The 56,567-nt window shown below is 69.8% G+C and carries 50 protein-coding genes, 2 tRNA genes and 1 riboswitch (1 of these 53 running past the window's edge); of the genes, 27 read left to right on the top strand and 25 right to left on the bottom strand.

What is annotated here, in order from left to right:
* Positions 1 to 146 precede the first annotated feature (146 nt).
* The 3 genes from OG819_RS06345 to OG819_RS06335 all read left to right on the top strand — a co-directional run bounded on the left by OG819_RS06345 (position 147) and on the right by OG819_RS06335 (position 2,199).
* Positions 147 to 605, top strand: a complete 459-nt coding sequence (locus OG819_RS06345) for a molybdenum cofactor biosynthesis protein MoaE (RefSeq protein WP_266628405.1) — start codon at positions 147 to 149, stop codon at positions 603 to 605.
* A 206-nt stretch (positions 606 to 811) separates the two neighbouring features.
* Positions 812 to 1,018, top strand: a complete 207-nt coding sequence (locus OG819_RS06340) for a hypothetical protein (RefSeq protein ID WP_266431949.1) — start codon at positions 812 to 814, stop codon at positions 1,016 to 1,018.
* Between the two features lie 83 nt (positions 1,019 to 1,101).
* Positions 1,102 to 2,199 carry a PDZ domain-containing protein gene (locus OG819_RS06335; protein WP_266628409.1) on the top strand — a complete coding sequence of 366 codons (1,098 nt, stop codon included), beginning with the start codon at positions 1,102 to 1,104 and terminating at the stop codon, positions 2,197 to 2,199.
* Positions 2,200 to 2,290: 91 nt separating this feature from the next.
* Here the strand turns inward: OG819_RS06335 and OG819_RS06330 are convergent, their stop codons facing one another.
* The gene (locus tag OG819_RS06330) at positions 2,291 to 2,833 is read right to left on the bottom strand and encodes a PPA1309 family protein (protein ID WP_266628411.1); all 543 of its coding nucleotides are present in this window, start codon (positions 2,831 to 2,833) and stop codon (positions 2,291 to 2,293) included.
* Positions 2,834 to 2,997: 164 nt separating this feature from the next.
* On the opposite strand from OG819_RS06330, the gene OG819_RS06325 reads away from it, so the two are divergent.
* The 4 genes from OG819_RS06325 (at position 2,998) to OG819_RS06310 (ending at position 8,826) form a co-directional block, all read left to right on the top strand.
* The gene (locus tag OG819_RS06325; RefSeq protein WP_266652593.1) at positions 2,998 to 6,009 is read left to right on the top strand and encodes a UPF0182 family protein; all 3,012 of its coding nucleotides are present in this window, start codon (positions 2,998 to 3,000) and stop codon (positions 6,007 to 6,009) included.
* Between the two features lie 91 nt (positions 6,010 to 6,100).
* Positions 6,101 to 6,174: transfer RNA gene (locus tag OG819_RS06320), tRNA-Met, on the top strand.
* A gap of 265 nt (positions 6,175 to 6,439) precedes the next feature.
* Positions 6,440 to 8,257, top strand: coding sequence for a sel1 repeat family protein (locus tag OG819_RS06315; protein ID WP_266648398.1), 1,818 nt, complete (start codon positions 6,440 to 6,442; stop codon positions 8,255 to 8,257).
* A 495-nt stretch (positions 8,258 to 8,752) separates the two neighbouring features.
* A tRNA-Met gene (locus OG819_RS06310) sits at positions 8,753 to 8,826 on the top strand.
* 116 nt (positions 8,827 to 8,942) lie between these two features.
* Here OG819_RS06310 and OG819_RS06305 read toward each other — a convergent pair.
* Positions 8,943 to 9,359 (bottom strand): Fur family transcriptional regulator, encoded by a 417-nt coding sequence (locus tag OG819_RS06305; RefSeq protein ID WP_266431648.1) that lies wholly within the window; start codon positions 9,357 to 9,359, stop codon positions 8,943 to 8,945.
* 137 nt (positions 9,360 to 9,496) lie between these two features.
* On the opposite strand from OG819_RS06305, the gene OG819_RS06300 reads away from it, so the two are divergent.
* Complete coding sequence (locus OG819_RS06300) at positions 9,497 to 10,966, top strand: catalase (protein ID WP_266628415.1); 1,470 nt, start codon at positions 9,497 to 9,499, stop codon at positions 10,964 to 10,966.
* A 142-nt stretch (positions 10,967 to 11,108) separates the two neighbouring features.
* Here OG819_RS06300 and OG819_RS06295 read toward each other — a convergent pair whose 3' ends face one another.
* Together OG819_RS06295 and hisN are read right to left on the bottom strand one after the other, a co-directional pair.
* Positions 11,109 to 11,501: a cyclic nucleotide-binding/CBS domain-containing protein gene (locus OG819_RS06295; RefSeq protein WP_266628417.1), complete on the bottom strand. Its 393-nt coding sequence runs from the start codon at positions 11,499 to 11,501 to the stop codon at positions 11,109 to 11,111.
* Positions 11,502 to 11,698: 197 nt separating this feature from the next.
* On the bottom strand, positions 11,699 to 12,499 hold the full coding sequence (gene hisN / locus OG819_RS06290; RefSeq protein WP_266431642.1) for a histidinol-phosphatase: 801 nt from the start codon (positions 12,497 to 12,499) through the stop codon (positions 11,699 to 11,701).
* Between the two features lie 244 nt (positions 12,500 to 12,743).
* On the opposite strand from hisN, the gene OG819_RS06285 reads away from it, so the two are divergent.
* Positions 12,744 to 13,349: a TetR/AcrR family transcriptional regulator gene (locus OG819_RS06285; RefSeq protein WP_266648396.1), complete on the top strand. Its 606-nt coding sequence runs from the start codon at positions 12,744 to 12,746 to the stop codon at positions 13,347 to 13,349.
* 37 nt (positions 13,350 to 13,386) lie between these two features.
* Here the strand turns inward: OG819_RS06285 and OG819_RS06280 are convergent, their stop codons facing one another.
* The 4 genes from OG819_RS06280 to OG819_RS06265 form a co-directional block, all read right to left on the bottom strand.
* Positions 13,387 to 13,710, bottom strand: coding sequence for a multidrug efflux SMR transporter (locus tag OG819_RS06280; protein WP_266431638.1), 324 nt, complete (start codon positions 13,708 to 13,710; stop codon positions 13,387 to 13,389).
* 150 nt (positions 13,711 to 13,860) lie between these two features.
* The gene (rsgA, locus tag OG819_RS06275) at positions 13,861 to 14,871 is read right to left on the bottom strand and encodes a ribosome small subunit-dependent GTPase A (RefSeq protein WP_266628422.1); all 1,011 of its coding nucleotides are present in this window, start codon (positions 14,869 to 14,871) and stop codon (positions 13,861 to 13,863) included.
* Positions 14,872 to 14,887: 16 nt separating this feature from the next.
* The gene (gene aroA / locus OG819_RS06270; RefSeq protein WP_266628424.1) at positions 14,888 to 16,228 is read right to left on the bottom strand and encodes a 3-phosphoshikimate 1-carboxyvinyltransferase; all 1,341 of its coding nucleotides are present in this window, start codon (positions 16,226 to 16,228) and stop codon (positions 14,888 to 14,890) included.
* Between the two features lie 79 nt (positions 16,229 to 16,307).
* Positions 16,308 to 17,030, bottom strand: a complete 723-nt coding sequence (locus OG819_RS06265) for a M50 family metallopeptidase (RefSeq protein WP_266585672.1) — start codon at positions 17,028 to 17,030, stop codon at positions 16,308 to 16,310.
* A 50-nt stretch (positions 17,031 to 17,080) separates the two neighbouring features.
* On the opposite strand from OG819_RS06265, the gene OG819_RS06260 reads away from it, so the two are divergent.
* The 10 genes from OG819_RS06260 to OG819_RS06215 all read left to right on the top strand — a co-directional run bounded on the left by OG819_RS06260 (position 17,081) and on the right by OG819_RS06215 (position 27,588).
* The gene (locus OG819_RS06260) at positions 17,081 to 17,896 is read left to right on the top strand and encodes an SOS response-associated peptidase (protein WP_266648395.1); all 816 of its coding nucleotides are present in this window, start codon (positions 17,081 to 17,083) and stop codon (positions 17,894 to 17,896) included.
* A 63-nt stretch (positions 17,897 to 17,959) separates the two neighbouring features.
* Positions 17,960 to 18,637 (top strand): alpha/beta family hydrolase, encoded by a 678-nt coding sequence (locus OG819_RS06255; RefSeq protein WP_266628429.1) that lies wholly within the window; start codon positions 17,960 to 17,962, stop codon positions 18,635 to 18,637.
* 255 nt (positions 18,638 to 18,892) lie between these two features.
* Positions 18,893 to 19,576 carry an RNA polymerase sigma factor SigR gene (gene sigR, locus OG819_RS06250; RefSeq protein WP_266652591.1) on the top strand — a complete coding sequence of 228 codons (684 nt, stop codon included), beginning with the start codon at positions 18,893 to 18,895 and terminating at the stop codon, positions 19,574 to 19,576.
* Entirely contained in the window at positions 19,573 to 19,875 is a 303-nt protein-coding gene (gene rsrA / locus OG819_RS06245; RefSeq protein ID WP_266431628.1) for a mycothiol system anti-sigma-R factor, read from the top strand. The genes sigR and rsrA overlap by 4 nt, the downstream gene beginning before the upstream one ends.
* 155 nt (positions 19,876 to 20,030) lie before the next feature.
* The gene (locus OG819_RS06240; protein ID WP_266648393.1) at positions 20,031 to 21,590 is read left to right on the top strand and encodes an HD-GYP domain-containing protein; all 1,560 of its coding nucleotides are present in this window, start codon (positions 20,031 to 20,033) and stop codon (positions 21,588 to 21,590) included.
* Positions 21,587 to 22,867, top strand: a complete 1,281-nt coding sequence (locus tag OG819_RS06235; RefSeq protein WP_266628435.1) for an HD-GYP domain-containing protein — start codon at positions 21,587 to 21,589, stop codon at positions 22,865 to 22,867. The genes OG819_RS06240 and OG819_RS06235 overlap by 4 nt, the downstream gene beginning before the upstream one ends.
* Positions 22,868 to 23,020: 153 nt before the next feature.
* Positions 23,021 to 24,001 carry a hypothetical protein gene (locus OG819_RS06230; RefSeq protein ID WP_266648391.1) on the top strand — a complete coding sequence of 327 codons (981 nt, stop codon included), beginning with the start codon at positions 23,021 to 23,023 and terminating at the stop codon, positions 23,999 to 24,001.
* Positions 24,002 to 24,147: 146 nt separating this feature from the next.
* Positions 24,148 to 24,801 carry a peptide deformylase gene (gene def, locus OG819_RS06225; protein WP_266628439.1) on the top strand — a complete coding sequence of 218 codons (654 nt, stop codon included), beginning with the start codon at positions 24,148 to 24,150 and terminating at the stop codon, positions 24,799 to 24,801.
* Between the two features lie 334 nt (positions 24,802 to 25,135).
* Positions 25,136 to 26,221: an epi-isozizaene synthase gene (gene cyc1, locus OG819_RS06220; protein WP_266652589.1), complete on the top strand. Its 1,086-nt coding sequence runs from the start codon at positions 25,136 to 25,138 to the stop codon at positions 26,219 to 26,221.
* The gene (locus OG819_RS06215) at positions 26,218 to 27,588 is read left to right on the top strand and encodes a cytochrome P450 (RefSeq protein WP_266628441.1); all 1,371 of its coding nucleotides are present in this window, start codon (positions 26,218 to 26,220) and stop codon (positions 27,586 to 27,588) included. Before cyc1 ends, OG819_RS06215 begins: the two co-directional genes overlap by 4 nt.
* Positions 27,589 to 27,635: 47 nt before the next feature.
* On the opposite strand, the gene OG819_RS06210 is transcribed toward OG819_RS06215, so the two are convergent.
* The 9 genes from OG819_RS06210 to OG819_RS06170 form a co-directional block, all read right to left on the bottom strand.
* Entirely contained in the window at positions 27,636 to 28,598 is a 963-nt protein-coding gene (locus OG819_RS06210) for a GlxA family transcriptional regulator (protein WP_266628443.1), read from the bottom strand.
* A 217-nt stretch (positions 28,599 to 28,815) separates the two neighbouring features.
* Positions 28,816 to 29,274, bottom strand: coding sequence for a hypothetical protein (locus OG819_RS06205; protein ID WP_266648390.1), 459 nt, complete (start codon positions 29,272 to 29,274; stop codon positions 28,816 to 28,818).
* A 99-nt stretch (positions 29,275 to 29,373) separates the two neighbouring features.
* Entirely contained in the window at positions 29,374 to 31,455 is a 2,082-nt protein-coding gene (locus tag OG819_RS06200) for a putative Ig domain-containing protein (RefSeq protein WP_266648389.1), read from the bottom strand.
* Between the two features lie 411 nt (positions 31,456 to 31,866).
* Entirely contained in the window at positions 31,867 to 32,880 is a 1,014-nt protein-coding gene (locus OG819_RS06195; RefSeq protein ID WP_266585693.1) for a ribonucleotide-diphosphate reductase subunit beta, read from the bottom strand.
* Positions 32,880 to 35,279 (bottom strand): ribonucleoside-diphosphate reductase subunit alpha, encoded by a 2,400-nt coding sequence (locus OG819_RS06190; protein WP_266648388.1) that lies wholly within the window; start codon positions 35,277 to 35,279, stop codon positions 32,880 to 32,882. Before OG819_RS06190 ends, OG819_RS06195 begins: the two co-directional genes overlap by 1 nt.
* 119 nt (positions 35,280 to 35,398) lie before the next feature.
* A riboswitch (cobalamin riboswitch) is annotated at positions 35,399 to 35,573 on the bottom strand.
* A gap of 17 nt (positions 35,574 to 35,590) precedes the next feature.
* On the bottom strand, positions 35,591 to 36,097 hold the full coding sequence (locus OG819_RS06185) for a GNAT family N-acetyltransferase (protein ID WP_266648387.1): 507 nt from the start codon (positions 36,095 to 36,097) through the stop codon (positions 35,591 to 35,593).
* Between the two features lie 272 nt (positions 36,098 to 36,369).
* Entirely contained in the window at positions 36,370 to 37,980 is a 1,611-nt protein-coding gene (gene mctP / locus OG819_RS06180; RefSeq protein ID WP_266648385.1) for a monocarboxylate uptake permease MctP, read from the bottom strand.
* A complete protein-coding gene (locus OG819_RS06175; protein WP_266634657.1) occupies positions 37,977 to 38,240 on the bottom strand; it encodes a DUF3311 domain-containing protein in 264 nt (87 codons plus the stop codon). Before OG819_RS06175 ends, mctP begins: the two co-directional genes overlap by 4 nt.
* A gap of 214 nt (positions 38,241 to 38,454) precedes the next feature.
* Positions 38,455 to 39,219 carry a GntR family transcriptional regulator gene (locus tag OG819_RS06170; RefSeq protein ID WP_054228140.1) on the bottom strand — a complete coding sequence of 255 codons (765 nt, stop codon included), beginning with the start codon at positions 39,217 to 39,219 and terminating at the stop codon, positions 38,455 to 38,457.
* 424 nt (positions 39,220 to 39,643) lie between these two features.
* Here OG819_RS06170 and OG819_RS06165 point away from each other — a divergent pair, with 424 nt between their 5' ends.
* The 4 genes from OG819_RS06165 to OG819_RS06150 all read left to right on the top strand — a co-directional run bounded on the left by OG819_RS06165 (position 39,644) and on the right by OG819_RS06150 (position 45,043).
* Positions 39,644 to 40,930: an extracellular solute-binding protein gene (locus OG819_RS06165; RefSeq protein WP_266628457.1), complete on the top strand. Its 1,287-nt coding sequence runs from the start codon at positions 39,644 to 39,646 to the stop codon at positions 40,928 to 40,930.
* A gap of 760 nt (positions 40,931 to 41,690) precedes the next feature.
* The gene (locus OG819_RS06160) at positions 41,691 to 42,677 is read left to right on the top strand and encodes a carbohydrate ABC transporter permease (RefSeq protein ID WP_266648383.1); all 987 of its coding nucleotides are present in this window, start codon (positions 41,691 to 41,693) and stop codon (positions 42,675 to 42,677) included.
* Positions 42,674 to 43,522, top strand: coding sequence for a carbohydrate ABC transporter permease (locus OG819_RS06155; protein ID WP_266431611.1), 849 nt, complete (start codon positions 42,674 to 42,676; stop codon positions 43,520 to 43,522). The genes OG819_RS06160 and OG819_RS06155 overlap by 4 nt, the downstream gene beginning before the upstream one ends.
* 9 nt (positions 43,523 to 43,531) lie before the next feature.
* Positions 43,532 to 45,043: a glycoside hydrolase family 3 protein gene (locus OG819_RS06150; RefSeq protein ID WP_266648381.1), complete on the top strand. Its 1,512-nt coding sequence runs from the start codon at positions 43,532 to 43,534 to the stop codon at positions 45,041 to 45,043.
* A gap of 89 nt (positions 45,044 to 45,132) precedes the next feature.
* On the opposite strand, the gene nagB is transcribed toward OG819_RS06150, so the two are convergent.
* Entirely contained in the window at positions 45,133 to 45,918 is a 786-nt protein-coding gene (gene nagB, locus OG819_RS06145; RefSeq protein ID WP_266648379.1) for a glucosamine-6-phosphate deaminase, read from the bottom strand.
* Positions 45,919 to 46,263: 345 nt separating this feature from the next.
* On the opposite strand from nagB, the gene OG819_RS06140 reads away from it, so the two are divergent.
* Both OG819_RS06140 and OG819_RS06135 read left to right on the top strand, forming a co-directional pair.
* Positions 46,264 to 47,340, top strand: a complete 1,077-nt coding sequence (locus OG819_RS06140) for an SIS domain-containing protein (protein ID WP_266648377.1) — start codon at positions 46,264 to 46,266, stop codon at positions 47,338 to 47,340.
* 436 nt (positions 47,341 to 47,776) lie between these two features.
* Positions 47,777 to 49,243, top strand: a complete 1,467-nt coding sequence (locus OG819_RS06135) for a sensor histidine kinase (protein ID WP_266431924.1) — start codon at positions 47,777 to 47,779, stop codon at positions 49,241 to 49,243.
* Positions 49,244 to 49,512: 269 nt separating this feature from the next.
* Here the strand turns inward: OG819_RS06135 and OG819_RS06130 are convergent, their stop codons facing one another.
* Positions 49,513 to 49,770 (bottom strand): WhiB family transcriptional regulator, encoded by a 258-nt coding sequence (locus OG819_RS06130; RefSeq protein ID WP_006380970.1) that lies wholly within the window; start codon positions 49,768 to 49,770, stop codon positions 49,513 to 49,515.
* Positions 49,771 to 50,089: 319 nt separating this feature from the next.
* Positions 50,090 to 51,058: a diacylglycerol kinase family protein gene (locus OG819_RS06125; RefSeq protein ID WP_266648375.1), complete on the bottom strand. Its 969-nt coding sequence runs from the start codon at positions 51,056 to 51,058 to the stop codon at positions 50,090 to 50,092.
* A 158-nt stretch (positions 51,059 to 51,216) separates the two neighbouring features.
* Between OG819_RS06125 and OG819_RS06120 the strand changes: the two genes are divergently transcribed.
* Positions 51,217 to 51,666 carry a hypothetical protein gene (locus tag OG819_RS06120; RefSeq protein WP_266431606.1) on the top strand — a complete coding sequence of 150 codons (450 nt, stop codon included), beginning with the start codon at positions 51,217 to 51,219 and terminating at the stop codon, positions 51,664 to 51,666.
* A 42-nt stretch (positions 51,667 to 51,708) separates the two neighbouring features.
* Here the strand turns inward: OG819_RS06120 and OG819_RS06115 are convergent, their stop codons facing one another.
* The 3 genes from OG819_RS06115 to OG819_RS06105 form a co-directional block, all read right to left on the bottom strand.
* Complete coding sequence (locus tag OG819_RS06115; protein ID WP_266431605.1) at positions 51,709 to 52,803, bottom strand: RNA polymerase sigma factor SigF; 1,095 nt, start codon at positions 52,801 to 52,803, stop codon at positions 51,709 to 51,711.
* Positions 52,800 to 53,213, bottom strand: coding sequence for an anti-sigma regulatory factor (locus OG819_RS06110; RefSeq protein ID WP_054228129.1), 414 nt, complete (start codon positions 53,211 to 53,213; stop codon positions 52,800 to 52,802). Before OG819_RS06110 ends, OG819_RS06115 begins: the two co-directional genes overlap by 4 nt.
* A 269-nt stretch (positions 53,214 to 53,482) precedes the next feature.
* On the bottom strand, positions 53,483 to 53,743 hold the full coding sequence (locus tag OG819_RS06105; RefSeq protein WP_266431604.1) for a UBP-type zinc finger domain-containing protein: 261 nt from the start codon (positions 53,741 to 53,743) through the stop codon (positions 53,483 to 53,485).
* 61 nt (positions 53,744 to 53,804) lie between these two features.
* Here OG819_RS06105 and OG819_RS06100 point away from each other — a divergent pair, with 61 nt between their 5' ends.
* Entirely contained in the window at positions 53,805 to 55,400 is a 1,596-nt protein-coding gene (locus tag OG819_RS06100; RefSeq protein ID WP_266628478.1) for a Na+/H+ antiporter, read from the top strand.
* 54 nt (positions 55,401 to 55,454) lie between these two features.
* Here OG819_RS06100 and OG819_RS06095 read toward each other — a convergent pair whose 3' ends face one another.
* Positions 55,455 to 56,336, bottom strand: coding sequence for a pyridoxal-phosphate dependent enzyme (locus OG819_RS06095; protein WP_266652587.1), 882 nt, complete (start codon positions 56,334 to 56,336; stop codon positions 55,455 to 55,457).
* Between the two features lie 133 nt (positions 56,337 to 56,469).
* Positions 56,470 to 56,567: the end of an N-acetylmuramoyl-L-alanine amidase gene (locus OG819_RS06090; RefSeq protein WP_266628480.1), read on the bottom strand. Its footprint extends 493 nt past the window's final position; the window shows 98 of its 591 coding nt (coding positions 494-591); its start codon lies beyond the right edge, outside the window — the gene reads right to left on this strand; the stop codon is at positions 56,470 to 56,472.

The following is a 56,567-nucleotide window of genomic DNA, read 5'->3' as shown; positions in this document are numbered from 1 at the left end:
GCCTCTGTCCTGGGGGCTCCGCTCCCAGACCCCCGCATCGGCCTGAACGGCTTTCGGCCTTCCGTAGGAGGCTCCGAAAGGTCACGCGCGTGTGCGGGATGATCGGCGTATTTCGTGGGTGCCGTGGGGTGCGGCACGATGGGCGTATGGCACCTACTTTTGAGCATCCAGGTGAGCAGGGCGCGCAGGATCCGATTCGGTTGTTGGCCATCCGGGACGAGCCGCTCTCCTTGGACGAGGTCTTCCGGGCCGTCGGGGACGACGCCGCCGGGGGGACCGCGCTCTTCGTGGGGACCGTGCGCAATCACGACGGTGGTGCCGACGTCGACGGGCTGGGGTATTCGTGTCATCCCAGTGCGGAGGCCGAGATGCGGCGGATCGCCGAGAAGGTGGTCGCCGAGTATCCGGTGCGGGCGCTGGCCGCCGTGCACCGGGTCGGTGACCTGGCCGTCGGTGATCTCGCGGTGATCGTCGCGGTGTCGTGTCCGCACCGCGGGGAGGCCTTCGAGGCGTGTCGCAAGCTGATCGACGACCTCAAGCACGAGGTGCCCATCTGGAAGCATCAGAAGTTCTCCGATGGCACCGAGGAGTGGGTCGGCGCGTAGCGCCGTCGTTGAGGGGTGGTGGTCGGGCGACGGGAGGGCGGGTTGGAGCCTGTTGAGGGAGTCGGCCGGACGTGTGAGTCCGGCCTCACCGAGTTCTCACCTTTGCTCCGGTTGCGTAACCGACCCCCGGGCGTGAGCGTTAACAAGGCGGATGGTTAATCTGCTGATCAGTCAGTTGCGGTCGCTTGTGGGGTTGGGAGGTCGGCATGGCGTCGCTCGCCTGGTTGCTGATTCCGCTTTTGGCCGCGATCGGTGCAGGACTGTGGGGCAGTTGGGCCGGCCGGAACCGCAAGACGGCGGGAGACGGCATCGAGCTCGAGGGGTACGCGCGCTTCCGCGCGGCCATGGAGCGGTCCGAGGCCGTCATGGTGCGGCCCGGTGGCGGGGAGAAGTCGCACTCCGACGCGGTCTGAGGCCGGGGCCCTGAGGGGCCGCCCCGGCCCCGTACGGACGGCCCGGACAGTGCGCTGACAGCACCGTCCCGTACTGTCGTGACATGCCACGCCGCACCGCGACGATGCTCGCCTCCACTCTGATCCTGATCGCGCTCCTGTGCGCGGGAGTGTTCATCAAAGTGCCGTACTCGGAGATGTCACCGGGGCCGACGGTGAACACGCTGGGCGACCACGACGGCGAGCCGGTGCTGCAGATCTCCGGGCACAAGACGTACCCGACCACCGGGCACCTGAACATGACCACTGTCCGGGTCACCAGCGCCGACTACAACATGAACCTTGTAGAGGCCGTTTACGGGTGGCTCGCGCATGACAACAAGGTCGTGCCGCACGACACCCTCTACCCGGACGGAAAGACCGAGCAGCAGTCGACGCAGGAGAACGCCGAGGAGTTCAGCCAGTCCCAGGAGAGCGCCAAGGTGGCCGCCCTGAAGGAGCTGGGCGTCCCGGTGAAGTCCTGGGTGATCGTGTCGACCGTCGTCAAGGACTCCCCGGCCGAGGGGCGGCTGCACGCCGGTGACGTCATCAAGAGCGTCGACGGTACGGCCGTCAAGGCGCCCGACGACGTCGCCAAGCTGGTCACCAAGCACAAGCCCGGCGAGAAGGTCGTCTTCACGGTGGTGCCCGCCAAGGAGCAGGCCGCCGCCGAGAAGGCGGGCAAGACGGCCACCGCGACCACGGATGTGACCATCACCACGGCGAAGTCCAGCGACAGCGGCGCGTCCCGCGCCATCGTCGGCATCTCGGCCGGGACCGATCACACGTTCCCCTTCAGCATCGACATCAAGCTCGCCGACGTCGGCGGTCCCAGCGCCGGGCTGATGTTCGCGCTCGGCATCGTGGACAAGCTGACCCCGGGCAACCTCACCGGCGGCAAGTTCGTGGCCGGCACCGGCACCATCGACGACAACGGGACCGTCGGTCCGATCGGCGGCATCGAGCTGAAGACGATCGGTGCGCGCGAGAAGGGCGCCCAGTACTTCATGACGCCCAAGGACAACTGCGCGGCCGCCGCCAAGGACACCCCCCAGGGGCTCACCCTCGTCAAGGTCAACACCATCGACGACGCGATGAACGCCCTGAAGGACATCAGCTCCGGCAAGACCGCCGACCTGCCGAAGTGCACCGCCAAGGGCTGAGGGACGGACCAACGGCGCAAGGCGTGGGCCGTACGTCGTGATGGGGGCGCCCCGGAAGTCCGGGGCGCCCCCATCCACGTACACGAGGACGTCAGTCCGCGAACGTCGCCGACAGGGCCTCCGCGAGGCCCGGCACCAGGCCCGCGCCCGTGAGGACCTCGGTCGGCGCGTCCTTCTCGCGCAGACGCAGCGCCGAGTCGCGGGTGCCGTCACGCAGGACGCCGACCGTCATGCGGACCTCCTGGCGGTCCGGGTGATCGGCGACCCACTTGGCGAGCTTCTTGTCGCTCAGGCCCTCCGGGACGGAGGCCTCCGCGGACGGCGGCAGCATCAGCCGCTCCACGGTGAGGGCGCAGCCGACCACGGCGTCGGGCCAGGCGATGGTGCCGAGGAACTCGTCCAGCGGCTTGTCTGCAGGGATCTCGTCCTGCTCGATGGGGGTGAGGCCGGTGGTCTCGGGCGCGTCCTGCAGGCCGAGCTGGGCCGCGAGGCCGGGCTCCTGGGCCCGCAGCCGCGCGGTGTCTACGAGGGCGAAGAGGCGAGCGGGCTGGTCCCAGCCGAGGCCGGAGGCGTACTCGTCGATCTCGAGTACGGCCCGGGTGAGCGGGCTCGCTGCCATGGGAGTGTTGGACATGGTCACAATCCTGCCTCGTTCGTACCCGGATCCGGGAACCGAGTAAAGCGTGAGTAAGTTGCATAGATGAGGCCCCACGATCACGGAGCCTGACGGATGGTCCGCGTTCGCGGGGACCTGACGGATCGACAGCGAACTTCGAGGTGCGCACCTTGGCTTTCCAGATGCCGGACCGCGGCGGAGGCCCGACGGGGCCACGGATCAGAGTGGGCCGACCGTCCCGGCGTGCCCGGACCCTGCTCATGACACTGGGCGTGCTGGCTGTGCTGGCCATGGCGTTCGTCATGTTCGCGGGGTTCTGGACGGACTGGCTCTGGTACCGGTCGGTTCACTACTCGTCCGTCTTCACGACCACCCTGTGGACCAAGATCGGGCTCTTCTTCGTCTTCGGCCTGATCATGGCGGCCTCGGTCGGCGTGAACATCTGGCTGGCGCACCGGCTGCGACCGCCGCTGAGCGCGATGTCGATGGAGCAGCAGAGCCTCGACCGGTACCGGATGGGGATCGCGCCCTACAAGAGGTGGCTGCTGCTCGGCATCACCTCCCTGGTGGGGCTGATCGCCGGCGCGTCGGCGTCGGGCCAGTGGCGTACGTGGCTGATGTGGGTGAACGGGGTCCCCTTCCACCAGAAGGACCCCCAGTTCCACCTCGACGTCTCCTTCTATGCCTTCGACCTGCCCTGGTACCGCTTCCTGCTCGGCTTCGGCTTCGCTGCCGCCGTGCTCTCGCTGATCGCCGCCGCGCTCACGCACTACCTCTACGGAGGGCTCAGGGTCACCTCCCCGGGCGCGCGCGCCACGGCCGCGGCCACCGGGCACCTGTCGGTGCTGCTGGGCATCTTCGTCGCCCTGAAGGCGGTCGCCTACTGGCTCGACCGCTACGGACTGGCCGTGAAGTCCAGCGACTTCAAGGCGACCGGCAACTGGACGGGTCTCAGGTACGTCGACGCCAACGCGTATCTGCCCGCCAAGACGATCCTGTTCTGCATCGCCGTCATCTGCGCGCTGCTGTTCTTCGCCACCCTGTGGCGGCGCACCTGGCAGCTGCCCGTCATCGGCTTCGGCCTGATGGTGCTCTCGGCGATCCTCATCGGCGGTCTCTACCCGGCGATCGTCCAGAAGTTCCAGGTCCAGCCGAACGAGCAGGCCAAGGAAGCGCCGTACGTCGAGAAGAACCTGAAGGCGACCCGCGAGGCCTACGGCATCGACGGCACCCAGGTCTCGGAGTACGCGGGCAAGAGCGACACCAAGGACAAGACCAAGCAGCGCGACGACGCCGACACCACGGCGAGCATCCGTCTGCTGGACCCGAACATCGTCTCGCCGACGTTCCAGCAGCTGCAGCAGATGAAGAACTACTACGCGTTCCCGACCAACCTGGATGTCGACCGGTACAGCAAGGACGGCAAGGACCAGGACACGGTCATCGGTCTGCGCGAGCTGAACCTGGACGGCATTCCGAAGAACAACTGGATCAACGACCACTTCCGCTACACGCACGGATACGGTGTGGTCGCCGCGAAGGGCACCGCCGCGACCTCCCGCGGCCGGCCCGTCTTCACCGAGTCCGACCTGCCGTCCAAGGGCGACCTGGGGACGTACGAGCAGCGGGTCTACTACGGCGAGAAGACCACGCAGTACTCGATCGTCGGCGGTCCCCAGAAGGAGATCGACTACTCCGACGACAGCGGTGAGAAGACCACCAGCTACAAGGGCGAGAGCGGGGTCAGCCTCTCCAGCCCGGTCAACCGGGCCGCGTACGCCGTGGCGTTTGGCGAGCCGCAGATCCTCTACTCGGGCGCGATCGGCGAGGGTTCCCGGATCCTCTACAACCGCACTCCCAAGGACCGCGTCGAGGCGGTGGCCCCCTGGCTGACCATCGACGGTGACGCCTACCCGGCCGTGGTCGACGGCAAGATCCAGTGGATCGTCGACGCCTACACCACGACCAACGGCTACCCGTACGCCTCGCGCACCACCCTGGGCGACACGACGGCGGACTCACTCACCGCGACCAACAATCAGCGTGCGGTGGTGGCCCAGCAGAACCAGGTCAACTACATCCGCAACTCGGTGAAGGCGACCGTCGACGCGTACACCGGCGAGGTCAAGCTCTACCAGTGGGACACCAAGGACCCGGTCCTCAAGACCTGGATGAAGGCGTTCCCGAACACGGTGGAGCCGAAGACGGCCATCTCGCAGTCGCTCATGGACCATCTGCGCTACCCGCAGGACCTGTTCAAGGTCCAGCGCGAGCTGCTCACCCGCTACCACGTGAAGGACGCGCAGACGTTCCTCAGCGGCAGTGAGGTGTGGCAGGTCCCCGACGACCCGACCAACAAGTCGGGCAACGCGGTGCCGCCGTACTACCTGAGCATGCAGATGCCCGACCAGAACGCGCAGACGTTCTCGCTGACGACGACGTTCACTCCGAACGGCCGGGACAACCTGAGCGCCTTCATGTCGGTCGACTCCGAGGCGGGCACCAGTGACTACGGCAAGATCAGAATCCTGAAACTGCCGACGAGCGAACCCGTCGACGGACCCAAACAGGTCCAGAGCCAGTTCAACTCCCAACAGGACATCGCCGAGTCGATCAGACTTCTGAAGGGTGGGGACTCGGAAGTCGAGTACGGCAATCTGTTGACGGTTCCGCTCGACGGAGGACTGCTCTACGTGGAGCCCGTCTATGTACGCGGTGGCGACCTCAAGTACCCCTTGTTGCGCAAGGTGTTGGTGACCTACGGAGGCAACACCGCCTTCGAGGACACGCTCGACCAGGCGCTCAACAAGATCTTCGGAACGGACAGTACGACCAGTCCACCGGCAGACACGGGGAACACCCCACCGCCGACATCGAGCAACCCGACGGTCCAGCAGGCGCTCAACGATGCACAGAAGGCCTTCGACCAGGGGCAGGACGCCCTCAAGAAGGGTGACTGGACGGCGTACGGCCAGGCGCAGAAGGATCTTCAGGACGCGCTGAAGCGGGCCGAGGACGCTCAGACCAAGGCGGACAAGAGCACCGGCACTGGCAGCGGCGGCAGCAAGAGCAGCGACAAGGGCAGCAGTCCGAGCAGTAGTCCGAGTCCAAGTGGCGGCAGCAGTCCTAGCAGTAGCCCGAGCAGTAGTCCGAGCAGCAGCCCCAGTGGTGGTACGAGCTCGGGCGGCGGCTGACCCGACGGGTGGTCCGGCGGCTGGTCCGGTTCCGGGATCAGCCGCTGGTCAGAGCCCACCTCCGCGCCGTGGTACGGTTGCAACACAACGACGCGGGGTGGAGCAGCTCGGTAGCTCGCTGGGCTCATAACCCAGAGGTCGCAGGTTCAAATCCTGTCCCCGCTACTGGAAAGCGAAGGCCCGGATCCTCACAGGATCCGGGCCTTCGCTGTGTGCGCACACGTGTACTGCACCCGTATGACGACCCGAGAAGGACGCGTGCGTGGGGTGCGTGCGGCCACCATGGGCGACGCGCCGAAGACTGCGCCATCCGTGGGGAGTTGGGAAAACTGTGTTTGACTTGTCTCTCTGTGGGCATGTCGACAAAACGCTGAAGTGACCTCACTGACTGCGGTATACCAGGTGTACGCAGGTTGCAGGTGGTGCGACGATGGACGTTATGGGGGACAAGGCAACTCTGTTGGAGACAGGGCGTTTTGTGCAGTCTTCAGACCGGGACGAAACCGGCGAGGCTGCGGAGGAAGCACGTCAGCGGCTCGCCGCCGAGGCCGGCGACACCGAGGCGATGAGCGTCCTCGGAGCGATGCTGCTGCGCCGCGGTGATCTCGACGGAGCCGAGCCTCAGTTGCGCGCGGCCACCGCTGCCGGTGACCGCGCAGCCGCCAACAACCTTGGTGTCCTCCTGCACCAGCGCGGGTACGCCGACGAGGCCGCCGGGTGGTGGCGGATCGCCGCCGTCGCCGGGTCCGCGGCCGCCGCGCACGCGCTCGGGCGCTATCACCGGGAGCGGGGCGACGAGCCCGCCGCCGAGTACTGGCTGCGCCAGTCCGCCGAGCAGGGGCATGCCCTCGGGGCGTACGCGCTCGCCGATCTGCTGGAGCACCGCAGTGACGTCGGCGCCGAGCAGTGGATGCGGGCGGCCGCCGAGCGGGGGCACCGCGAGGCCGCGTACCGGCTTGCGCGCAGGCTCGACCGCAAAGCCGCGGACGCGGGCAGGGGCGACAACGGTGTCATCGGGGTCATAGGAGCCGCCGGTGAAGAGGCCGAGCAGTGGTACCGACAGGCCGCCGCGCGAGGGCACCGGCGGGCCGCGCTGCACCTCGGGGCGATCCTGGAGAAGCGGGGGCACCTCAAGGAGGCCGGGCGCTGGTATCTGACGTCCGCCAAGGACGGAGAGGCACGGGCCGCCTGCGCGCTCGGGTTCCTGCTGCGGGACGCGGGGGACACGGAGAGCGCGGCCGTGTGGTGGCTGCGGGCCGCCCAGGACGGGGACGGGAACGCCGCGAACGCATTGGGGGCGCTGCACGCCGAGCGCGGTGAGACGCAGACCGCGGAGCGGTGGTACCGGGCTGCCATGGACGCCGGTGATGTGAACGGCGCGTACAACCTCGGGCTGCTCTGCGCCGAGCAGGGGCGGACCGCGCAAGCCGAGCAGTGGTATCGGCGGGCCGCGTACGCGGGGCACCGTGAGGCCGCGAACGCGCTGGCGATCCTGCTGCTTCAGGTCGGGGACTCGGCCGGGGCCGAGCCGTGGTTCTCCAAGGCCGCGGAGGCCGGGAGCGTGGACGCCGCGTTCAATCTCGGGATCCTGCATGCGGGGCGGGGGACTGAGGACGACGAGGAGGCGGCGCTGCGGTGGTACGAGCGGGCGGCTGCCGCCGGGCACACCGAGGCGGCGCTGCAGGTCGGGATCGCGCGGTTGCGGGACGGGAACGAGCTGGAGGCGGAGCGGCATCTGAGGTGTGCGGCGGGGGGCGGCAGCGCGGAGGCCGCGTACCGGCTGGCCGCCGTGCTCGACGCTCGGCGGCCGCCGGCGCCCGCGCATGAGCTCGGGGAGCCGGCGCAGGAGAAGAGTGAGTGCGAGGAGTGGTACGAGCGGGCTGCCTCCCAGGGGCATCGGCGGGCGCAGGTGCGGGTCGGGATGCTCGCGGCGGCTCGGGGCGATGTGGTGGAGGCGGCTCGGTGGTACCGGTCGGCCGCGGAGGCCGGGTCTCGGAACGGGGCCTTCAATCTGGGGCTGCTGCTGGCTCGGGAGGGGAGCGAGCCGGAGGCCGCGTTGTGGTGGACGCGGGCGGCGGATGCGGGGCATGGGCGGGCGGCGCTTCGGCTTGCGCTCGTGTATGCGCGACGGGGGGAGCTTGCGGAGGGGCAGCGGTGGGCTGATCGGGCGGTTGCGCTGGGGCCTGCGGAGGTGGCTGAGCGGGCGGCTCGGTTGCGGGATGCGTTGCGGCAGGAGTTGTCTGCGTGAGCTTGTGATGGTGGGTGGTGGGGGCTGGCCTCGACCTGTCCTCGCCTCCGCCGCCCCTACCCGTCCCATCCCCGGGGGCTGCGCCCCTGCACCCCTGCGGGGCTGCGCCCCTGCACCCCTGCGGGGCTGCGCCCCTGCACCCCTGTGGGGCTGCGCCCCTGCACCCCTGTGGGGCTGCGCCCCTGCACCCCTGTGGGGCTGCGCCCCTGCACCCCTGCGGGGGCTGCGCCCCTGCACCCCTGCGGGGCTGCGCCCCTGCACCCCTGCGGGGCTGCGCCCCTGCACCCCTGTGGGGCTGCGCCCCTGCACCCCTGTGGGGCTGCGCCCCTGCACCCCTGTGGGGCTGCGCCCCTGCACCCCTGCGGGGCTCCGCCCCCCGCACCCCTGCGGGGCTCCGCCCCAGCCCCCGCAAGGCTCCGCAGGTAGGTGTCGGAGGGGTGGGAGCTATGTGATTTGCGCTGGTCCAGCCGGGTGACGTAGTGTTCAGTTCATCGACGCGGGGTGGAGCAGCTCGGTAGCTCGCTGGGCTCATAACCCAGAGGTCGCAGGTTCAAATCCTGTCCCCGCTACTTGAAGGCGAAGGGCCCAGATCATTGAGATCTGGGCCCTTCGGCGTTTTCGGGAACCGGTAGTACGAAGCCCCGGCGTTCACGTGGACGCCGGGGCTTCGGGTGCTCAGGTTAGGTCAGGCTGACGCGCAGTTGGGGCACAGGCCCCGGTAGGTCACCTCTACACCCGAGACCGTGAAGCCGAAGCGCTCCGAGTCGGGGAGGTCGGCGAGCGGGTTGCCGCTCGGGTGGACGTCGCGGATCGAGCCGCACTGGGCGCAGACCAGGTGGTGGTGCGGACGGTGCGCGTTCGGGTCGTAGCGCTTGGCGCGCTTGTCCGTCGCGACTTCCAGCACCTCACCGAGCGAGACCAGCTCGCCCAACGTGTTGTAGACGGTCGCCCGGGAGATCTCGGGCAGCTTGGCGACGGCCCGCGCATGGACCTCGTCGGCCGTCAGATGGACGTGATCGCCGTCGAGGACCTCGGCCACGACACGCCGCTGCGCGGTCATTCGCCATCCGCGTCCGCGCAGTCGTTCCAACAGGTCACTCATACAGGCCACCTTAACAGCATGGGGACCAGATCCTGAATAGGTGTGAATTTGGATTGGTGCTTGACTTAGACATTGTCCATTGTAGGATCGGGTTCGATATTGGCCAGGGGGGCAGGGCCGGGTAGGACCGGTCCGGAATGACGCAGGAGGCGTACGTGACGCAGGGACCGCTTACGACGGAGGCCGGCGCGCCGGTGGCCGACAACCAGAACAGCGAGACCGCGGGCGTCGGTGGCCCGGTGCTCGTTCAGGACCAGCTGCTTCTCGAGAAGCTCGCCCACTTCAACCGCGAGCGCATCCCGGAGCGCGTCGTGCACGCCCGTGGCGCCGCCGCCTACGGCACCTTCACGGTCACCGCGGATGTCACCCGGTACACCCGTGCCGGGTTCCTCTCCGAGGTGGGCAAGCAGACCGAGACCTTCCTGCGGTTCTCGACGGTGGCCGGCAACCTCGGTTCCGCGGACGCGGTCCGTGACCCCCGCGGCTTCGCGCTGAAGTTCTACACCGAGGAGGGCAACTACGACCTCGTCGGCAACAACACCCCGGTGTTCTTCATCAAGGACGCCATCAAGTTCCCCGACTTCATCCACACGCAGAAGCGCGACCCGTACACCGGTTCGCAGGAGGCTGACAATGTGTGGGATTTCTGGGGCCTCAGCCCCGAGAGCACGCATCAGGTGACCTGGCTCTTCGGTGACCGGGGGATTCCGGCCTCCTACCGGCATCTCAACGGGTACGGCTCGCACACGTACCAGTGGAACAACGAGGCCGGCGAGGTCTTCTGGGTCAAGTACCACTTCAAGACCGACCAGGGCATCAAGAACCTCACCGCGGAAGAGGCGGGCAAGCTCGCCGGTGAGGACCCGGACTCCCACCAGCGCGACCTGCGCGAGGCCATCGAGCGCGGTGAGTTCCCGTCCTGGACCGTGCAGGTGCAGATCATGCCGGCGGCCGAGGCGGCCGACTACCGCTTCAACCCGTTCGACCTCACCAAGGTGTGGCCGCACGAGGACTACCCGCCGATCGAGATCGGCAAGCTGGAGCTCAACCGCAACCCGGAGAACGTCTTCGCCGAGGTCGAGCAGAGCATCTTCTCGCCGGCACACTTCGTGCCGGGCATCGGGCCCTCGCCCGACAAGATGCTCCAAGGGCGGCTCTTCGCGTACGGAGACGCGCACCGCTACCGCGTCGGTATCAACGCCGACCACCTGCCGGTGAACCGCCCGCACGCCACCGTGGCGCGCACCAACTCCCGTGACGGCTCCCTGTACGACGGTCGTCACAAGGGCGCGAAGAACTACGAGCCGAACAGCTTCGGCGGCCCGTTCCAGACAGACCGGCCGCTGTGGCAGCCGATCGCGGTGACCGGCCACACCGGTGAGGCCGAGGCGCCGTCCCACTCCGAGGACGACGACTTCGTGCAGGCGGGCAACCTGTACCGCTTGATGTCGGAGGACGAGCAGGGGCGGCTGATCGCGAACCTGGCGGGTTTCATCGCCAAGGTCTCCCGTGACGACATCGCCGAGCGCGCGATCAACAACTTCCGTCAGGCCGACGAAGACTTCGGCAAGCGGCTGGAGGCCGCGGTCCAGGCCCTGCGCGGCTGACAACCAGCACTGGATCGCTTGTCGTGGGCGGTGGGCCGGATCCCCTCTGAGTGATGAGGGGTCCGGCCCGTCGGCATGTGCGGGCCCGGCCCCGGGAGCGGCACCCCGGGAGCGGTGTCTCGGGAGCGGCGCCTGAGGGGGTCTACGCGGGCACCCGCTGCCGCTTGGGAGCCCAGCAGCGGATGATGTCGCGGACCGAGACGATGCCGACCGGGCCTCGGTCGTCGAGCACGATCAGGTGTCGGAAGCCACCGTGCGCCATTGCCGCCGCGGCCTCCTCCAGGGTCCAGCCGGGAGCGGCGAAGACGACGTCGGTGGTGGTGTGGGTGCCTGCGGTCTCGGTGTCCGGGTTCTGCCCGAGGGCGATCGAGTTGAGGATGTCGCGTTCGGTGAGGATGCCGAGGCCGGAGGAGTCCTCGTCGTGGACGACGGCCGCGCCTACGCGGCGGGAGGACATCAGGCAGGCCGCCTGGCGGAGAGTGTGTGCCGGGCCGATGGTCAGGACCACCGTGCTCATGGCGTCGCGGACGAGCATGGGCTGGAGCCACCTCCTTGGTGAAGCGCCAAGAGAAGCGATTCACAAGTTCACAAGTGGGGGGACTCTCAGGGTCGCAGTTAAAGGGAGGGTCAACAAGAGGGCGTGCGATGGTTTCGGGGGCGCCCATGGGTCACAAGGGCGCACCATCGGCTCTTCAGCACCGCCTGGTTCAGAAGCCCCGGCGCCTCGTCGGCTCAGTAGCGCTGGTTCAGATAACCCAGCAGCTCGTCGTGGAGGGTACCGTTCGACGCGGCCGCGTTGCCGCTGTGCGGGCCCGGGCGGCCGTCGAGGCCGGTGAAGGATCCGCCCGCCTCGGTCACCACGATTGCGTTCGCCGCCATGTCCCACAGCGACAGCTCGGGCTCCGCGCAGATGTCCACCGAGCCCTCCGCGACCATCATGTACGGCCAGAAGTCGCCGTACCCGCGCGTGCGCCAGACCGCCTTCGTCAGGTCCAGGAACCCGTCGAGGCGGCCCTGGTCCTCCCAGCCGGAGAGCGAGGAGTACGCGAAGGACGCGTCGGCCATCCGCGAGACCTGGGACACCTTCAGACGGGTGGCCGAGGACAGGCTGCGGCCGGTGAACGCGCCGTGCCCCTTCGCCGCCCACCAGCGGCGGCCCAGCGCGGGCGCGGAGACCACCCCGACCACCGGCTGGTAGCCGCCCTCGCCCGCCTCCATCAGGGAGATCAGCGTGGCCCAGACGGGCACCCCGCGGACGTAGTTCTTGGTGCCGTCGATCGGGTCGATCACCCAGCGGCGCGGACCCGTGCCCTCGATGCCGTACTCCTCGCCGAGGATCGCGTCGCGCGGCCGTGCCCGCTGGAGATGGCCCCGGATCAGCTCCTCGGCGGCCTTGTCCGCCTCGCTCACCGGCGTCATGTCCGGCTTGGTCTCGACCTTGAGGTCGAGCGCCTTGAACCGGTCCATCGTCGCCGCGTCGGCGGCGTCCGCCAGGACATGGGCCAGGCGCAGGTCATCGCGATAGTCGGGCATGACTGCACCGTATATGGCCCACTCGCGCCACAGCCATACGGCCCGGGGGATCATCGGGCACGGGCACGGGCACGGGCATGGGGCTCGGGGCGCCTCGGGGCGCGGGTCGTACGGCCTGGTTGATCATCGCGGCGTGCGGGGGACGACGTACGCCCCTCGCCGCCGCCGCAAACCCTTGACAGTGCCCCTGCACGCGTCAAATCTGAGCTGCAGTGCCGCCCGCTCGCCCCCAGGGAGGCGAAAGATGCCTGCAGCGCGGGAATCCCTTCTGGATGCCGCCTATACGGCGCTCGCACACCGCCCGTGGTCCACGGTGCGGATGGTCGACGTCGCCGCCGTGGCCGGTGTGTCCCGCCAGACGCTCTACAACGAGTTCGGAAGCAAGAAAGGGCTGGCCCGCGCCCTCGTACGGCGGGAGGCCGACGGCTATCTCGCCGGTGTCGAGCGCGCGCTGGCCGCCCACGCGGACGCGTGTGAGCGGCTGGTCGCGACCGCCGAGTGGACCATGTCGGCGGCCCGGGGCAACGCGCTCGTACGGGCCATGCTGACCGGGTGCTGGAGCGAGCGGCTGCCGTCGCCCACGCTCTCGGCGGTGCCGTCGTCGTCCGTGGTACCCGCGCAGCGCAGGGCGGACGGTCCGTTGCCCTCGCCGGCCGACTTCGTGGCCCTCGTACGGGATCGGGCCGTCGCGGCGTTGTCCGGGCCCGGGGCGATGAGGGCGGACGTGGGTGAGTTGGCCGGGGCCTGTGAGCTGGTGGTGCGGTTGTCGCTGTCGTGTGTGGCGGCTCCGCCGGGGGAGGGTGGGGTGACGGAGCTGGTGCGCGGTGCGTTGCCTCGGCAGTTGAGGTGACGTCTTCCGGGGTGCCTCGGCGGCTGGGCGGGACGCCTCAGTGGGCGGAGCCCGAGAGCTGGAGGCCGATGACGCCGATGATGACGAAGCTGATGGAGACGATCTTGAGCGTCGACACCAGGTCGCCGAGGAAGACCATGCCGTAGATGGCGGTGCCCGCCGCACCGATGCCGGTCCACACCGCGTACGCCGGGCCGACGTCGAGCTTCCGCAGGGCGAGGGTCAGCAGACCGAAGCTGCCGAGCGCGAACACGCAGAAGGCGATCGTCGGCCAGAGTCTGGTGAAGCCGTGCGAGAGCTTCAGACAGACGGCGAAGCCGGTCTCGAGCAGTCCCGCCACAACGACCAGCAGCCACGCCATGTCTCGTCCTCCCGTGTCCGCACGTCGACTGCTTCGTCTGGCCTGGGTCCGGCTTGGTGCGATTATGCATTTACCGACCGGCTAAGCACTTACCGACGGGCCGCCCACGCAAACAACGCGGAGGTCACAAGGGGGGGGGGCTCGAGGGACTCAGTCACCCTCGGTACGTTCCCGCGTGGCCAGCAGCCTGCGCAGGGAGTAGAGCCGGGCCGGGTCCGCGTGACCGTCCGCCACCCACTGGTCCAGCGCGCAGTCCGGCTCGTCGTGGCTGCACGCGCGCGGACAGCCCTCGGTACCGGGTTCGAGATCGGGGAAGGCGTGGATGACCCGGGACGGGTCGACGTGGTGCAGGCCGAAGGAGCGCACGCCGGGGGTGTCGATGACCCAGCCCTCGCTGCCCGGCAACGGGATCGCGCGCGCCGAGGTCGTGGTGTGACGGCCGCGGCCCGTGACGGCGTTCACATGACCGGTGCTGCGCCGCCGCTCCTGCGAGACCAGCGCGTTGACCAGGGTCGTCTTGCCCACGCCGGAGTGCCCGACGAACGCCGTGACCTTGCCGTCCAACTGCTTGCGCACCCGGTCGACCGCCGCGCCGCTCTCCAGCTCCTCCCGGCTCGTCACGACGTAGGGGACGCCCAACGCCCCGTACAGCTCCAGGAGTTCGTCGGGCGGGGAGAGGTCCGACTTGGTCAGCACCAGCAGGGGCTCCAGGCCGGCGTCGTACGCGGCGACCAGGCAGCGGTCGATCAGGCGCGGGCGCGGCTCGGGGTCGGCGAGGGCGGTGACGATGGCGAGTTGGTCGGCGTTGGCGACGACCACGCGCTCGTAGGGATCGTCGTCGTCGGCCGTGCGGCGCAGCACCGAGCTGCGCGGCTCGATGCGGACGATGCGGGCGAGGGTGTCCTTCTCGCCGGACAGATCGCCGACGATGGCGACGCGGTCACCGACGACGGCGGCCTTGCGGCCCAGCTCGCGGGCCTTCATCGCCGTCACGAGGCGGTCATCGACGAGGCAGGTCAGACGGCCCCGGTCGACGGTGACGACCATGCCCTCGACCGCCTCCTCGTGCTTGGGGCGGATGTTCGTACGCGGACGGTTGCCCTTGCGGTTGGGGCGCTGGCGGATGTCGTCCTCGTCGGTGTGCTTGCCGTAGCGGCGCATGATCCCGGTCCGCCCGTCAGTTCCCGAGCATTCCGGTCCACAGATCGGGGAAGTCCGGCAGGGTCTTCGCCGTCGTCGCCACGTTCTCGATCTGTACGCCCTCCACCGCCAGCCCGATGATCGCGCCGGCGGTCGCCATGCGGTGGTCGTCGTACGTGTGGAAGGTGCCGCCGTGCAGTCGGCGCGGGCGGATGTGCAGGCCGTCGGCGGTCTCGGTGACGTCACCGCCGAGTTCGTTGATCTCCTTGGTGAGCGCGGCCAGCCGGTCCGTCTCGTGCAGGCGCAGATGGGCCACGCCGCGCAGGGTGGACGGGGCGTCGGCGAGGGCCGCGACCGCCGCGATGCCCGGGGTCAGCTCGCCGACCTCGCCCAGGTCCACGTCGATGCCGTGGATCGCACCCGAACCGGTGAACTCCAGACCGCTGTCGGTCAGTTCGCAGGAACCGCCCATCTCGGTGAAGATCTCCCGCAGTCGGTCACCGGGCTGGGTGGTGCGCGCGGGCCAGTCGGGGATGACGACCGTGCCGCCGGTCACCAGGGCCGCCGCCAGGAACGGCTGCGCGTTCGACAGGTCCGGCTCGATGATCAGGTCGCGGCCGAGCAGCGCGCCGGGCGTGACCCGCCAGACGTTGGGCTCGCCGCCCGACTCCGGGGTGTCCACCTGTGCGCCGACCGCGCGCAGCATGTCGACCGTCATCCGGATGTGCGGCATGGAGGGCAGCGTCGAGCCGATGTGGCGGACCTCCACCCCCTGGTTGAAGCGCGGCCCGGACAGCAGGAGGGCGCTCACGAACTGGGACGACGAGGACGCGTCGATCTCCACCGGGCCGCCGTCCAGGGCGCCGCCGCCGTGCACGGTCAGCGGCAGCGCGCCGCGGCCGTCGTCGTCGATGCGGGCGCCGAGCAGGCGCAGCGCGTCGATCACCCCGTTCAGGGGTCGTTCGTACGACCGGGGGTCGCCGTCGAAGCGGATGGGGCCGTCCGCGAGGGCGGCGACCGGGGGCAGGAAGCGCATCACGGTGCCGGCGTTGCCGACGTCGACCGTGGCCGGGCCCTGCAGGCCCGAGGGGATGACCCGCCAGGCCTCGCCGGAGGCGTCCGGGCCCGCGGCGACCGTGGAGCTGGACGCCACCGTCTCCTCGATACCGACGCCCATCGCGCGCAGCGCGCCCGCCATCAGCAGCGTGTCGCGGGAGCGCAGCGGGCGGCGCAGCCAGCCCGGCTCCGAGGCGAGCGCGGCGAGGACCAGGGCACGGTTGGTGACCGACTTGGACCCCGGCACGTGGACCGTCGCGTCGACGGCTCCGCTCGCGTGCGGGGCGGGCCAGAGGGCGGTGTGGGCGGGGTTCGCGGTCATGCGCCCACTTTAGTGGGTGGGGGTGGGGGGAGATCTTGATCAAAAGTGACGGAATGTGATCGAAAGCTGCTGGGGTGCCTCAGTACCCCAGCAGCCAGCGGCCACCGCCCAGCAGCGAGCACAGGGACACCGCGTGGAACAGGAACAGCCACAGACCCGCCGGGACGTGGGTGAGGCGGGAGAGCTGGTCGGCGTCGGAGTCGCCGGCGCCGCCCCGGCTGCGCTTGGCCTGGAGTTCGAAGGCCGGACGGACACCGCCGAGCAGCAGGAACCACACCACGGCGTACGCGAACGCCGCCTGCACCTGGGGTCCGGCGAGCCAGGACACCAGCAGGAACATGCCGCCGGTGAGGATCACGGTGAGCGCCCCGTAGGCGTTGCGGATCATCACCAGCATCGCGACGAGCAGAGCCGTTGCCAGCCACAGCAGCAGGGTGATGCGTCCCAGGCCCAGCAGCGCGGCGCCGCCGAGGCCGAGCAGCGGGGGAGCCGTGTAGCCGGCCGCCGCGGTGAGGATCATGCCGAGACCGGTGGGCTTGCCGCGGCTGACGGTGAGGCCGCTGGTGTCGGAGTGCAGCCGGATGCCGCTGAGGCTCCGCCCGGTCAGCAGCGCCACCAGCCCGTGGCCGCCCTCGTGCGCGATGGTGATGGCGTTGCGGGAGACGCGCCAGACGCCGTGCGGGACGATCACCGCGAGAGCGGCGACCAGGGTGGCTATCACCACCCACAGATCGGGGTCCGGCTGGGTGCCGGAGACCTGGTCCCAGAGCGAGGCCAGCGAGGTGGATGCGGTGCTGTCCATTGTCTGCGGTGGCTCCCTCTGGTGTTGCGGAATCTGGCAGTGTGGCACGTATGTGCGGACGGTATGCAGCGAGTCGTAGGCCCGAGGATCTCGCAGGAATCTTTGAGGTCGAGAAGTGGGAGCCCGAGGAGACCCTGGACCCCGACTACAACGTGGCTCCGACCAAGGAGGTGTATGCCGTCCTCGACCGCCCACTTAAGGACGCGCAGAGCCCGAAGCCGGTTCGCCAGCTGCGCAGGCTCAAGTGGGGGCTCGTCCCGTCCTGGGCGAAGACGCCCGAGGGCGGCGCCCGGATGATCAACGCCCGCGCGGAGACCGTGCACGAGAAGCCCTCGTACCGCCGTGCCTTCGCCGCCCGGCGCTGCATCGTCCCCGCCGACGGCTACTACGAGTGGGTCACCGGGTCCGCCGAGCGCGATCTCGAGGTCGAGGGCAAGAAGAAGCGGCCGCGCAAGCAGCCCTACTTCGTGCTCCCCGCCGACGGCTCGGTGTTCGCGATGGCCGGGCTGTACGAGTTCTGGCGCGACAGGACGCTCCCCGACGACCACCCCCAGGCCTGGTGGGTGACATGCTCGGTGATCACGACCGAGGCGGAGACCTCGCCGCTCGCGGTCGCGCCGGCCGACGGGCCGTACGCCCTCGCCGACATCCACCCCCGGATGCCCCTGATGCTCACCCCGGACCGCTGGGACGCCTGGCTCGACCCGGCCCGTACGGACGTCGACGGCCTGCGCGAGCTGCTCGCGCCGCCGCCCGCCGGGCTGATGCGCGCCTACCCCGTCTCCACGGCCGTGAGCAGCGTCCGCAACAACGGGCCGGAGCTGCTGAAGGAGCTGGAGGGCCCCGAAGAGGGCACACTTTTCTGACGTGGCGGAGCTCATGGAACTCCGACGTGACGGAGCTCACGCAAGTCTGACGTGACGGAGATCATGGAAGCGATCGAGACGACCGAGACGATCGAGACGGACGCCGGTACCGCCCGGGTCACCTGGCACCGCGCCGAGAAGCCACGCCTCGTGCTCGCCGTGAGTCACGGCGCCGGCGGCGGTATCGAGGCGCGCGATCTCCAGGCGCTGGCCTCGGTGCTGCCCGGGCACGGCGTGAGCGTCGCGCTCGTCGAGCAGCCCTGGCGGGTGGCCGGGAAGAAGGTGGCGCCCGCGCCAAAGACCCTGGACGTGGGATGGCGGGGCCTGTGGCCCGCGGTCGCGAAGCCCGGACTGCCGGTGGTCGCGGGCGGGCGCAGCGCCGGAGCCCGCGTCGCCTGTCGTACGGCGACGGAACTCGGCGCCACCGCCGTCCTCGCCCTCAGTTTCCCGCTGCACCCGCCCGGCAAGCCGGAGAAGTCCCGCGCCGACGAACTCCTCGGCGCCGGGGTGCCCACCCTGGTCGTCCAGGGCGGCAACGACCCGTTCGGCAAGCCGGAGGAGTTCCCGAAGGGCTCGTACGAGCTGATCGAAGTGCCGTACGGCGATCACGGCTTCGCCGTGCCGATGGGGGTCCCCCCGCGCGAGCGAAGCCGAGCGTGGGGGAGGGCATCGATCGACCAGGACGCGGCTCTGGAGATCGTCACCGACGGCGTCGTGGGGTGGATCGCGTCACTCGGGTGACGCCCGGGAATGTCGAGCGGCGGGCCACTGTTGTGTCGATCAGACAGCACGGAGTGTGCTGAACCGTTCGAACGAGAGGAAGTCCGCCGCATGGGTTCGACCATCTGCCCGAACCGCAGCAGCAGCCCTGAGCTGGACTGGACGGTGCTGCATGCGGCGAAGACCGCCCCCGTTCGGGCGGCGGCGGGTGTGGATGTTCGTCTATCCTCCGATTCGAGTGGGACCGGTTTCGGTCCTGCCACGTCGCTGGAGGAGGTGGGTCCGGTCACTGGGACCGACGCAGGGACCGATCACGGCCAGGCGGAGCAGCCCGAGGGCCAGGGCACGAGCACGGAGTCGTCCGCCGAGCGCACCGCGCGCTTCGAGCGGGACGCGCTCGAATTCCTCGACCAGATGTACTCGGCCGCCCTGCGCATGACGCGTAACCCGGCCGACGCCGAGGACTTGGTGCAGGAGACGTACGCGAAGGCGTACGCGTCCTTCCACCAGTTCCGCGAGGGCACCAACCTCAAGGCTTGGCTGTATCGCATTCTCACCAACACCTTCATCAACTCGTACCGCAAGAAGCAGCGCGAACCCCAGCGCAGCGCGGCCGAGGAGATCGAGGACTGGCAGCTCGCACGCGCCGAGTCGCACACGTCGACCGGTCTGCGCTCCGCGGAGTCGCAGGCGCTCGACCATCTGCCCGACTCGGACGTCAAGTCGGCGCTGCAGGCGATCCCCGAGGAATTCCGCATCGCGGTTTATCTCGCTGACGTAGAGGGCTTTGCGTACAAGGAGATCGCGGACATCATGGGGACACCCATCGGTACGGTGATGTCCCGGCTGCACCGGGGCCGTCGCCAGCTGCGCGGCATGCTCGAGGACTACGCCCGTGACCGCGGGCTGGTCCCGGCCGGCGCCGGAGAGTCGAACGAAGCGAAAGGCTCGGGCTCATGAGCTGCGGAGAGCCGCACGAGACGGATTGCAGTGAGGTACTCGACCACCTGTACGAGTTCCTCGACCATGAGATGCCGGACGCGGACTGCACCAAGTTCGAGGTGCACTTCGAGGAGTGCTCCCCGTGCCTCGAGAAGTACGGACTCGAGCAGGCCGTGAAGAAGCTGGTCAAGCGGTGCTGCGGACAGGACGACGTGCCGACGGATCTGCGGGCCAAGGTCATGGGCCGTATCGACCTGATCCGCTCCGGACAGACCGTGCCCGAGCACGACGTCGCCGCGACACCCCAGGAGTCCTGAACTCCCCGGGGAGATCGTCCGGTTATCACCCGAACGTGCTAATCCGCGGGCTCCGAGCCCGCGGATTCGGCCATTGCCGCCCTCGTACCGTCCCCACCGCCCTAGGCTCCGGAGCCTGACCGGGGCAGGGGGCGACCGGGGGAGGGAACGAGGCGATGGGGTCGATTCCGACGGGGGCCCGTGTCTACGTGGTCTGTGTCGTTCTTGCCGCCCTCGCCTGCCTGGCTCCACCGCGGGCCGTTCACGCCTCCTGGTGGATCGTCGCCCTGCTCGCCGCGCTGTACGCGGGCTGCGAGCGGATCCCCTTCCCGCACAGCCCCAAGGGCGCCGCCGCCCGCGTCGCCGAGCGGAGTGCCCCCAGGGGGCTGGGCACCTTCCTCCCCGTGCTGCTCGCCGGGGCCTTTCTGCTGCCGCCGCCCGCCGCCGCGCTCGTGGCGCTGCCGGGTGCGCTGCTCGCGCGCGTGGAGCAGCGACCGCGGTGGCTGCGCCGGGTCTGGCGCGCGGCCCAGCTCGCCGTCGCGATCTGGGCGGCGTCCCGGGTGCACTGGGCGCTGGGCGGTCAGGACGCGATCGCCGCGCCCCACTTCCCGAGCGCGCTCGTACCCGCCGGGGCCGCGGTGCTCACTTTCTGCGTGGTGCTGACCGCCCTCGACGGCGGGATCCTGGCGCTGGCCGAGCGGGTGCCGGTGCGGGGCGCCTGGCGCGGGCTGTTCTCGCGCTCCCTCGCCTCCGTCGCCGTGCACGGGCTCGCCGGGCTGATGATGGCGGTGCTGTGGCGCAGTCCGTACGGTCCTGTCGCCGCGCTGCTCGTCCTGCTGCCGATGTACGTGTCCTGCTGGGCGTTCGCCCAGTACCACCGGGAACGAGCCGCCCACCAGGCCACCATCCGGGCCCTCGTGCAGGCCGTCGACATCAAGGACGGGTACACGCGCGGGCACAGTGAGCGGGTCGGGCAGGCGTCCATGATGATCGCCCGTGAGCTGGGCATGGACGACGAGCGTGTGGAAGTACTGCGGTTCGCCGGGATCCTGCACGACGTGGGGAAGCTGGGCGTCCCCACGCGGCTCCTGCGCAAGGACGGGCCGCTGACGCCGGAGGAACGGCGGATCATCGAGCTGCATCCCGAGTACGGGCACGAGATGGTGCGCGGCATCGGCTTTCTCGGAGAGGCGCGGTCGGCGATCCTGCACCACCATGAGCGGATCGACGGGAGCGGGTACCCGTACGGGCTGGTGGGGCGGCAGATCCCGGAGTTCGCGCGGGTGGTGGCCGTCGCCGACGCGTTCGACGCGATGACGTCGACCCGGTCCTACCGGCGGGCCCGGCCGGTGGGGGCGGCGCTGGCCGAGCTGGAGCGGTGTGCGGGGGCGCAGTTCGATCCGGGGATGGTACGGGCCCTGGTGCGCGCGCTGGACCGACACGGGTGGCATCCTGCGGTGACCGCGGCGGTTTACCCACCCGCTCCGCCCGTTTCCAGTCGGACAGAGACGAACCCGACAAACAAAACCGGCTCCCCGACGAGCACGGACGGCCGCCCGACGGGCGCCGACGGGTCATTGACCGGTATGGACCGGGACCGGATGGTGGCCGGGGGGCCGTCGGCCGGTGTGGGGCGGGAGCGGATGGGTGGCGTCGGGCCGTCGGCCGACGTGGGGCGGGAGTCGATGGGGGGTGACCCGCCGGTGGGTGGCGTCGGTGGGCGGGGGCGTTCATGAGTGTCGTCGGGGTGGAGATTCCCGGGTACGGGATCGGCGGGCGAGCTCCGGTCACCCTCACCCTCGTTCACGCGGTCGCCCTGCTCCTCGCGGTGGGCTCGCTGGCCGCCGTCCTCTGGCAGGGTCTCGACGAACGAGGTGTCGCGCTCGCCTTCGGGATCCTGATCGCCGTGGGGGAGCTGACCCGTTGGAGCGGGGCGGAGGAGCGGGAGGCGGCGCCCCTCGCGGCCGCGGGAGCCCTCGCGTACGCGCTGCTCGGCGAGAACGCCGGACACCGTACCGACCACGGTGCCCCCGAGATCGTCGCCGTCGTCGTGGCGGCGGCCCTCATCGGCTGCGTACCGCACGTCGCCCGCGGCCGCGGACCCACCGCGGACCACCTCACCCGGCGCGTCCTCACCGTCGCCTTCGCCGCCGTCTGCTTCCAACCCCTCTACAACCAGGGAAGGTTGAGGGACTGGGGCGGCCCCTCGTACGCCCTGCTGCTGGTCTCCCTGCTGGTGCTCACCGCACTGTGCGACGCCGTGCTCGCGGCGGCCATGGCGCACGCCCGCACCCGCTGGCCCTTCGGACCGCTGCTGCGGGACGAACTGCGGGCCATGCTGGGCATCGGGTCCGCGGTCTGCGCGACCGGGGCCGTGATGTCGCTCGCGGTGGCGGTCGTCGGGCTGTGGGCGCTGCCCGTGTTCTCGCTGCCCCTGCTGCTCACCCAGCTCTCCGTCCGGCGGTACGCCGCCGTGCGCGTGACCTACCGGCAGACGATCGCCTCACTCGCGCGGGCGACCGAGATCGCCGGGTACACCCCCGCCGGGCACGCCCGGCGGGTCGCCGCGCTCAGCCGGGCCGTCGGCCGTGAGCTGGGGCTGTCCGAGCCCGATCTGACCGTCCTGGAGTACGCGGCGCTCATGCACGACATCGGACAGCTCAGCCTCGTCGATCCGGTGCCCGCCGGAGCCACCTCCGTGCTCTCCGCCGACGAACAGCGGCGTATCGCCCTCCTCGGCGGCGCCGTCGTACGCCAGACCGGAGTGGACGCCGAGGTCGCCGTGGTCGTGGAGCGGCAGGCCGATCCGTACCGGGAACAGCCGGTCACGGCACGGATCGTGCGGGCCGTGAACGCATACGAGGAGATGGCCCGGGAAGCAGGCCCGGGAGGACCCCTCACCGCGCTGGAGAAGCTGCGCCTCGCCACCGCCCGCGACTATCAGCCCGAGGTCGTGGAGTCGCTGGCCAGGGTCCTGTTGCGGGGCAGCCTTACCCTGCCTCAGGCTGGGTAACCCATGGGTAATGAGCGCCCGTCCGACGGTCCGTGGTTGGATGCGAGGAAGAGGGTGTTCGGGGGCACGGGCCAGCCCGGGGCTGCGCTGTCTTCAGGAAACTCTTCAAGGGACCGGCAGGCGGGAAACGCAAGGAACTGGCAGGCGGGAATCGTGAGGATCTTCGGCAAGGGACGGCACCGGCCCTCCGCCTCATGGCGGCAGGCCACCGATCGCGCGTTCACGCTGATCGGCGACGGCCGGTACGAGGACGCGGGAGCGCTGCTGACGCGCGCCGCGGATCTGGAGCCCTGGCTGTCCGAGTCCTGGTTCAACCTGGCCCTGCTGCACAAGTTCCGGCACGACTGGGAGCAGGCACGGGCCGCGGGCCTCAGGGCCGTCGCACTCCTCGAGCGGGAGGCGGGTGCCCCCGACTGGTGGAACGTCGGGATCGCCGCCACCGCGCTCCAGGACTGGCCGCTGGCCCGCCGCGCCTGGCAGGCGTACGGGCTGCGGGTGCCCGGCGGGGCGGCGGTGTCCGGGGAGCCGATGGGCATGGACCTCGGCAGTGCGGCCGTACGGCTGTCGCCGGAGGGTGAGGCCGAGGTCGTGTGGGGGCGCAGGCTCGATCCGGCCCGGGTGGAGGTCCTGTCCATTCCGCTGCCGTCCTCAGGGCGGCGCTGGGGCGAGGTCGTCCTGCACGACGGTGTCCCGCACGGTGAGCGGACGACCGCCGCCGGGCACGCCTATCCCGTCTTCGACGAGATCGAACTGTGGGCGCCCTCCCCGGTGCCCACCTGGGTGGTCCTCCTGGAGGCCGCCACCGAGGACGACCGGGACGCCCTGGAGCAGCTCGCGGCCGAAGCCGGCTTCGCCGCGGAGGACTGGTCCTCGTCCGTGCGGCTGCTGTGCCGGATGTGTTCCGAGTCACGGATGCCCTCCGACGAGGGCGACGGTGAGCACCTCGATCCGCACGACCACAGCGAGCCCGGGCATCCCGGACCGCTCGGTCACCGCACCGACGGGCAGCTGTGGGTGCCCGAGCGGGAGTGCGGTCTCGCTGCGCCGGCCGCGCTGGTCAGGGGGTTGCTGGACGGGTGGGTCGCGGACAGCCCCGACTCCCGGGACTGGCGGGATCTCGAAGAGGTGTGCTGACGCTCTGCCCCCGCCGGCTCGTCGTGGCTGGTCGCGCCCACCCGGCGGAGCCGCGTATCGCCACAGCCTCGCGTCCCTAAAGGGGCGCGTCCCCCGTACCCTGTATCAGCATCACACCCCTGTTTTGAGGAAGGCGTACGTCGGTCATGGCGCAGCAGGACACCGATCAGCAGCACACCGGGGTGCTCCCCGTGGACGACGACGGCTTCGTCATCGACACCGAGGGCGGTGAGGAGCGCGAGGCGGCCTACCGCGAGCGCGGTACCTCGCGGCCGATCACGGTCGTCGGCAACCCGGTGCTGCACAAGGAGTGCAAGGACGTCACCGAGTTCGGGCCCGAGCTCGACCAGCTGGTCGCCGACATGTTCGCCAGCCAGCGCACTGCCGAGGGCGTGGGCCTGGCCGCCAACCAGATCGGCGTCGACCTGAAGGTCTTCGTCTACGACTGCCAGGACGACGAGGGCAAGCGGCACGTCGGTGTGGTCTGCAACCCCGTGCTCGTCGAGCTGCCCGCCGAGCAGCGCCGCCTGGACGACAGCAACGAGGGCTGCCTCTCCGTGCCGACCGCGTACGCGCCGCTGGCCCGCCCCGACTACGCCGAGGTCACCGGGCAGGACGAGAAGGGCAACCCGGTCAAGGTGCGCGGCACCGGCTACTTCGCGCGCTGCCTCCAGCACGAGACCGACCACCTGTACGGCTACCTGTACATCGACCGGCTCTCCAAGCGCGAGCGCAAGGACGCCCTGCGGCAGATGGCCGAGAACGAGCCCCGCTACCCGATCGTCGCGAACGACCAGTGAGCGGCTCGACCGGCATCAACGGCTGAGTCACAGCAGGACAGTTGGGGCTCGCGCGCACGCGCGGGCCCGCCCGAGCGGCGCCTTGTCAGGGGAAGTCCCCGACAAGGCGCCGTTCGCATGTGCGTCGCACGTTCGATCCCTTGTGCTCCTCTAGTGATCCATATTCAGTCACGCAAGGGGAGATTCTCAGCACTGTGGGGTAGCGAGTGAAGCAAATCCGTTCCCAGAACGGTCAGTTGTGGTGCTGAATGGGATGTGCGGGGATACGCAACGGCGCACGCCCGGCACAGCGGGAGGGGCGCGGCGTCAACTGGCGGCTGAGAGGGGTTTGTTCGTGCATGCATTCTCACACGGCACTTCATCGACACCGACCGTGGTCGCGGTTCCACCGGCGCTCTCTCTCCCGGTGATCGAGTCCGCGTTTCCCCGTCAACTGCACCCGTATTGGCCGAGGCTTCAGCAGAACACACGTTCGTGGCTGAGGGAAAAACGGCTCATGTCGGCGGGCAAGGTGGAGGAATATGCCGACGGCCTTTGCTATACGGACCTCATGGCGGGCTACTACATTGGCGCCCCCGACGAGGTCATACAGGCGATAGCTGACTACAGCGCGTGGTTCTTCGTCTGGGACGACCGGCACGACCGCGATGTCATCCACGGTCGGCCCGCCGCCTGGCTCAGGCTCAGGCTCCGGCTGCATGCGGCTCTCGACTCCCCGAGGGAGCACCTGCACCACCAGGATCCCCTGGTCGCGGGGTTCGCGGACAGCATGGTGCGGTTGTACTCGTTCCTGACCAAGAAGTGGAACGCGCGCTTCGCCCGGCACTTCCACGCCGTGATCGAGGCGTACGACCGGGAATTCAGGAACCGTACCGGCGGCATCGTGCCCACGGTCGACGAATATCTCGAACTGCGGCGACTCACCTTCGCGCACTGGATCTGGACCGACCTCCTGGAGCCGAGTGCGGGCTGTGAACTTCCCACCGCCGTGCGGAACCATTTCGCATATCGGCGGGCAGCCCTGCTGAGTCAGGAATTCGCCGCCTGGTACAACGACCTGTGTTCGCTCCCGAAAGAAATAGCGGGCGACGAGGTCCACAATCTCGGAATCAGCCTCATTCATCACGAGGGGCTGACGCTCGAAGAAGCGGTCAAGGAAGTCCGGCGGCGGGTCGATGAATGCATCACCGAATTCCTCGACGCGGAAGAGGACCTCAACCGGTTCGCCGACATCCTCGCGGACGGCACCGTGCACGGCAAGGAATTGAGCGTCGCCGTGAAAGCGTGCCTCGGCAATATGCGGAACTGGTTCAGCTCCGTGTACTGGTTCCACCACGAGTCCGGCCGGTACACCGTCGACAGCTGGGACGACCGCTCCACACCCCCGTACGTCAACAACGAAGCGGCAGGTGAGTCATGACCGTCGAGTCCGTGAAGCCCGCGCAACCCGCGGCACCGCAGCTGCCCGCCCCGCCCCTCGCCGGGGGCGGCCTGCCGGTCCTGGGTCACGGCTGGAAACTGGTCCGCGACCCGCTGGGCTTCCTCGCCCGGCTCCGGGACCACGGCGACGTCGTACGGCTCAAGCTGGGCCCCAAGACGGTGTACGCGCTCACCTCGCCGGCCCTCACCGGAGCGATGGCGCTCAGCACCGACTTCAAGATCGACGGACCCCTCTGGGAGTCCCTGGAAGGCCTGCTCGGCAAGGAGGGCGTCGCCACCGCGAACGGGCCCAGGCACCGCCGGCAACGCCGCACCATCCAGCCCGCGTTCCGGCTCGACATCATCCCCGAGTACGGACCCGTCATGGAGGAGGAGGCGCGGGCACTCGCCGAGCGCATGGGGTCGGGCGAGCCGGTCGACTGCACCTCGGAGTCGTTCCGTGTCGCCGTACGCATCGCGGCGCGCTGTCTGCTGCGCGGCGAGTTCATGGACGAGCGCGCCGAGCGGCTGAGCATCGCGCTCGCCACCGTGTTCCGCGGCATGTACCGGCGCATGGTGATCCCGGCGGGCCCGCTCTATCGGCTGCCGCTTCCGGCCAACCGCAAATTCGACCGGGCACTGGCCGATTTACATCTCCTCGTCGACGAGATCATCGCCGAGCGCCGCGCATCCGGTCAAAAGCCGGACGATTTGCTGACGGCATTGCTGGAAGCGAAGGGCGAGAACGGCGAGCCGATCGGCGAACAGGAGATCCACGACCAAGTCGTAGCGATACTCACGCCCGGCAGCGAAACCGTGGCGTCCACGATCATGTGGCTGCTGCAAGTCCTCACCGAACACCCGGAACACGCCGCACGGGTGGCCGAGGAGGTCGAATCCGTCGTCGGGGACCGACCCGTCGCATTCGACGACGTCCGGAAGCTGTCGTACACCAACAATGTCGTCGTCGAGTCGATGCGGCTGCGTCCCGCCGTATGGATTTTGACCCGGCGGGCGGTGACCGAAACCGAACTCGGCGGCTATCGGATTCCGGCCGGTGCCGACATCGTCTACAGCCCGTTCGCCATCCAGCGCGATCCGCGTTCGTACGACGGGCATCTGGATTTCGACCCCGACCGCTGGCTTCCGGAACGGGCCAAGGACGTCCCGAAGTACGCCATGAGCCCCTTCAGTGTGGGCAACCGGAAGTGCCCGAGCGACCACTTCTCTATGGCGCAGCTGAGCCTGATCACGGCGACGGTGGCGTCCCGGTGGCGGTTCGAGCAGGTCTCCGAGTCCAATGACGCGACCCGCGTCGGCATCACCCTGCGTCCGTACCGGCTGTTACTGAGGGCCCTGCCGCGGTGACCGCGCGGCGTCGTCCGGGGTGACCCCGTGTCCGTAGCGGTGCGCGTTCAGGCAGCCCGCGGGCCCCTGAACGTGCGCCGGTACGCCTGCGGGGTCGTCCCCAGGCTCCGGACGAACTGGTGGCGCAGCGCGGCCGCGGTGCCGAACCCGGTGCGGCCCGCGATCGCGTCCATCGTCTCGTCCGACGCCTCCAGCAACTCCTGTGCCAGCAGCACCCTTTGGCGCAGCATCCAGCGGTACGGGGTGGTGCCGGTCTCCTGCTGGAAGCGGCGTGCGAAGGTGCGCGGGGACATGTGGGCGCGGGCCGCGAGCTGTTCGACGGTCACCTCCCGGTCGAGGTGGCGCTCCATCCACACCAGCACCTCGCCGACCGTGTCGCAGGTGGAGCGGGGCAGCGGGCGCTCGATGTACTGGGCCTGCCCGCCGTCCCGGTGCGGGGGCACCACCATGCGGCGGGCGATGGCGTTGGCGACCTCGGGGCCCTGTTCCTTGCGGACGATGTGCAGACAGGCGTCGATTCCGGCGGCGGTGCCGGCGGAGGTGATCACCGGGTCCTCGTCCACGTACAGCACGTCCGGTTCGACGATCGCCTTCGGGTACTGCCGTGCGAGCTCCTGAGCGTGGTGCCAGTGCACGGCGCAGCGCCGTCCGTCGAGGAGTCCGGCCGCGCCGAGCACGAAGACGCCGGAGCAGACGCTGAGCACCCGGGTGCCGCGGGCCGTGGCGCGGCGCAGGGCGTCGAGCAGTTCGGGTGGATAGGACCGGGACACATAGGAGTTCCCGGCGGGCAGAGTGATGAGGTCGGCGCTCTCCAGCCGCTCCAGGCCGTGCTCCGTGGTCAGCGAGAACCCCGCGTGGGTGCTCAGGGTCGGGCCCTCGGCGGAGGCGACCGCGAAGTCGTAGACGGGCAGGCCGTCGTCGCTGCGGTCGATGCCGAACACCTCGCAGACGACGCCGAGTTCGAAGGGGTGCACACCGTCGAGGAGGACCGCGGCCACGTTTTTCAGCATGTCGGCCAGTGTGCCTCGTCACTGGCAGGAATTCGAGGGTCTACGGCAGTCCTGCCACTGACGGTGAGGAGCGAGCGGTACGACAGTGGTGTTCATGAAGATGCTCATCGACAACTCGGACACCTCCGCCGGAATCCTGACCGTCCTCGCGATCTTCGTGGTCCTGGCCCTGCCCGCGCTGATCGGCGCGGCCCACGAGCGGCGCATCGATCGTCAGCTAGGCCTTCGTGACCAGCACCGTGACCGTCCACTCCTGAATGCCCTTGCACGACACCTTGCCCGGGGCGGTCGCGCAGAGCGGCCGGGACGAGGTGAGGTGGACGGTTCCCGCCGAGACCGCCTTGAAGGCGGAGCTCGCGTCGCCCGCCTGAAGGACGACGCCGCTGTTGGTGGCCTCTAGCCCGGTGCCGCTGACCTTGACGGGGGTCCACGGCCGACTGGCGGTGCCGTCCAGGGTGAGGCGGAGTACGCCGCCGGCCGTGAGGCAGTACGTGTGTCCGGTGTCGGCGGCGTCGAGCTCCGCGGGTGCCGTGTCGCAGCCCTGGTGGCTCGTCGTGGGGGACGGCGGCACGGTGGCGCTGCCGCCCGCGTCACCGCCGCTCTGTGTGCCGCAGCCCGCGAGCAGCAGGGGCAGGGCCGTGAGGGCGAGGATCCGATGGTGGGTCGTACGGCGCATGGGGTGGCACCTCCTTGTCGCTTGGACGTGCCACCCCCGCATCAGGATCCACACAGGGACACAGGGCCCTGGCCGCGACGCCGGCCAGGGCCCCACCGGTCAGCTGGTCGTGACGGCGGTGTCGTCCACGACGAAGCTGGTCTGGAGCGAGGAGTCCTCGGCACCGCTGAACTTCAGGGTGACGGTGGTACCGGCGAACGAGGACAGGTCGAAGGTCTTCTGCGCGTAGCCGGAGGCGGCGTTGAGGTTCGAGTACGTCGCCAGGGTGGTGGATCCGGCGGTGACCGTCAGCTTGTCGTACTGGCTGCTGGTGGTGGTCTCCGCGGTGTCGATGTGCAGGTAGAAGGTGAAGCTGGCCTTGCAGCCGGACGGGATCGTCACCGACTGGGAGAGCGTGTCGGTGTGCGTCGAGCCGTAGCCGTCCATCCACGCCTTGTAGGAACCGGCGTGCGCGGCCTCACTGCTGGAGTTGGTGATGACGCCACTGCTGGCGGTCCAGGTGGTGTTGCCCGACTCGAAGCCCGGGTTGCCGAGCAGCTGCGCCGAGGTGCAGGTGCCGCCGCCGGAGGAGCCGACGGTCCAGGTGAAGGAGGCCGAGCCGGAGGCGCCCGTGCTGTCGGAGGCGGAGACGGTGACGCTGTACGTACCCGCGGTGCTCGCGGTGCCGGAGATCAGGCCGGTGGAGCTGCTGATCGACAGACCGGTCGGCAGACCGCTCGCGCTGTAGGTGAGGGTCGCGCCCGCGCTGTCGCTGGCCGAGATCTGCAGGCTGACCGAGCCGCCGGTGGTGGTGGACTGGCTGCCCGGGTTGGTGACGGTCACCGTGTTGCCGGTGCTGGTGCCCGAGGTGAAGGCGGCGGTGCCGTTGGGGGTGCCCCAGCCGGTCGGGCCGTCGTAGCCGGTGGCCGCGGTGCAGAAGTACGAGGGGGAGCAGGAGCCGTTGTTGCCGCTGGTCACGTCGTACAGGTTCGAGGTGTGGGAGTACGGGTACTTCGCCGGGTAGTCGCTGGAGCCCGGGGTGCCCGCGAGGGCGTACACACCCGCGATGATCGGCGAGGAGGCACTCGTACCGCCGTAGACCGCCCAGCCGGAGCCGCCGTAGGTGTCGTAGACGGCCACGCCGGTGGCGGGGTCGGCGACCGCGGAGACGTCGGCCTCCATGCGCTTGGAGCAGCCGGTGTCGGTCTGCCAGCTCGGCTTCGCGTCGTAGGCGGAGCAGCCGGAGCCGGTGCCCTCGGTGCTGCTGGTCTTCCACACGGACTCGGTCCAGCCGCGGGTGGAGGAGGAGGTGCTCAGCGCGGTGCCGCCGACGGCGGTCACGTACTGGGACGTGGCCGGGTACTCGGCGCCGTAGGCCTCGTCACCGGAGGAGACGGTGATCGCGACGCCCGGGTGCTTGAAGTACGAGGTGTCCTCGCTGGTCTGGGAGGAGGACTCGGAGCCGCCCCAGCTGTTGGAGACGAACTTGGCGCCGAGCGCGACGGCCTCGTTCTCGGCGGTGCCGAGGTCGGAGTCGGTGGCCGAGTTGGCCTCGACGAGGACGATGTTGCAGTTCGGGCAGACCGCGCTGACCATGTCGATGTCGAGCGCTTCCTCGCCCGCCCAGCCGGTGTCGTTGGTCGGCAGGGAGGTGGTCGAGCCGGTCTGGCTGACCTGCTTGAAGCAGCCGTTGGCCTTGGTACAGGCTGACAGGCCGAACTGCGAACGGTAGGTCGCGAGGTCCGACTCCGCGTTGGGGTCGTTGTACGCGTCGACCACGGCGACGGTCAGGCCGGAGCCGCCGGTGGAGGGCAGGTTGTAGGCGCTGTGCAGGTTGGCCGGGCTCAGGCCGGACACCGCGGCGGCGGCGTTCGGGGAGATCGCGGCGGCCAGCTTCTGCTTGATGTCGGTGCGGCGCTCGGCGAAGCAGGACGCGTGACCGGGCGTCGGGGCGCCGCACAGGTGTGTGGTCGGCACCTTCTGGCCCGCCTTGCCCGTGGAGTGCACGGCCTGCGCGGCCGGGGCGGTCAGGGCCTTCGCGTTCTGGGCGACCCGGGAGGGCTTGGCGGTGGTCGGCGCCGGCTGCGCGTTCGCGGCCGGGGCCGCCATGAGTCCGGCGACCGTGAGGGCAAGGGCGGGCGCGGCGGCGGTCAGAAGTCTTCGCAGTCGCCGGGCGGGCCTGCTGGGGGGTGTCTCACGCATGGGGTGCTGCCTCCATCGGTTTGAGGCCGGTGCCGTGCGGACCGGGGTAGGGCCGCGCGCGGCTCCACAGCCGGAAGTGGGGCTTCTCGGCGTTGCTTGGCAGGCCCGTGACGCGCGTAGCGTGAGAGAAGTGCAGATATGTCGTGGGCATGCCAATGGAGTCGCCCTGTCGTGCCGCTGTACGTGACATGTCAGGACGGCCAGAACCTAGCCGGGCCCGATGACGCGCGGATAGCCGCGCCCGAAGAACTTTGCCGCTCCATAGGGGGTCCATGGACGGTGCATGGACCGCGCATGGACGAGACGCGGTGATGCCGGGCCGCACACGCGCGGCCCGGCATCACCGGTGTCGTACCGTCAGAGGACCCCGCACGGTGAGAAGTTCTCGTACCGCCAGAAGTCCTCGTACGGTCAGAAGTCCTCGTCGAAGCCGACCGAGCCCTCCACCGCCACCTGGTACGCCGAGGGGCGGCGCTCGAAGAAGTTGGTCAGCTCCTGGACGCCCTGGAGCTCCATGAAGGAGAAGGGGTTCTCGGAGCCGTACACCGGGGCGAAGCCCAGCCGCTGGAGACGCTGGTCGGCCACGCACTCCAGGTACTGGCGCATCGACTCGGTGTTCATGCCCGGCAGACCCTCACCGCACAGGTCGCGCCCGAACTGCAGCTCGGCCTCGACGGCCTCCCTCAGCATGTCGGTGACCTGCTGCTGGAGCTGGTCGTCGAAGAGCTCCGGCTCCTCCTTGCGCACGGTGTCCACCACCTCGAAGGCGAAGGACATGTGCATCGTCTCGTCGCGGAACACCCAGTTGGTGCCGGTGGCGAGACCGTGCAGCAGACCCCGGCTGCGGAACCAGTAGACGTACGCGAAGGCGCCGTAGAAGAACAGGCCCTCGATGCACGCGGCGAAGCAGATGAGGTTGAGCAGGAAGCGACGCCGGTCCGCCTTGGTCTCCAGGCGGTCCAGCTTCTCCACCGAGTCCATCCACTTGAAGCAGAACTCGGCCTTCTCCCGGATCGAGGGGATGTTCTCGACGGCGTCGAAGGCGGCGGCGCGGTCCTGCGGGTCGGGGAGGTAGGTGTCCAGCAGGGTCAGATAGAACTGGACGTGGACCGCTTCCTCGAACAGCTGCCTGGAGAGATACAGGCGCGCCTCGGGGGAGTTGATGTGCTTGTAGAGGGTCAGCACGAGGTTGTTCGCCACGATCGAGTCGCCCGTCGCGAAGAACGCGACCAGCCGGCCGATCATGTGCTGCTCGCCCTGCGAGAGCTTCGCGAGGTCGGCCACGTCCGAGTGGAGGTCGACCTCCTCCACGGTCCAGGTGTTCTTGATGGCGTCCCGGTAGCGCTCGTAGAAGTCCGGGTAGCGCATGGGGCGGAGGGTGAGTTCGAAGCCCGGGTCGAGCAGGTTCTTTTCGGTGGAGCTCATTACTGGCAGGCCTCGCAGGACTCGGGGTTCTCAAGGGAGCAGGCGATGGCGTCCTCGTCGGGGATCGCCTGCACGGGGATGATCTTCTCCGGCTGAGCCTGCGCCTGGGCGGCGCGGGCGATACGGGTCGCCGGGCGGGAGCGCAGGTAGTACGTCGTCTTCAGGCCCGACTTCCAGGCGTACGCGTACATCGAGGAGAGCTTGCCGATGGTCGGCGTCTCCAGGAACAGGTTCAGGGACTGGGCCTGGTCCAGGAACGGGGTACGGGCGGCGGCCATGTCGATCAGACCGCGCTGCGGGATCTCCCACGCGGTGCGGTACAGGTCGCGGACGTCCTGCGGCACCCAGGTGAAGCCCTGCACCGAGCCGTTGGACTCGCGCAGCGCCTCCCGGGTCTGCGCGTCCCACACGCCGAGCTTCTTCAGCTCGTCCACCAGGTAGGAGTTGACCTGGAGGAACTCACCGGAGAGCGTCTCGCGCTTGAACAGGTTGGACACCTGCGGCTCGATGCACTCGTACACGCCCGCGATGGACGCGATGGTGGCGGTGGGGGCGATGGCGAGGAGGAGGGAGTTGCGCATGCCGACCGCGGCGATACGTTCCCGCAGGGCCGCCCAGCGCTCCGGCCAGGTCAGCTCCACGCCGTAGTGGTCGGGGTGCAGGACGCCACGGGCCGTACGGGTCTTCTCCCAGGCCGGGAGCGGGCCGCTGCGCTCCGCGAGGTCGGCCGAGGCCTCGTACGCGGCGAGCATGATCCGCTCGGCGATCCGGGTGGAGAGGGCCTTGGCCTGCGGGGAGTCGAAGGGGACGCGCAGCTTGAAGAAGACGTCCTGCAGGCCCATCGCGCCGAGGCCGACGGGCCGCCACTTCGCGTTCGACCGTCCGGCCTGCTCGGTCGGGTAGAAGTTGATGTCGACGACACGGTCGAGGAAGGTGACGGCGGTACGGACCGTCTCGTCCAGCCGCTCCCAGTCGATGTCCCCGTCGACCACGAAGGCGCCGAGGTTGACCGAGCCGAGGTTGCAGACCGCCGTCTCCCCGTCGTCCGTGACCTCCAGGATCTCGGTACAGAGGTTCGAGGAGTGAACGGTGTGGCCCGGCTCCGCCGTCTGGTTGGCGGTGCGGTTGGCGGCGTCCTTGAAGGTCATCCAGCCGTTGCCGGTCTGCGCGAGGGTGCGCATCATGCGGCCGTAGAGGTCACGGGCCGGGATGGTCTTCTTGGCCAGGCCCTCCGCCTCCGCCCTGCGGTACGCCGCGTCGAACTCGTCGCCCCACAGGTCGACCAGCTCGGGCACGTCGGAGGGGGAGAAGAGGGACCACTGCCCGTCGGTGTCGACCCGGCGCATGAACTCGTCCGGGATCCAGTGCGCGAGGTTCAGGTTGTGCGTACGGCGGGCATCCTCACCGGTGTTGTCGCGCAGCTCGAGGAACTCCTCGATGTCGGAGTGCCAGGTCTCCAGGTAGACCGCGGCCGCGCCCTTGCGCCGGCCGCCCTGGTTCACCGCGGCGACCGAGGCGTCAAGGGTCTTCAGGAACGGGACGATCCCGTTGGAGTGCCCGTTCGTACCGCGGATCAGCGAACCGCGCGAACGGATCCGGGAGTACGAAAGACCGATGCCGCCCGCGTGCTTCGAGAGGCGGGCCACCTGGTGGTAGCGGTCGTAGATGGAGTCCAGTTCGTCCAGCGGGGAGTCGAGCAGGTAGCAGGACGACATCTGCGGGTGCCGCGTACCGGAGTTGAACAGCGTGGGGGAGGAGGGGAGGTAGTCGAGGCGGCTCATGAGCCCGTAGAGCGCCGCGACCTCGTCCAGGGCCCGGTGCGTGTCGTCCTCGGCCAGGCCCGACGCCACGCGCAGCATGAAGTGCTGGGGCGTCTCGATGACCTTGCGGGTGATCGGGTGCCGGAGCAGATAGCGGCTGTGCAGGGTCCGCAGGCCGAAGTAGCCGAAGCGGTCGTCGCCGGCGGTGTCGATCAGGGCGTCCAGCCGGGCCGTGTGCAACTGGACGAACTCCGCCGTGCGGTCGGCGATCAGGCCCTCGCGGTGGCCGGTGGCGATCGACTCGGAGAAGGACGTGACGCCCTGCGAGGCGGCCTCCGCCGCGATGCTGATCGTCAGCAGCCTCGCCGCCAGCCGGGAGTAGACGGGGTCCTCCGAGATGAGGCCCGCGGCCGCCTCGGTGGCCAGCTCGCGCAGCTCCGTGTCGTCCGCGCGCGCGGACCGGCCGCGCAGCGTGGCGGCGGCGACCCGGCCGGGGTCGGCGTCGGGGAGGTCGGCGGTGAGGTCGGTCAGGGTACGCAGCAGCGTGGTACCGGGACCGTCCGTCTCCACCGGGACGTGCTTCCGCTCCTGCTGTTCGAAAGCGGTAGCTGAAGCCGGGTCGGCTGGCGCGATGGTCACTTGGGGCTCTCCCTCGCTCGGCACGGGGCCTGGCGGAGGGCAGGGCAGCTCACGAGCGCACGCGGCGTCGCGTCCACCGGCCCATTCCGCGAGGCCCGGACGTCATGCACCCGGGCCGGATGGCCGGGCGCGCTGTCGGCAGGTCCTCGGACTGACGCGAGTGCGTGGGCGCGGATGCGCGAACACGTACAAGTACACCGTTGCGGGACAGTTCCGGATTCGCACCGGATTCCCCTGCGGCGACAGCGAGCATGAGCATACATCTTGTGCCGGGCCGCGATGACACCCCCACATGTTGTGTCGCGCTGGTGTCAGAGTGTCAACTCATAGGTGAGGAGAGTGATGTCGTCGAGGTCGGGGACCGGGTTCCAGTCGCGGTCGGGGGTGCGGGTGAAGCCGAGGCGTTCGTAGATGCGGTGGGCGGCGTGCATGGTGCGCTGGGTGGAGAGCACGACGCGTACGCAGCCGGCGGTGGCGCGTGCGTGGTCGACGCAGGCGCGCACGAGGGTCTCGCCGGCGCCTCGGCCGCGGGACTCACGTGCGACGGCGAGCATACGGATCTCGGCTTCGCCGGGGTGGGCTATGTCGGCCATGGGGCCGCCGTGCGGTACGAAGGTCACGGCGCCGAGGATGTGGCCGTGGTCCACGGCGACGAGGACTTCCGCGGCGGCGGCCCGCTTCGCCACGTCCCGCAACTCGCCGAGGTACTCGTCGCTCTCCCCGAAGTCGAGCAGACCGTCGCCGAGGTAGGCCTGCGCGGTGATCTCGCCGATGCGGGCGTATTCGTGGGGGCGGGCGTGTCTGATGCGGATGTCCATGCCGGTGAGTGTGCAACAGGGCGCGGGAACGGGCCGCCGGATTTTCGTCCGACGGCCCGTGGGGGTTGTTCGCGTGGTTCTTCGGCTGCGGGCGGGTGGGGGCTTGGCGCGCCCCGCGGCGGAGCCGCATATATACACAGCCCCGCGCCCCTGGGGCACGGGGCTGCGCCCCGGCGCCCCAGGCTTTTAGGGGCGCGGGGAACTGCGCGACCAGCCCCACCCACCCGCAGCCAACACACGCACTCGGAGACCTGGGGGCGGAGCCCCCGGGCTCAGTGGGCGGAGCCGGCCGTGGCCGGGGGAAGCTCCGCCTCGACGCCCGGGTCGCCCGCGTCCGCCGTGTAGTCCTCCGGAGACGTCTCGTCGATGCCGTCGGGCGCCTTGAAGGCGCGGAGGGCGAAGGTGAGGACGACGGTGACCACGACGTTCAGGACGAAGGCCGTCAGACCGATGTAGCCGATCTCCCCGATGCCCGGGATCTCCTTGGAACTGCCGCCGAAGTGCTTCTGGGTGGGAGAGGCGACCCCGTACGCGGCGAGCGTGCCGTACAGCATGCCCACGGCCCAGCCCCCGAGCAGCGCCCAGCGGTGGAACCACCGGGTGAACAGGCCGCCGACCAGCGCAGGGAAGGTCTGAAGGATCCAGATGCCGCCCAGGAGCTGGAAGTTGATCGCGACCGTCTTGTCCATCGTCAGGACGAAGACCAGCGCGCCCACCTTCACCAGGAGCGAGACCAGTTTCGAAACCCTGGTCTCATGCTCCGGGGTCGCGTCCGGCTTGATGAAGTCCTTGTAGATGTTGCGGGTGAAGAGGTTCGCGGCCGCGATGGACATGATGGCCGCCGGAACGAGCGCCCCGATACCGATCGCCGCGAAGGCCACCCCCGCGAACCAGTCCGGGAACATGTTCTCGAAGAGCTGGGGGATGGCGAGCTGGCCGTTGGTGACCTTGACCCCGGCCGCGATGGCCATGAACCCGAGCAGGGCCAGCAGGCCCAGCATCAGGGAGTAGAGAGGAAGGATCGTGGTGTTGCGGCGGATCACCTCACGACTGCGGCTGGAGAGCGTCGCAGTGATCGAGTGCGGGTACATGAACAGCGCGAGCGCCGAGCCGAGCGCGAGGGTGGCGTACGTCCACTGGCCCGCCTGGGCGGGCACGAGCCCGCCGGCCCCCGCCGCCGTGTACTTGTCGCCCGCGGCCTTGAATATCTCGTCGAACCCGCCCAGCTTGATCGGGATGTAGATGATGGCCACCGCGATCACTATGTAGATCAGGGTGTCCTTCACGAACGCGATCAGGGCGGGGGCCCGCAGCCCCGAGGAGTAGGTGTACGCGGCCAGCACACCGAACGCGATGAGGAGCGGTAGGTCCTTCACGAACCAGTTCGTGTTCTCGCCGCCGCCCACGCCCATCACGTCCAGGACGGCCTGGATGCCGACCAGCTGGAGCGCGATGTACGGCATGGTGGCGAGGATGCCGGTCACGGCCACGGCGAGGGACAGGCCCTTCGAACCGAAGCGGCCGCGCACGAAGTCCGAGGTCGTCACGTAGCCGTGCTTGTGGGAGACCGACCACAGGCGGGGCAGGAACGTGAAGATCAGCGGGTAGACGAGGATCGTGTACGGAACGGCGAAGAAACCGGCCGCGCCCGCCGCGTAGATCGCCGCCGGTACGGCGACGAAGGTGTACGCCGTGTAGAGGTCGCCGCCGAGCAGGAACCAGGTGACCCAGGTGCCGAACGAACGTCCGCCCAGGCCCCATTCGTCGAGGCTGTGCTCGTTGTCCGGCCTGCGCCAGCGCGCGGCCAGGAAGCCCATGACCGTGACGGCCAGGAAGAAGAAGATGAAGACGCCGAGCGCGACGCCGTTCACGCCGTCCTTCACTTCGCCGCACCCCCGCCCTGGGAAGCACGGGCGCGCTGGTCACGCTGCCACAGCTTGTACGCGCTCACGGTGAGCGCCGTGGAGATGAGCACCCACAGCATCTGGTACCAGTAGAAGAACGGGATGCCGATGAACGTGGGGTCGGCCTTGGCGTAGGACCCGACCCACAGCATCGCCACGAACGGGGCGATCAGGCACAAGGCGATGACCACCCGGATCGGCGTCACCACCGGCGGTTCGGTCTTCGGCGCTTCTGACACGTCTGACATGAGGCGGCTCCGTTTCGCAGTTCACCCGTGCAATGCGCAGGCAATCTAGGCGACGGTGTCAGCCAAACGGAACCCCTCGTCCGTATCTCGGTCCGGGCAACGCGGCAGGTGCGCCGCCCCGCGGCCTGTTCCCGGGGTGCCCGAGAGCCACGCCACTCCCGCGGGGCGCCCGGGAGGGGCCACTCCCGCGGGGTGCCGAGGCCCGCTACTCCTGCGGGCGCTTGAGCCGCGCCACGAACTTGTACCGGTCGCCCCGGTACACCGACCGCACCCACTCCACCGGCTCGCCCTGCCGGTCCAGCGAGTGCCGGGAGAGCATCAGCATGGGCAGACCGACGTCGGTGCCGAGCAGGCCGGCCTCGCGCGGGGTGGCCAGCGAGGTCTCGATGGTCTCCTCGGCCTCGGCGAGATGGACGTCGTACACCTCGGCGAGCGCGGTGTAGAGGGACGTGTACTTCACCAGGCTGCGGCGCAGGGCTGGGAAGCGCTTCGCGGAGAGGTGGGTCGTCTCGATGGCCATCGGCTCGCCGCTCGCGAGGCGCAGGCGCTCGATGCGCAGCACCCGGCCGCCGGCCGAGATGTCGAGCAGCTCGGCGAGGGTGTCGTCGGCGGTGATGTAGCCGATGTCCAGGAGCTGCGAGGTGGGTTCAAGACCCTGGGCGCGCATGTCCTCGGTGTACGAGGTGAGCTGAAGCGCCTGGGAGACCTTGGGCTTCGCGACGAACGTGCCCTTGCCCTGGATGCGTTCGAGGCGGCCCTCGACGACGAGTTCCTGGAGGGCCTGGCGCACGGTCGTGCGCGAGGTGTCGAACTCGGCGGCGAGAGTGCGCTCGGGCGGTACCGGCGTGCCGGGCGGCAGTGTCTCCGTCATGTCCAGCAGGTGCTTCTTGAGGCGGTAGTACTTGGGCACGCGCGCGGTACGGATGGGGGCCCCACCCTCGTTCTCCGCACTGCTGACGTCGGTGCTCATGCTCTGCCTTCCCGGCTCCGGGTGCCGAAGCGACCGACATTCCGCCGGTCACGGCTCACATCGTGGCACGGCTTCGTATGCGAGTGTCCCCCCGCACGCTCCGTGATCCCCTCTATATACCGTCGGCGCACCTGTTGGTCTAGTCCATAGCGTGGACTCGGGCGGCCGGGCGGCGTGCGAGGCCGGTGAACGGTCCCGGCTTTTATGTCACTTACCTACTTAAAGGTCCTTGCATATGTAGGTCCCATAACGGACGACCAGTCGGGCTTACACACCCTTGACACCCCTCTAGGTCTAGGCCAAGCTCCCCGTACTGGTCTACACCATTGGTCCAGTCCCAGTCCCACGGGCAGTACTCGGCAGCGCTTCGGCATGTGTCACCGCGGTGGGCAGGGGGGTTTATGGCATCCCTGAGGAGGGTGGCGTGAAGCGGAAGCTGGCAGCCGCGATCGGTATCGCGGGCATGATGGTCTCCATCGCGGCGTGCGGGAGCAGCGACAACAACTCCGGGGGGTCGGACAAGGGCGCGGACGCGAAAGCACTGACCGTCTGGCTCACGGTGGACGCGCAGAACAACTGGCCCGATCTGGTGAAGGCCGCCGACGCCGCGGTGCAGAAGGCGCACCCGGGCGTCAAGATCAACCACGAGTACTACGGCTGGCCGGACAAGAACACCAAGCTCGACGCGGTCCTCGCCACGGACAAGGTCCCCGACGTGGTCGAGATGGGCAACTCCGAGATGCTCGGCTACATGGTCAAGGGCGCCTTCGCTCCCGTCGACGCCTCGAAGTTCGACAACGCGTCCGGGTGGCTGGACGGCCTCAAGACCTCCGTCACCTACGAGGGCAAGACCTACGGTGTGCCGTACTACGCCGGTGGCCGCGTCGGTAACTGGCGCAAGGACGTGGCGGCTTCGGTCGGCGTGAAGACGACCCCGAAGACGTACCAGGAGCTCCTCTCCGACCTGGACAAGATCCAGAAGAAGGAGGGAAGCAAGTTCAGCGCCTGGTACCAGCCGACCCGTGACTGGTACGCCGCGATGTCCTTCGTCTACGACGCCGGCGGCGCCATCGCCAAGGACGAGGGCGGCCAGTGGAAGGCGAGCCTGTCGTCGCCCGAGTCCCTGAAGGGGCTGAACGAGTTCAAGACGATCGTCGACAAGTACATGCACGGCGACAAGACCAAGGACGAGTCCGACCGATACATCGTCTACGGGCAGGGCAAGTCCGCCATGATCTTCGGCGCGGCCTGGGAGGGCGCGACCTCCGAGGACCCGAAGAGCGACAAGACCGGCAAGCTCAAGGGCAACCTCGAGAACTTCGTGATGCCCGGCCCGTCCGGCAAGAACCTCCCCGTCTTCCTCGGCGGCTCCGACCTCGCCATCCCGGTGAAGTCCAAGGCGCAGGCCCTCGCCGCCGAGTGGATCAACGCCTTCACGGGCTCCACGGGGCAGAAGGGCCTGATGGCCAAGGGCAACCTGCCCAACAACAAGACCGACCTCGCCACCCTCAAGAACGACCCGGCGACGGCGGTCCCGGCCACCGCGGCCGAGTCCAGCTGGTTCGTGCCGATGGCGCCGGGCTGGGGCCAGGTCGAGAAGGCCCAGGTGCTGCAGACCATGCTGCAGAACATCGGCACCGGCAAGAAGTCGGTGGAGGACGCCGCGAAGGAAGCGGACGCCGCGATCGACAAGGTCATCAACACCAAGTGACCTGAGCACGGGGCCCGGTGGGACCCCGGGGTACGTCCGGGCACGTCCGGGGCGATCCCGGGGTCTTCTCGGGTACGCCTGCCGGGGCCTTGCCGGGGCCTGCCGGGCCCGGGTTCCCGCCGCTTCCCGCACGGCCGCGCGGGACCCCGGCCACGTACGACCGTGCGGGGCCCGGGCCGCGTACGACCCGGGTGGTCCCGGCCGGTGCACGACCCGGGCGGACCCCGTCCGGAACCGACCGCGCCCCGGTTCGGACCGCGCACGACCCGTGCCGGACCCGGACCGAGCAGGACCGTGCGGGCCCGCCTCGCGTACGACCGAGAGGGCCGGCCCCGGTGGACGACCCGCTCGGAGCCGGACCGCGCACGACCCGCGCGGGCTTCGAACCGTGCACCACCGTGCGGGGTCCGGACCGCGCACGACCTGGGCGGCTTTCGCCGGGGTGCGGCCGTGGGGTTCGGGCCGCGTGTGACCGCGGGGGTCCGCTCCCGTGTACGACCCGTGTGGGGTTCGGGCTGGGCGTGACCGCGTCGGGTTCGGGCCCCGTACGGCCGCGAGGGTCCGGGCGGTGCGCGGCCGCGGGGGTTCGCCCCCGCGCGGACCGTGCGCCGGGCGGGCCACGTACGACCGGGCGAGGCGCCTGCCGCGTGCGGCCCGGGTGTGTTTTGCCTGTGTTCGACCGTGTGGGGGCTTGCCCCGCGTACGACCCCGTGCGGGGCTTCGACCACGTACGACCTGAGGGACCGCTGAGGAGCGCGCGATGAGTGCCGCAGACACGACCACCCCCGCCAAGGTGCCGCCGCCGCGGCAGGCACCGCCACCGGCCGTCCCCAAGGCGCCCCGCAGACGGCGGACCTCGGGCGGGGCGGCTGCCCCCTGGGCCCTGCTCGCGCCCTGTCTGCTGATCCTCGCGCTGGTCATGGGCTATCCGCTGGTCCGCCTGGTCACCCTCTCCTTCCAGAAGTTCGGGCAGTCCCAGCTCTGGGGCTTCCAGCCGGCCGAGTCGGTCGGCTTCGACAACTTCAGCAAGGTGCTGGGCGACAGCGAGTTCTGGACGGTCGTCGTCCGCACGATCGTCTTCGCCGTCGGGTCCGTCGTCTTCACGATGGTCCTCGGCATGCTGATCGCGCTGCTCCTCCAGCGCGTCTCGGGCTGGGTGAAGACGCTGATCAACATCGCGCTCGTGGCCACCTGGGGCATGCCCATCATCGTGGCCACCACCGTCTTCAAGTGGCTCTTCGACTCCGACTACGGCATCCTCAACGCGCTGCTGAGCAAGCTGCCGGGCGTCGACATGGTCGGCCACAACTGGTTCGCCAGCGGCCCCCAGGGCCTGGCCGTGATCATGCTTCTGGTGGTGTGGGGCGCGGTGCCGTTCGTCGTCATCACACTCAGCGCGGGGCTGACCCAGGTGCCGAGCGAACTGGAGGAGGCGGCCCGGCTGGACGGCGCCGGCGCGTGGGGCGTCTTCCGTTACGTCACGCTCCCGATCCTCAAGCCCATCGTCGTGATGCTCACGACGCTCTCCGTCATCTGGGACATGGGCGTCTTCCCACAGGTCTTCGTGATGCGGGGAGGCCACCCGGAGGCGGAGTTCCAACTCCTCACCACCTACTCGTACGACCGCGCGTTCGTCGTCAACGACTACGCGCAGGGGTCGGCGATCGCCCTGCTCACCGTGGTGTTGCTGCTGGGCGTGGTCGCCGTGTACATGCGTCAGATGCTGAAGATCGGAGAGGTCGAATGAGTACCCTCGCCACGGCGGGCCGGCGCCGGGGGAAGTCCAAGCTCGGCTGGAACCTCCTCGGCCTCCTCGTCTTCGTCACCGTGGGCTTCCCCGTCTACTGGATGCTGAACACGGCGTTCAAGCCGGCGAAGGACGCCATCGACTCGGACCCGAGCCTGTTCCCCACGGGGCTCACGCTCGACAACTTCCGTCGCGCGCTCGACATCGCGGACTTCTGGGGCCCCGTCGGCCGCAGCCTGATCGTCTCCCTGTCGGTCGTCGTGATCGGCGTCGTGGTGGGGATGCTGGCCGCGCTGGCCATCTCCCGTTTCGCCTTCCGCGGCCGCAAGATCGTGATCGTCGGCATCCTCGCGGTCCAGATGGTTCCGCTGGTCGCCATGATCATCCCGGTCTTCCTGCTGCTCAACGACCTGGACCAGTACGACAAGCTCTCCGGCCTGATCATCACGTACCTGACCTTCGTCCTCCCCTTCACGGTGTGGACGCTGCGCGGCTTCATCGTCAACATCCCGAAGGAGCTGGAAGAGGCGGCCATGGTCGACGGCTGCTCGCGCACGGGAGCCTTCATACGGGTGGTCTTCCCACTGCTCGCGCCCGGCATGGTCGCCACGTCCGTGTACGCGTTCATCCAGGCCTGGAACGAGTACATCTACGCCCTGATGCTCATGAGCCAGGACCACCAGACCGCCACCGTCTGGCTCGGCAACTTCACCACCAAGCACGGCACCGAGTACGCCCCGATGATGGCCGGCGCCACGATGATGGCCGTGCCGATCGTCGTGCTCTTCCTCATCGTCCAGCGCAAGATGGCCGCGGGGCTGACCGCGGGCGCCGTGAAGGGATAACGCCCCCCGATGACGACACTCGCCAGTGGTACGACCGCGTCCTCTTCCGACAAGAACGGCTTGGCGCGCGACGCGCTCACCGTCCTTCAGCCCGGTTTCACCGGAACCACCGCCCCCGACTGGCTGCTGCGCCGCCTCGGCGAAGGGCTCGCCGCCGTCGGTCTGTTCGGCCGGAACATCGCCTCCCCCGAACAACTCGCGGCCCTGACCGCCCAGTTGCGCGCGGAGCGCGACGACGTCCTGGTCGCCATCGACGAGGAGGGCGGCGACGTCACCCGCCTCGAGGTCCGCGCCGGCTCCTCCTATCCCGGCAACCACGCGTTGGGCGCGGTCGACGACGTGGAGCTGACACGGGCGGTGGCCTCGGCACTCGGCCACCGCCTCGCCGCCTGCGGGGTGAACCTGAACTGGGCCCCCTCCGCGGACGTGAACTCCAATCCCGACAACCCGGTCATCGGCGTACGGTCCTTCGGCGCCGACACCGACCTGGTGGCCCGGCACACGGCCGCCTACGTCACCGGGCTCCAGTCCGCGGGCGTCGCGGCCTGCACCAAGCACTTCCCCGGCCACGGCGACACGGCGGTGGACTCGCATCACGCGCTGCCGCGCATCGACGCCGACCTGTCGGTCATCGAGGCCCGCGAACTCGCCCCGTTCCGGGCCGCGATCGCCGCGGACACGCGCGCCGTGATGAGCGCGCACATCCTGGTCCCGGCGCTGGACCCGGACCGCCCGGCCACCCTCTCCCGCCGCATCCTCACCGGCCTGCTCCGCGAGGAACTCGGCTACGAGGGCCTCATCGTCACCGACGGCATGGAGATGCGGGCCATCGCCGGGACGTACGGCATCGAGCGGGGCAGCGTCCTGGCCATCGCGGCCGGCGCGGACGCGATCTGCGTGGGCGGCGGGCTCGCGGACGACGAGACGGTACGGCGTCTGCGCGACGCCCTCGTCACGGCGGTGCGCACCGGGGAACTCCCCGAGGAGCGCCTCGCGGACGCGGCCGAGCGGGTACGGGCGCTGGCCCGTTGGACGGCGGCGGCCTCCGCGGCCCCGCAGGAGGCCGAGCGGGAGCCGGCCGACGTGGGGCTCGCCGCCGCCCGACGTGCGCTGACAGTGACCTACGCGCCGTCTTACGAGCCGGTGGGCGCACCGCCGTTCGTCGCCGCCTTCACCCCCGTGGCGAACATCGCCGTCGGTGACGAGACCCCCTGGGGCGTGGCCGCGGAACTGGCCCGGCTGCTGCCCGGCACGCAGACGGGCAGCTTCGCGGGGGAGGGGGCGGCGACGGAGGCCCTGGCCGCCGCGGGCCCCCGCCGCGTCGTCGCTGTCGTCCGCGACGAACACCGGCACCCCTGGATGGGGACCGCCCTGGACACACTGCTGCGGGAACGCCCCGACACGATCGTGGTCGAGATGGGCATCCCCCAGGCCCCGCCCCGGGGCGCTCTCCACATCGCCACGCACGGCGCGGCGAGGGTGTGCGGCCGGGCCGCGGCGGAGGTCATCGCGGGGGAGTGACGGCCGGCGAGAAGCAAGAGGAGGGTGCCGGGCCCCAACGGCCCGGCACCCTCTTTCTTTCGCCTCGTGGCCTTTTCGCGCCCGCTGGGTCAGATCCCCTGCCAGTCCGGCTTGTTCGCGAACGTGTGCCGGAAGTAGTCCGCCAGCTTCAGCTTGGACGCGGCGGCCTCGTCCACGACGACGGTGGCGTGCGGATGGAGCTGGAGCGCCGAGGCGGGGCACACCGCGGCCACCGGCCCCTCCACGGTCGCCGCGACCGCGTCGGCCTTGCCCTCCCCCGTGGCGAGCAGGACGAGATGCCGCGCCTCCAGGATCGTGCCGATGCCCTGGGTGATGACGTGGTGCGGCACCTGCTCGATGTCGCCCCCGAAGAACCGCGCGTTGTCGACCCGGGTCTGCTCGGTCAGCGTCTTGATCCGGGTCCGCGAGGCGAGCGAGGAGCAGGGCTCGTTGAACCCGATGTGCCCGTCGGTGCCGATCCCGAGCAGCTGGAGGTCGACGCCACCGGCCTCGGCCAGCGCCTTGTCGTACGCCTCGCACGCGGCCCGCACGTCCTCGGCGGTGCCGTCCGGGCCCATGAACGCGTCCATGTCCAACCCCAGCGGTTCGAGCACCTCGCGCCGCAGCACCGACCGGTACGACTCGGGGTGCTCGGCGGGCAGCCCCACGTACTCGTCGAGCTGCGCGACGCGTGCCCGCGAGGTGTCCACGGCACCGGAGCCCACCTTCGCCGTCAGCGCCTGATAGATGGGCAGCGGCGTCGAGCCGGTGGCCACGCCGAGCAGAGCGTCGGGCCTGCGCCGGAGCAGCTCCGCCATGGCCTCGGCGATCAGCTCGCCGCCCGCCTTGGCATCGGGAACGATGACAACTTCCACGCTGGGCCTGCCGATCTGGAGAGGGGCTCGCCGGGAACCGTGAGAGAGCACATGTGGTGTAGACCAATCTAGCAAAGGTGGCCCACCCATGGTCCGCCGCGGGCCCCCATGACTGACGGCGGCCGTCGCATCGGGCGACCACGACGCGGCCGACGCCTGGGCCGAACGGGCCCGCAAGGCGCCCGAACGTAGCGGCACACCCAGTAAAGCCCTGCCTACGGGCGATGAGACGCTGATACCGATCCCCGCGATCCGCACCGCACGCACCACCCCGTATCGGCCACGGTCGACGCGTACGACGGCCACGGTCGACGCGTACGACCGGAACGTCCCCAGGAGGCCCCCATGACCGCGCCCACCCCGGCCCCCCGGACCGACGACGACCGCCCGGGTCGGATCACGGCCCGGGAGATGACCGAGCAGCCCGACGTGCTGCGCCGGATCCTGGAGGAGGGCGCGCCGCGGATCCAGGAAGTGGCCCGGCAGGTCGCGGCCCGGGAGCCCCGCTTCGTGCTGCTCACCGCCCGCGGCACCTCCGACAACGCCGCCCTGTACGCGAAGTACCTGCTGGAGATCCAGCTGGGCCTGCCGTGCGGGCTCACCTCGATGTCGACGACCACGGCGTACGGCGCGCGGCCCGATCTCGCCGACGTCCTGGTCATCACCGTCAGCCAGTCCGGCGGCTCCCCGGACCTGGTCGCCTCGACCCGGGCCGCTCGTGAGGCCGGCGCCATCACGCTCGCGGTGACCAACAACCCGGACTCACCGCTGGCGGCCGTCTCCGAGTACCACCTCGACATCATGGCCGGACCCGAGAAGGCCCTGCCCGCCACCAAGACCTACACGGCCTCCCTGCTCACCCTCTATCTCCTCGTCGAAGGCCTGCGTGGCGGCGACGGCGCCGCGGCCAAGGTGCTGCCCGATCTCGCCGCGCACCTCCTCACCCGTCAGGACGAGGTCCGCACGCTCGCCTCCCGCTACCGCTTCGCCGAGCGCATGGTGATCACCTCGCGCGGCTACGGCTACCCCACGGCCAAGGAAGCCGCCCTGAAGCTGATGGAGACCAGCTACATCCCCGCCCTCTCGTACTCCGGCGCCGATCTGCTGCACGGCCCGCTCGCCATGGTCGACAACATCTCCCCGGTCATCGCGGTCGTCACCGACGGGAAGGGCGGCGAGGCGCTGCAGCCCGTGCTCGACCGGCTGCGCGGGCGCGGCGCCGACCTGGTCGTCATCGGCCCCCGGGCCCAGGTGGAACAGGCCTCGGCCGGGTTCGTCCTGCCCACCGAGGGCGTGGCCGAGGAGCTCCAGCCGATCCTGGAGATCCTTCCGCTCCAGCTCCTGGCCTACGAGGTCACCATCGCCCGCGGCCAGGACCCGGACGCGCCGCGCGCCCTGGCGAAGGTGACGGAGACCCGCTGACCATGGCCGTCCGGCCCCATTGATGAGCCGATCCGGCCCCCACCGGGGGCCGAACCGGGCTACTCTGCGTGGTGGATGCTGTTGGAAGTTGGATAAAGAGACAACAACAAACATCCGCCGACGCATGGACGCCGCACGTGGTCTAGTCCACAATGTGCTGGTAAGTCATGGATCGACGAAGCGTCGCTTACGACGAGGCGTTGATTCACGCAAACCTCCGTCTTCCCCGCACAGGAAGGCGGACCGAGGAACCGGCGCTCTCTGCCCTGACTGCTCCGGGTCCTCTCCTTCGGCCGACCGGGACCGCACAGCCCGTGGCCGTTGCTGCTCCGGGCTGCGGTGCCGGGAGGGTTGAGGGTCCCTCCCAGGCGCCGCGGCCCGCGGGTGTTTTCGGAGCCGGGCCGAACCCCCGGGTACGCTCGCACATGTGCCCTCCATGAACGACCTCGTCCGCCAGCACACCGCTCTCGGTGACTCCGATCTCGAGTGGTTGCATCTGCTGGTCTCGGAGTGGCAGCTGCTCTCCGACCTCTCCTTCGCCGACCTCGTGCTGTGGGTTCCCACCCGCGACGGCACCCGTTATGTCTCCGTGGCGCAGATGCGGCCCAACACGGGCCCGACCTCGTACCAGGACGACATGGTCGGCCACCTCGTCCCACGCGGCCGCCGCCCCCTGCTGGACGCCGCGCTGGACGAGGGCAGGATCGTGCGCGAGGGCGACCCCGAGTGGCGGGAGGAGGTGCCGGTACGGGTCGAGTCCATTCCGGTACGGCGGGAGGGGCGCGTCCTCGGTGTCATCGCGCGCAACACCAACCTCCTCACCGTGCGCACCCCGAGCCGGCTGGAGCTGACCTACCTCCAGAGCGCGTCCGACCTCGCCCAGATGATCGCCGCCGGCTCCTTCCCGTTCTCCGGCCAGCAGGTCGACATGGACGCCTCGCCGCGGGTGGGCGACGGGCTGATCCGCCTCGACGCGGACGGCATCGTCCAGTACGCGTCTCCGAACGCGCTGTCGGCGTACCACCGCCTCGGCCTCGCCTCCGACCTGGTGGGCCACCACCTCGGTGTGACCACCGCCGAACTCGCCCCGTCCCGCGGCCCGGTGGACGAGGCGCTGTCCAAGGTCGCCAGCGGCTGGGCGCCCCGAGAGTTCGAGATCGAGAGCGGTGACGGGGTGATCCAGCTGCGCGCGATCCCGCTCAAGCCCAAGGGCACCCGGGTCGGTTCGCTCGTCCTGCTGCGCGACGTCACCGAACTGCGCCGTCGCGAACGCGAGTTGATCACCAAGGACGCGACCATCCGGGAGATCCACCACCGGGTCAAGAACAACCTCCAGACGGTGGCGGCGCTGCTGCGGCTGCAGGCCCGGCGCATCGAGTCGGAGCGCGGCCGTGAGGCCCTGGAGGAGGCCGTACGGCGGGTCGGCTCGATCGCCATCGTGCATGAGACGCTGTCTCAGAACCTGGACGAGCGGGTGGAGTTCGACGAGATCGCCGACCGGGTGCTCGCCATGGTCGCCGAGATCTCGCCGGGCAAGGTCACCGGCCGCCGCACCGGCCGCTTCGGCATACTCGACGCCGAGGTCGCCACCCCGCTCTCCATGGTCCTCACCGAGATCCTGCAGAACGCGCTGGAGCACGGCTTCCGCGAGGGCGACCGGGGTACGGTCGAGGTCTCGGCGGTCCGCGGCGGCACCAGCAAGGAGACCCGCCTGCTGGTCACCGTCCAGGACGACGGGGTCGGTCTCCCGGAGGGCTTCGACCCGCACCGCTCCGGCAACCTCGGTCTGCAGATCGTACGAACCCTGGTGGAGGGCGAGTTGGGGGGCACGTTCGACATGGTGGCGGCCCCGGAGCGGGGTACGCAGGTCATCCTGGACATTCCTGTGCAGGCGCACAAGTAGGAGTATCTGACGCACCGACAAGTCGGGAATCCGTCCATAAGTCAGGCATCAACTCATAAGTCGGGCATCCAGGCCCAAGTCGTGCGTTCACCCGTATGCGGTGCATGACCGTGGCAAGTGGCGCATGACAGTGGCCCCGGACCAGAAGGTCCGGGGCCACTGCTTACGCTGCTATGCGCATCGGGGGTACTGCGCGCTGCGGCTCGGGGGCGGGAGATGCGTACTCGCTGTACGCGCCGCCGGGCTCAGGCTCGTTACGGGGTGGGGCGTCAGGCGGTGGCCTGACGGGCCCGGTTGCGGGCGGCGCGACGCTTCATGGCACGGCGCTCATCCTCGCTGAGGCCACCCCAGACGCCGGAGTCCTGGCCGGACTCGAGCGCCCACTGCAGGCACTGCTCCATGACGGGGCAGCGGCGGCAGACGGCCTTGGCTTCCTCGATCTGCAGCAGCGCAGGACCGGTGTTGCCGATGGGGAAGAAGAGCTCGGGGTCTTCCTCGCGGCAAACGGCGTTGTGACGCCAGTCCATGGCTGCTACCTCTCCTTGGTATTACATGCACGTTGCTTGTGAATGTGAACGCTTTCACGAATCCCCCAACAAGTGAAGGGCCGACTGTCAGGTCTCCCTGACGTGGTCCTGTGATTTGAGGAGGGGTTCTGGCTCTCTGTGGGGCCGATGTTGCGGGCCGTCCCGATCGCCACGTAGAGACTCGCAAACCTCAGCGGCGGATACAACCCCTTCTGGAAAGTTTTTTTTGATTCCTCGGTGTCGACTAGGTCACAGCCGTACTTCCATGGGGTGGACCCTGGTCTAAACGTTCGAGTGAAAGGACTTTGGGCCCTTCCGCTCACACAATCACACGCAGTGCACGGCGTACGCCTGTGAACGTCACGCTTGTGCGCAGTCCGAGGTGGTCGCCGTCCATCTGGAGGGGGAGCGGCACCTTCGAATGCAAGGTGAAGTCGGTCAGGTCATGCAGGGACAGGGCGCGCTTGCCATGGGGGCCGCGCTCGGGGGACGAAGTGAGCAACTGGGTGGCATACCGGGCAACCGCGGCCGTCGACATGCGGTTGAGGCCGAGTACGTCGAGCCCGGTATCGAACGAAGCCTTAGGCGACGCGTACACCGGACGATTGCCGAGAAACGTCCAGGGCGAGGTGTTGCAGATTATGGACAGCACAAGATCGGTGACCGGGTCCTGGCCGGGCCGCTCCAGTGTGATCATTCCGTGCCTGCGATGAGGTTCGTCCAAAAACTGACGTACCACTTGGCGCAAATAGAGGGCATGGGTGGAACGCTTGCCGCGCTCACGCTGCTGCTCGACCCGGCCGATCACCCCCGCGTCGAAGCCGAGCCCCGCGCAGAACGTGAACCAGCGGGAAGGGACGGCTTCGTCCTCGGTGCCCGGCGTGCCCGCGGCGAGACCGAGGCCGATCGCGCGCTCACGGTCCTCTCTGAGCGCGTCCAGCAGGGCGCCGGTGGCCTCCACGGCATCGTTGGGCAGGCCCAGGGCGCGGGCGAAGACATTGGTGGAGCCGCCGGGGACCACGGCGAGACGGGGCAGACGGTCCAGGTCGGGGCCGTTGTGCAGCAGGCCGTTCACGACCTCGTTGACGGTGCCGTCGCCGCCGAGCGCGACCACCAGTTCTATGTCGTCGCTCTCCGCCGCCTGCCGGCCGAGGTCCCGGGCGTGCCCGCGATACTCGGTGGTGACCACCTCGAGCTTCATCTCGCTCGCCAACGCGTGGATCAAGACATCGCGCGTGCGCGCACTTGTGGTGGTAGCTGCCGGATTGACCACGAGAAGTGCACGCATGCGATGCAGCGTACCTACCGAGGGGTACCGGTCCCAGACCGAGTTAGGGATCCGGTAAGAGATAGGGGCGTGAGTCTCGACACGGTGAGGTGCGGGAGGCGGCGGGGAAGCGGCCGGGGTCCGGCGGTGCGCGGGTACCCGAGGGCTACCCTTCAGGGGTGAGCGCTGAGCAGATCCCCACCCCTGACGCCCCCGCCGCCGAGCCCCGTCCTGGACGGCTGACCGTCGCGGCCGCGCTGGCCGCGCTGGAGGGGCTGGTCCTCGCCGTGGGGGGCGTGTGGATGGTCGTCCGGGGGTTCACGGGTGACTCGGGGGACCGGCAGCAGGGCGTGACCCTGGGCGTGACGCTGATCGTGCTCGCGCTGCTGCCCCTGCTGGCCGCCCGAGGCCTGCTGCTGCGGCGCAGCTGGAGCAGGGGCCCCGCGGTCATCACCCAGATCATGGCGCTGCCCGTCGCCTATAGCCTGCTGCAGGCGGACAGCGTGGCGATCCCGGCCGGAATCGCCCTCGCGGCGGTCGCGCTCACGGCGCTGGTCCTGCTCGTCAACTCCGAAACGACCCGGGCCCTGGGCATCCGCGGCCCCGGCGCCACCGAGGAATCCAAGTAGTTCCGGCGGTTCTCGGCGGCGCGTAGGAAGCCGAGGGGTCGGCTACTCCTCGACCAGGAGCTTTTCGCGGAGCTGGGCGAGGGTGCGGGCCAGTAGGCGGGAGACGTGCATCTGGGAGATGCCGACCTCCTGTGCGATCTGCGACTGGGTCATGTTGCCGAAGAAGCGGAGGAGAAGGATCCGCTTCTCTCGTGGGGGGAGGTCCTCGAGCAGGGGCTTCAACGACTCCCGGTACTCGACGCCCTCCAGGGCCTCGTCCTCCGCACCCAGGGTGTCCGCGACCGCCGGGGACTCGTCGTCCGTGTCGGGGACGTCCAGGGACAGCGTGGAGTACGCGTTGGCGGACTCCAGGCCCTCCAGGACCTCCTCCTCCGAGATGGCCAGCTTCTCGGCCAGCTCGTGGACCGTCGGGGAGCGCCCGTGCTGTTGCGACAGCTCGGCCGTGGCCGTCGTCAGGGCCAGGCGCAGTTCCTGCAGGCGCCGCGGCACCCGTACCGCCCAGCCCTTGTCGCGGAAGTGCCGCTTGATCTCGCCGACGACCGTCGGAGTCGCGTACGTCGAGAACTCGACCCCGCGCTCCGGGTCGAAGCGGTCGACCGACTTGATCAGACCGATGGTCGCGACCTGGGTGAGGTCGTCCAGCGGCTCACCGCGATTGCGGAAGCGGCGCGCGAGGTGCTCGACGAGCGGGAGGTGCATGCGGACCAGCTGATTGCGCAGCTCCGCGTACTCCGCGCTGCCGTCCTGCAGCTTGCGCAGCTCGATGAACATCGCCCGCGCTCCGCTGCGGTCCTGCGGGTCGTGCTGGATGTGCTGGGCGCTCGGCCCGTGCTGCGTGCCCTGCACGCTCTGCACCTCTGGCTTGTCGTGTCGCTCGTGCTCGCTCATAGTCCCGCCCGTCACCAGCCGCCGTCCTTCCGAGGACGTGCTCCGCGCGGCAGCCTCCGGATCCCGTTGCCCGTCGTCCTGGCCGGAGGGACTCTCCTGCTCGTCCTCCGGGTGCGGCCGGGCCTGTTCGGGGATGCCGTCGACGTCTTCCACCGCGCGCCGCGGCCCGTCGAGGCCGTCGACACGTCCGGCGGGAAGCTCCCGTGTGCCGCGCTCTTCGTCCCGCACCGGCCCGTCCCCGTTCCTCACGCCGGCCCGGGTCCCGCGCCGCGCTGTTTGTAGAGGCTGATCGAAACGGTCTTGTCCTCGGCGACGGTGGAGTCGACCTTGCCCGCGAGCGCCGACAGGACGGTCCACGCGAACGTGTCCCGTGACGGAGCGTGACCGTCGGTGGTCGGAGCGGAGACCGTCACCTCGAGCGAGTCGTCGATGAGCCGGAAGACACAGCTGAGCACCGATCCGGGGACGGCCTGCTGCAACAGAATCGCGCAGGCCTCGTCCACCGCGATGCGGAGGTCCTCGATCTCGTCGAGGGTGAAGTCCAAACGGGCTGCGAGACCGGCCGTAGCCGTACGCAGCACCGACAGGTAGGCACCCGCGGCCGGCAGCCGGACTTCCACGAAGTCCTTCGTCGCGGGCTCGCCTGCGATCTGGGACACCCTCACCTCCAAGGTGGTACAAGCTCTTTCGAGCTCTTTCGAGCTCTTTCGGGGCCGAGGGTCGCCCCCCGGGGTAACGCGCTAGGTGGTTCAGCGGTGACGCTACCGCGCTCCCAGGTTTCCTGTCCGGGGGACCCCGCCCCTTGCTGTCACTCATAGTAAGCCTATGAGCACGGACAGTGGCTAGGGGTCTGCGGCCCCAAATAGGAAGAGCGCGCGCCGGGTTGACGTACCCAGGCGTCAGACGGTCGAACCGTCCGGGCCGTGGGTCACACCAGTACGTGGTCGACGAAGCACCAGCGCCAGCTCTCACCGGGCTCGAAGGTACGCATCACGGGATGTCCGGTCTCCTTGAAATGCTCCGTCGCGTGCCGCAGCGGCGAGGAGTCGCAGCAGCCGAGGTGCCCGCATGTCAGGCACAGCCGCAACTGCACCGGATGTGTACCGGCGGCCTGGCACTCCAGGCAGGTCTCGCTCAGGGGCCCGGGTTCTGGGTGCTGCAGCTCGTCGGCGTGCGTGCACTGTTTCATGATTGCCAGGTTACGTCGGGTGTGCGGGATGCCGCGCGAAAACGAGGGCGGGCGGAAGACGATGCACGTTTTGCCACTGCTGTTGCTGGTCGCGGGAAGCGCCGCGGTCGCCGGGTACGCCCGTCGCACCCCGGTGCCGGCGCCGCTGTTGCTCGTCGCGGCGGGCCTGGTCGTCTCGTACGTCCCTGGAGTGCCCGGGTACGAACTCGACCCGGGGATCGTGCTCCCGTTGGTGCTGCCTCCGCTGCTGTACACGGCGGCCACCGACAGCTCGTATCTCGATCTGCGGGCGCATCTGCGGCCCATCGCGCTGCTGTCGGTCGGGTACGTGCTCTTCGCGACGCTCGCCGTCGGCTGGGCCGCCTACCTGATCGTGCCCAGCCTGCCGCTGCCCGCGGCGCTGGTGTTCGGGGCGGTGGTGGCGCCGCCGGACGCCGTCGCGGCCACGGCGGTGGCGCGCCGGGTGGGACTGCCCTCGCAGATCACCACGATCCTGCAGGGCGAGTCCCTGGTGAACGACGCGACCGCGATCACCGCCTACAAGGTGGCCCTGGCCGCCGCGGTCGGCGAGGGCGCGACCTGGGCGGGCGGCATCCGCGAGTTCCTGCTCGCGGCGGTCGGCGGCGTGGCCGTCGGCCTCGTCCTGATGGTGCCGATCCACTGGCTGCGCACCCACCTGAAGGAGGCGCTTCTCCAGAACACGCTCTCCTTGCTGATCCCCTTCGTCGCGTACGGGATCGCCGAGCAGCTGCGCGCCTCCGGAGTGCTCGCCGTGGTCGTCGTCGCGCTCTACCTCGGGCACCGTGCGTGGGAGGTGGACTTCGCGACCCGGCTCCAGGAGGAGGCGGTGTGGAAGATGGTCGCGTTCGTCCTGGAGTCGGCGGTGTTCGCGCTGATCGGACTGCAGCTGCCGGTCGTCCTCAAGGGCCTCGGCGACTACGACGGTGCCACCGTCGTCTGGTACGCGGTGGCCGTCTTCCTGGCCGTGGTCGCCGCCCGGTTCGTCTGGATCTATCCCGCCAGTTTCCTGCCCCGGATCCTGTCGGCACGCATCCGGGAGCGGGAGGGGACCCTGACCTGGAAGGGGCCGTTCATCATCGGCTGGGCCGGAATGCGCGGGGTGGTCTCGCTCGCCATCGCCTTCTCCATCCCGCTCTCCATGAACGACCGTATCCCGTTCCCGGATCGCAACCTCATCCTCTTCCTCACCTTCACGACCGTCATCGGGACCCTGGTCGTGCAGGGGCTGACGCTGCCCCCTCTCATCCGCCTCCTGAAGCTGCCGGGGCGCGACGCCCAGGCCGAGACGCTCGCCGAGGCGAACGCCCAGGCGCAGGCGTCCCGGGCCGCCGAACGGCGCCTCGACGAACTCCTCGAAGACGAGCGCAACGCCCTGCCCCCGCCGCTCGCCGACCGGCTCCGCTCAGTCCTGGAACGCCGCCGCAACGCCGTCTGGGAACGGCTCGGCGCCGTCAACCCGGTGACCGGGGAGACCGCCGACGACACCTACCGTCGCCTCTCCCGCGAGATGATCAGCACCGAACGCGAGGTCTTCGTGAGGCTCCGCGACCACCGCTACATCGACGACGAAATGCTCCGCACGCTCCTGCGCAGACTGGACCTGGAGGAGGCGGCGGCCTACCGGGAGGCGGCGTGACGGCGCCTTCGCGTGCACGCGCCGGGCGCACGACGGGTACGGCCGCGTCGGCGGTCAGGAGAACGGCGCCCCGGTGATCACCGCCGCCACCGTCGTTCCCGGTGCGAACGCCCCCTCGTTCGCCAAGACGACAAGTCCGTACAGCATCTTGGCGACATAGAGACGTTCCACGGGCAGGCCGTGGCGTTGTTCGAAGTCCTCGGCGAAGGTGTCGAGTTCGGGTGTGGTGCGGGCGTAGCCGCCGAAGTGGAAGCGGTCGTCGAGGGACCAGGCGCCGCGCCGGCCGCCGAAGGCGGACTCCTGGAGGGCGCTTATGTCGGCGCCCAGGAAACCGCCCTTGAGGACGGGGATGCCCAGCGCCCGCTGGTCGGGGGCGAGGCCGGCGGCCAGGCCGGCGAGGGTGCCGCCGGTGCCGCAGGCGAGGGCGGCCACGTCGACACCGGCGTGGCCCCGCAGCTCCGCGCCGAGCTCCTGACAGCCGCGTAGGGCAAGGGCGTTGCTGCCGCCCTCGGGGACGACGTACGCGTCCTCGGCGTCCACCGAGCGCAGCAGGGCGGCCAGCGTCTCCGGTCGGCTCTTGCGGCGGTACATCGATCTGTCGACGAAGTGCAGTCGCATACCGTCGGCCGCGCAGCGGGCCAGCGAGGGGTTGCGGGGGCGGTCGGCCAGCTCCTGACCGCGGACCACCCCCACGGTCGTCAGCCCGAGGAGGCGGCCCGCGGCGGCGGTGGCGCGCAGATGGTTGGAGTACGCGCCGCCGAAGGTGACAACCGTGCGGCCCGCCGCCGCGCGGAGGTTCGGGGCGAGCTTGCGCCACTTGTTGCCGATCAGCTCCGGGTGGATCAGATCGTCCCGCTTGAGCAGCAGCCGCACGCCATGGCGCGCGAAACGCTCGTCCGCGACCTCACACAGCGGCGAGGGCAGTCGCGGCCGCAGACCGGTCGGGTCGAGCGCTTCGGGGACGTCCGGAGCGGCCGGGGTGTTCGGGCCGTCCGGGGTTGCGGGGCTGGGCACCCCACCATTGTCGGACACCTGTCCGGTATGCGGGCAGCGGCCCCGCACCCGTCCGTCACTTGAGGCGGTCGCGGACGCGCTCTCTCATCGAGGCCATCGTGAAGCCACGCGGGTCGATCTTGCCCGGCTGCCACTCCAGGTGGCCGATGACCG

The organism is Streptomyces sp. NBC_01549, from assembly GCF_026339955.1.
Lineage (GTDB): Bacteria > Actinomycetota > Actinomycetes > Streptomycetales > Streptomycetaceae > Streptomyces.
The sequence above is the reverse complement of the archived record's forward strand: the minus strand, read 5'-3'. Positions and strand labels throughout refer to the sequence as shown.

Excerpts from the sequence above, each read along its gene's own strand:
- OG819_RS06345 (WP_266628405.1), top strand. The coding sequence starts at position 147 with ATGGCACCTACTTTTGAGCATCCAGGTGAGCAGGGCGCGCAGGATCCG.
- OG819_RS06340 (WP_266431949.1), top strand. The coding sequence starts at position 812 with ATGGCGTCGCTCGCCTGGTTGCTGATTCCGCTTTTGGCCGCGATCGGT.
- OG819_RS06335 (WP_266628409.1), top strand. The coding sequence starts at position 1,102 with ATGCCACGCCGCACCGCGACGATGCTCGCCTCCACTCTGATCCTGATC.
- OG819_RS06330 (WP_266628411.1), bottom strand. The coding sequence starts at position 2,833 with ATGTCCAACACTCCCATGGCAGCGAGCCCGCTCACCCGGGCCGTACTC.
- OG819_RS06325 (WP_266652593.1), top strand. The coding sequence starts at position 2,998 with ATGCCGGACCGCGGCGGAGGCCCGACGGGGCCACGGATCAGAGTGGGC.
- OG819_RS06315 (WP_266648398.1), top strand. The coding sequence starts at position 6,440 with ATGGACGTTATGGGGGACAAGGCAACTCTGTTGGAGACAGGGCGTTTT.
- OG819_RS06305 (WP_266431648.1), bottom strand. The coding sequence starts at position 9,359 with ATGAGTGACCTGTTGGAACGACTGCGCGGACGCGGATGGCGAATGACC.
- OG819_RS06300 (WP_266628415.1), top strand. The coding sequence starts at position 9,497 with ATGACGCAGGAGGCGTACGTGACGCAGGGACCGCTTACGACGGAGGCC.
- OG819_RS06295 (WP_266628417.1), bottom strand. The coding sequence starts at position 11,501 with ATGCTCGTCCGCGACGCCATGAGCACGGTGGTCCTGACCATCGGCCCG.
- hisN (WP_266431642.1), bottom strand. The coding sequence starts at position 12,499 with ATGCCCGACTATCGCGATGACCTGCGCCTGGCCCATGTCCTGGCGGAC.
- OG819_RS06285 (WP_266648396.1), top strand. The coding sequence starts at position 12,744 with ATGCCTGCAGCGCGGGAATCCCTTCTGGATGCCGCCTATACGGCGCTC.
- OG819_RS06280 (WP_266431638.1), bottom strand. The coding sequence starts at position 13,710 with ATGGCGTGGCTGCTGGTCGTTGTGGCGGGACTGCTCGAGACCGGCTTC.
- rsgA (WP_266628422.1), bottom strand. The coding sequence starts at position 14,871 with ATGCGCCGCTACGGCAAGCACACCGACGAGGACGACATCCGCCAGCGC.
- aroA (WP_266628424.1), bottom strand. The coding sequence starts at position 16,228 with ATGACCGCGAACCCCGCCCACACCGCCCTCTGGCCCGCCCCGCACGCG.
- OG819_RS06265 (WP_266585672.1), bottom strand. The coding sequence starts at position 17,030 with ATGGACAGCACCGCATCCACCTCGCTGGCCTCGCTCTGGGACCAGGTC.
- OG819_RS06260 (WP_266648395.1), top strand. The coding sequence starts at position 17,081 with ATGTGCGGACGGTATGCAGCGAGTCGTAGGCCCGAGGATCTCGCAGGA.
- OG819_RS06255 (WP_266628429.1), top strand. The coding sequence starts at position 17,960 with ATGGAAGCGATCGAGACGACCGAGACGATCGAGACGGACGCCGGTACC.
- rsrA (WP_266431628.1), top strand. The coding sequence starts at position 19,573 with ATGAGCTGCGGAGAGCCGCACGAGACGGATTGCAGTGAGGTACTCGAC.
- OG819_RS06240 (WP_266648393.1), top strand. The coding sequence starts at position 20,031 with ATGGGGTCGATTCCGACGGGGGCCCGTGTCTACGTGGTCTGTGTCGTT.
- OG819_RS06235 (WP_266628435.1), top strand. The coding sequence starts at position 21,587 with ATGAGTGTCGTCGGGGTGGAGATTCCCGGGTACGGGATCGGCGGGCGA.
- def (WP_266628439.1), top strand. The coding sequence starts at position 24,148 with ATGGCGCAGCAGGACACCGATCAGCAGCACACCGGGGTGCTCCCCGTG.
- OG819_RS06215 (WP_266628441.1), top strand. The coding sequence starts at position 26,218 with ATGACCGTCGAGTCCGTGAAGCCCGCGCAACCCGCGGCACCGCAGCTG.
- OG819_RS06210 (WP_266628443.1), bottom strand. The coding sequence starts at position 28,598 with ATGCTGAAAAACGTGGCCGCGGTCCTCCTCGACGGTGTGCACCCCTTC.
- OG819_RS06205 (WP_266648390.1), bottom strand. The coding sequence starts at position 29,274 with ATGCGCCGTACGACCCACCATCGGATCCTCGCCCTCACGGCCCTGCCC.
- OG819_RS06200 (WP_266648389.1), bottom strand. The coding sequence starts at position 31,455 with ATGCGTGAGACACCCCCCAGCAGGCCCGCCCGGCGACTGCGAAGACTT.
- OG819_RS06195 (WP_266585693.1), bottom strand. The coding sequence starts at position 32,880 with ATGAGCTCCACCGAAAAGAACCTGCTCGACCCGGGCTTCGAACTCACC.
- OG819_RS06185 (WP_266648387.1), bottom strand. The coding sequence starts at position 36,097 with ATGGACATCCGCATCAGACACGCCCGCCCCCACGAATACGCCCGCATC.
- OG819_RS06170 (WP_054228140.1), bottom strand. The coding sequence starts at position 39,219 with ATGAGCACCGACGTCAGCAGTGCGGAGAACGAGGGTGGGGCCCCCATC.
- OG819_RS06160 (WP_266648383.1), top strand. The coding sequence starts at position 41,691 with ATGAGTGCCGCAGACACGACCACCCCCGCCAAGGTGCCGCCGCCGCGG.
- OG819_RS06155 (WP_266431611.1), top strand. The coding sequence starts at position 42,674 with ATGAGTACCCTCGCCACGGCGGGCCGGCGCCGGGGGAAGTCCAAGCTC.
- OG819_RS06150 (WP_266648381.1), top strand. The coding sequence starts at position 43,532 with ATGACGACACTCGCCAGTGGTACGACCGCGTCCTCTTCCGACAAGAAC.
- OG819_RS06140 (WP_266648377.1), top strand. The coding sequence starts at position 46,264 with ATGACCGCGCCCACCCCGGCCCCCCGGACCGACGACGACCGCCCGGGT.
- OG819_RS06135 (WP_266431924.1), top strand. The coding sequence starts at position 47,777 with ATGAACGACCTCGTCCGCCAGCACACCGCTCTCGGTGACTCCGATCTC.
- OG819_RS06130 (WP_006380970.1), bottom strand. The coding sequence starts at position 49,770 with ATGGACTGGCGTCACAACGCCGTTTGCCGCGAGGAAGACCCCGAGCTC.
- OG819_RS06125 (WP_266648375.1), bottom strand. The coding sequence starts at position 51,058 with ATGCGTGCACTTCTCGTGGTCAATCCGGCAGCTACCACCACAAGTGCG.
- OG819_RS06105 (WP_266431604.1), bottom strand. The coding sequence starts at position 53,743 with ATGAAACAGTGCACGCACGCCGACGAGCTGCAGCACCCAGAACCCGGG.
- OG819_RS06100 (WP_266628478.1), top strand. The coding sequence starts at position 53,805 with ATGCACGTTTTGCCACTGCTGTTGCTGGTCGCGGGAAGCGCCGCGGTC.